Origin of the sequence: Helicobacter pylori (genome assembly GCF_006440215.1) — a bacterium.
Classification (GTDB): domain Bacteria; phylum Campylobacterota; class Campylobacteria; order Campylobacterales; family Helicobacteraceae; genus Helicobacter; species Helicobacter pylori_CS.
The window spans coordinates 57,309-114,979 of record NZ_VEZH01000001.1 but is presented as its reverse complement, the minus strand read 5'-3'; the positions used below and the strand labels follow the sequence as shown (position 1 = coordinate 114,979).

Sequence of the window (57,671 nt, the reverse complement as noted above, 5' to 3'; positions counted from 1 at the left end):
GCTCGCTGTAACTAACACCGCTCCCACTAGCCCCACCGCTCCATTTAAAGCCTGAATGATATTGGCTTCATTCACGCTTAAAACTTCTAAATCATACAAATGATAATAGGGGTGGTTTTGTAATTTAGCGTAGTCTAATTCTAAAATCGTTACTTTAGCCCCCATTTGGCTTAAGACTTTCGCGCTCTCCATGCCAACCACACCGCCCCCAACCACAACGATTTTAGCCCTTTGCGCGCCCGATAAACCCCCTAGCATGACCCCCTTACCCATAAACCCCTTAACATGCTCTAAAGCCAGTAAATAATGCTGGATTAAATGCGCAGCCAACCTCCCAGCCACCACGCTCATAGGCGCTAAAATAGGGTAGTCGTTTTTAGGCCCGGCAATGGTTTCAGTGCAAATGGAAGTGATTTTTTTATCTATAAACATTTCGCACAAGCTTTTTTGATACGCTAAATCCAAATAACTAAACAGCGTGGCTTTTTCTTTCAACAAAGGGTATTCATGCTCTAAAGGCTCTTTGCATTTGACCACCAAATCCTGCCCCCACGCTGTTTGAGAATCCACGATTTTAGCCCCCACGCTCTCATACGCTTCGTTACTATAACCGCTATTAGCACCGGCACTATTTTCCACTAAAACCCCCACGCCCTTTTGAATGATTAGCGCCACATCATCAGGCACCAAAGCCACTCGTGATTCTAAATCCATGCTTTCTTTGACTAGCCCAATAGTCATGTTAATCCTTTAAATAGTAGTGTCAGTTATGATTATATTCGCTCAATAAGACGATTTGAGTGTTTTTCTGTCAAAAACTTGAATGGTTTTACTCTTTTACACAATGAAATTGTTCTATTTATTATCCATTTGCTTATTCATAATTGGTTGTTAATTTTGGTTTAGAATAGAGATCATTAGAGGGGATTTAAAGGAGTTATAAAATGATTTTAGTAGGATTGGAAGCGGAATTAGGAGCGTCAAAAAGAGGTACCGATAAAGGGGTTAGGCGTTTGAGAGAAGCTTTGAGTGCCACGCATGGCGATTTAATTAAAGGCATGCAAACGATCACTCAAGAGCGGTGCGTGCTTTATAAAGAGTTCAGATACGCTAAGAATTTTGAAGATTACTACCTTTTTTGTAAAGAAAATTTGATCCCTTGCATGAAAGAAGTGTTTGAAAAAAAAGAATTTCCTTTAATTTTAAGCTCAGAGCATGCGAACATGTTTGGGATTTTCCAGGCCTTTAGGAGCGTTCATAAGGACAAAAAAATAGGGATTTTGTATTTAGACGCGCATGCGGATATTCACACGGCTTATGACAGCGATTCAAAACATATCCACGGCATGCCTTTAGGCATGGTTTTAAATCGTGTCCGTAGCGGGTTTAATCGCATGAGCGAGAGCGAAGAAAAGGCATGGCAAAAGCTCTGCTCGTTGGGGCTAGAAAAGGGAGGGTTGGAAATTGATCCTAAATGTTTGGTGTATTTTGGGGTAAGAAGCACCGAACAGAGCGAAAGAGATGTGATTAAGGAATTGCAAATCCCTTTATTCAGCGTGGGTGCGATAAGAGAAAACATGCAAGAAGTGGTTCAAAAAACCAAAGAATTATTAAAAGCGGTGGATATTATTTATCTCAGTTTGGATTTAGACATTATGGACGGCAAGCTTTTCACTTCTACCGGCGTGCGTGAAAATAACGGGCTGAGTTTTGATGAATTAAAGCAATTACTGGGCTTGCTTTTAGAAAATTTTAAAGACCGATTAGGAGCGCTTGAGGTAACCGAATACAACCCCACGGTGAGCACCAAACACAATAACGAAGAAGAAAAGCAGGTTTTAGAGATCTTAGATCTCATCATCAATAGCTGTAAAATTAAAGATAAGAAGTCATCTTTTGCAATGAGTTACTGATCGCTTTTCAAACAAAACGATAAAAAGTTGAAAAAAGGGGCAGTGTTTAGATGAAAAATTAACCCGCTTTTAGCGTCAAAATGTCTTGTGTGTTTTGAGAACGCATGCAAGCTCGTTGCGTGTCAAAAAGGGGGATTTTTACTAGAGATTGAGCAAAATCAGCAAAATCAAAAAAAAAAAAAAAGATTTTCATGGGATTAATAAAATTTTAAGAATTTTATGATAAAATTCTGCACATTATTAAGTTTTTTTTGTTTTTATTACTTAATAGGCGTTTGTCATTGGTGCGATTTTACTTAAAAAATTTAAACCATTTTTTAATCTCTCAAAACATAAGGAGTTGGTGTTGCATAAAAAAGTTCTGTTGGCTTTAACTGCTAGTTTGATTTGCCAAGAGTCTTTGTTCGCTAAGGAAAAAGATTACACTTTGGGCAAGGTTTCTACTTCCGGGAAAAAGGATAGATCTGATTATTCTGGGCAGGTCAATTTGGGTTATAGCGGGATTACCGCGCCTAAGAGTTGGCAAGATGAAGAAGTGAAAAAATACACAGGAAGCCGCACGGTGATCTCTAATAAAGCGCTCACCCAACAAGCCAACCAAAGCATTGAAGAAGCTTTACAGAATGTCCCCGGTCTGCAAATTAGGAATGCGACAGGCGTAGGGGCTATGCCTACTATCCAAATCCGTGGCTTTGGAGCTGGGGGTTCAGGGCATAGCGATGCGACGCTTATGTTGGTTAATGGTATTCCTGTTTATATGGCCCCCTACGCTCACATTGAGCTAGACATTTTCCCCGTTACCTTTCAAGCCATTGATCGCATTGATGTGATTAAAGGTGGGGGCAGCGTGCAATACGGGCCTAACACTTATGGGGGTATTGTCAATATCATCACTAAGCCTATCCCTACTCAATGGGAAAACCAAGCGGCTGAAAGGATCACTTATTGGGCTAAGGCTAGAAACGCCGGGTTTGCCGCTCCCCCTGATAAAACCGGCGATCCTTCTTTTATCAAGTCTTTAGGCAACAACCTCCTCTATAACACTTATGTGAGGAGCGGAGGGATGATCAATAAGCATGTGGGTATCCAAGCGCAAGCTAACTGGGTTAGAGGACAAGGCTTTAGGGACAATAGCCCCTCTAATATTTCAAACTATTGGCTGGATGGGGTCTATGACATCAACGAAAACAACGGGATTAAAGCCTATTACCAATACTACGATTTTGCTATCGCCCAACCGGGATCACTCAGCGAGCAAGATTACAAGATAAACCGCTTCGCTAATTTACGCCCCTTCAACCAAAAAGGCGGGCGCTCCCAACGCTTTGGGGCTGTGTATGAAAACCGCTTCGGGGATTTAGACAGAGTGGGCGGGACTTTCAGCTTCACCTACTATGGGCAGTTGATGACTAGGGACTTTCAAGTGAGCTCTAGCTACAATAGCGCTAACATGGTTACTTGTTTTAGCGAAGCGGCATGCAGGGCGGCAGGACTTCCGGCAGGGTATAACTTGGCTGTGCCTTATTATGCCACCAATTACAATGGCTGGGCAGAAGTAGAAAACCCTGTGCGTTCCATTAACAACGCTTTTGAGCCTAAAGTGAATTTGATCGTCAATACCGGGAAAGTCAAGCAAACCTTTATCATGGGCTTGCGTTTCATGACCACCACTTTTTTACAGCGCCAATACTTAAACACCAATGAATGCGCCACCAAAACGAGCGGTGAGGGGGCAGGATTCTTGTGTGAGGGCGCTAATGTGATGAGCGGTTGGAAACCCCACATCAAGCATGGCGTTTATAGAAACTGGAATAACTGGCGCAACAATTACACAGCGGTTTATTTGAGCGATCGCATTGAAGCTTGGGATGGGCGCTTTTTTATTGTGCCTGGTTTGCGCTACGCTTTTGTGCAATACAACAACGAAAATGCGGCTAACTGGATGCAAATCCCTGAGAAGGATTTAAGAAAAATCAAGCACATGAACAATTGGATGCCCTCAACCAACATTGGCTTTATCCCTGTGCAAGGCGATCACAATGTGCTGACCTACTTCAACTACCAACGCTCTTTTGTCCCGCCTCAATTAGACGTTTTGAGCTATGGAGGAGCGGAGTATTTTACCCAACACTTTGACACTGTGGAAGCAGGAGCGCGCTACAGCTATAAGGATAAGTTTAGCTTTAATGCGGATTACTTTAGGATTTGGGCGCGCGATTTTGCCACCGGGCAGTATTCAGTCTATACAAGCGGCCCTATGAAAGGTAATGTGCGCCCCATTAATGGCTATTCTCAAGGCGTGGAGCTAGAATTGTATTACAGGCCTATTAGAGGGTTGCAATTCCATGCCGCTTTCAACTATATTGACACTCGTGTAACCAGCCATGGCCCTTTAACCGACTTGAACGGGGATGTATTAAAAGGGACTAGCTATAACAAGCATTTCCCTTTTGTAAGCCCTTTCCAATTCATTTTTGACGCTCGTTACAATTGGCATAAAACCACCATTGGTATTTCTAGCTATTTTTATAGCCGCGCTTATAGCGGGATCAGCAACAGCGCAGCAGGAGGCTATTATGGGATGCAATATTATAGTGGGGGGAACAACTATGAAAGCGTTCTTAATAGCGGTTATCAATGCGAAGCTTGGTGCATGACCCAACATGAAGGGCTCTTGCCTTGGTATTGGGTGTGGAATATCCAAGTGAGCCAAATTTTCTGGGAAAACGGGAGACACAGAGTTACAGGAAGTTTGCAAATCAATAACATCTTCAACATGAAGTATTATTTTACAGGGATTGGCTCTAGCCCTGCAGGCTTGCAACCTGGACCTGGAAGGTCAGTTACAGCGTATTTGAACTACACTTTCTAAAAGCTTTAAAAAGGAGGGGGATTATTGCGTTGTGATGAGCCGCTCAAATGAGCCGATTAGCGATTTTATTGAAATGATGAAACATTCATTTAAGAATATTCCAAATAAGTCTCTTTGAGACTAGCCTTAGCCCTTTGCCAATTAGGCAAATACAAACTCAGCAAATCCTTAAAATATTCGTTATGGTGGTGCGCTTTTAAATGCAATAATTCATGCACGACCACATATTCAATGCCCTTTCTAGGCACTTTAGCCAATTCCAAATTAAAAAGCAAGGTGCGTTTAGTTGCGTTGCAACTCCCCCATATCCGTTTCATTTTTTGGATTTTAAAGCCTTGTATGCTTTCGTTTAAAATCTTTTCATACTGGTTGATATAGGTTTGTATTTTTTCCCTTAAAACTTGCCTGTAATAGCTTTCCAACACTTTTAAGCGCTTTTCCAAGCTTGTTTTTTGATGGACATGCAAGATTAAATATTTAGGGCTTTGGAGAACGAAGTGTTTTTTTATAGTGTGTTCAATCTTTAACAAATAGCGTTTTCCAAAAAGATAATGGCTTTCTCTCTCTAGCATTCCTCTTTGGCTTTGTCTGTTTTGGTTTAAAAAATTTTGTTGCTGTTCTTTTATCCAAGGGAGTCTTTTAATCAAAGAAAGCCTAAGGCTCTCATCGTTTAAAGCTAGGGGGCAAGACACACGCACAGAGCCATCAGGCGGGCAAACGCTAATGTGTAAATGCTTAATATCCTTTTTTTCTATAGCGATGTTGGTATCGTCTAAAGTCAAACAATAAGCGTTCATTAACGATACTCTTCTATGTGTTTGGCTAAATTAAAAATATTTTCTAACAAACCCTCATCGTTTATGATTTTTCTTAAAGCAATTTTAAGGTTTTTTTCTTTTTGATGATGCCCCACCCAACCATCTTTTTTATTACCCCTTATGCATGCGTCTGTTTCTAGGGCTAAGGCTTCATTTTCATCTAAATTATCATAGAGGGTTTTTAAAGCGTTAGTGTTGATCTTTTTAGGGTAATTTCTATCTTCTTTATCAATAACTTTTTTGGCTAAGTCGTGGATTTGTTGCAAGTATTCTAAATAGGTTAATTTCTTTTCTCTAAACTGGAGAATCAAATCGTTTAAAAGCGAAGATAATTTTTCGTAATACTTAGGATCGCTCGCTTCTTTTTCTATAATGCGTTTTTTAGTGTTGTTAGCGATGCTTTCTGCCATAGAGCTTTCATTTTTGAATACCTGAGATAACGCCTTATTAAAATCATTAACATTCATTTGGGCTAAAACTTCGCACAGCCCTTGATCTTCTATTTTGATTAGCGTCTCGCTATCCGTGGCTTTAATGTAAGCGTCCAAGATCCGGCGCATGTCTTCGCTATAGCTTTTTAAATCCACGCTATCCCCACTATTTAAGCTAACCGCTTTTTGTAAATGCCTATAAAATTCCGCTTCTTGTTTGATTTTTTGCATTTCTTCTTTAGAATAAACGGGCTTTTCTAAATGGTTCAATTCCACAAACATTCTTAAAAACGCGCCAACAAGCTGATAAAACAACCGCCTTTTTTGAGCGTTTTTTTCTAAATCGCTCCCGCAAAAATAAGCGATATAATCCATTTCATCTTTTGGCTCTTTCACGCCTTCGCAAAGCGATTTCAACTGATCTCTAGTTTCTTCTAATTTTTTCTTAATCTTTTGAGCTTTGTCAGAGATAAGCCCTTGAATGTCTTCTCTTTCATAGTTTTCAAACGCCCCATTAGTGTAATCGCTGTGCGCTTCTTGCAAGCTATCAAACAAATCGCTATAGTCTATGATGCAGCCAAAATCCTTATCTTCACCATCCAGCCTGTTCACCCTGCACACCGCTTGAAAAAGCTTATGATCTTTCATTTTCTGATCAATGTATAAATAAGTGAGGCTTGGCGCATCAAAACCGGTCAATAGCTTATCCACCACGATCAATAGCTTCATTCTAGCAGGCTCATTAATGAAACGCTTTTTAACTTCTTCTCCAAACTCTTTGATTTTATTAAGGGCTTTTTTCTCATCTTTTTCATCAAAAAAGTTTTGCAACATTTTGCAATAAGCGCGGTATTTGTAACTCTCTTCGCTCTCATCGCTCCCGCAATCTTTAAGATCAGCGATATTGGGTTCATAGCTTGTGATCACAGCCACCTTATCCTTTAATTCTGTTTCTAAAAAGAGTTCAAAATACCGGCATGCGTTATACACGCTTTCAGCCACCAGCATGGCATTCCCTTTTCCATTGCTTAATCTTGGGAGTTTTGCCATATCCAATACAATATCTTGCACAATGTGTTCCAATCTGTTTTTAGTGGAAAAAACTTTTTGCAAATTAACCCATTTCTTTTTAAGCTCTGTTTTAGCCGCATCATTCAAGTTTTGGGTTTTTAATTCAAAATATTCGTCCAGCTTTTCAGGGCTACTGACATATTGATTCACGCTCCTGGCTTCATTAAATTTATAGCAATGGATATAATCCCCAAACACTTCCTGGCTTGTCTTTTTATCTTGTTTCAACAAAGGCGTGCCGCTAAAGGCTATAAAAATCGCATTAGGGAGCAGGCTTTTCATGGCTTTGTGCAATTTGCCGCTTTGGGTTCTGTGGCATTCATCCACTAAAACAACCCATTCTTTTAAAACAGGTTGTTTTTTAAGATCTTCTAAGTCATTGTCATCAAATTTATGGACAAGCGCTCCAACCAAAAATTCCTTATTTTCAAACAGCGCACTCAATAAATCCTTCTTGCTGTCTGCGCGATAAATCTTCTCGCCTATTCCTTCAAACACGCCTTGAATTTGAGCGTCTAATTCCCTCCTGTCTGTAACGATTAAAATCCTCGCTTGTGTGGTATTTCTTCTTAGCCATTTAGTAAGCCACACCATAGTAAGGCTCTTACCGCTGCCTTGCGTGTGCCAGATAATCCCCCCTTCTTTTCTTTTGATAAATTCTTGCGTTTTTTTAATTGCAAAATACTGATGGAACCTGGCGCATTTCTTTTGCCCCTTATCAAAAATCAAAAAATCATGGATAAATTCTAAAAACCTTTCTTTTTTTAAAAAGCGTTCAATCGTCTCAAACAAATTTTTTAAAACGCCCTCTTCTTTCCAAGAAAGGTAGTATTTTTCTTCAGTCTCTATGACGCCATACCTTAGCCCTTGACTTTCATTGCCCGCCATAACCAATTGGATCGTTTTAAAAAAATCTCTAATAAATTCTTTCTTTTGGTTGTCTAAATTTTGCCTGATACCGCTTTCTACGCTCACGCTGGATTTTTTCAATTCTAGCACCCCTAAAGCAATCCCATTAACATAAAGCACCACATCCGGCCGTTTTGTGTTTGGCCCTTTAACGCTCACTTCTTCAGCCACGCTAAATTCATTTTTAGAAACATCTTTCCAATCAATAAGCCAAGTCGTTTGATATGGTTCATTCTGGCTTATTTTAGTGTTCACGCCATAAATTAAAAGCTCGTAAAATTTTTGATTCGCTTCGTATAAATCGTTTTTTAAAGCGTTATGGATTTTCTGCTCAATTTTATGCCACCTTTCATCATTGATTTTTTGATTTTTAACTAGCCATGCTTTCAAGCTTTCTTTATTAATGTTTTCATTATCGCTCTTTGTTAAATCCCCTAAATACGCATAGCCCATGCTTTAAAAGTTTCTATGACTTGTTTTTGAACTTCTTTTTCTGTTTTCATCATAAACCCCCTAAGAACGCTTTTTATCGCTTTATATTATAATCCTAAAAACAAAATAGGGCGGTTAAAATGGCGATCAAAAAAAGCGAATTGTATAGCTCTTTATGGGCTGGAGCGGATAGTTTGAGGGGCGGAATGGATGCGAGCGAGTATAAAAACTATGTTTTGAACCTGCTTTTTTTAAAATACATCAGCGATAAAGCCAGAAACAATAACTTTAGCGAAATAGAAGTGCCACAAGGGTGTTTTTATGAAGACATTCTCGCTTTAGAGGGCGATAAGGAAATAGGCGACAAGCTCAATAAAATCATCGCCAAGATCGCAGAGCGAAACGACTTAAAAGGCGTGATTGACAGCGTAGATTTTAACGATAACACTAAGCTAGGAGAGGGTAAAGCGATGATAGACACCCTTTCTAATCTGGTTAAAATCTTTGCGGATTTGAGTTTGGGCGCGCATGGGGCTTTAGACGATGATTTACTAGGCGACGCTTACGAATATTTAATGCGCCATTTCGCCAGCGAATCCGGTAAATCCAAAGGGCAGTTTTACACCCCTAGCGAAGTTTCGCTTTTGTTATCCCTTTTGCTTGTTATTGATGAAAACACCAGACAGGATAAAAGCATCTATGATCCCACTTGCGGGAGCGGTTCGTTATTACTAAAAGCTTCTAGCTTGGCCGGCAAAAACGGCTTAACTATCTATGGTCAAGAAAAAGACATTTCCACAACAGCCCTTTGTAAAATGAATATGATTTTACACAATAGCGCTGATGCTGATATTGCTAAAGGGGGTTCTAGCACCCTTTCTAACCCCCTTTTTACTACTGAAAATGGCATGCTAAAAACCTTTGACTATGTTGTGGCTAACCCTCCCTTTAGCTTGAAAAATTGGACTGACGGGCTGAGCATAGACCCTAAAAGCAAGCAAGTCATTAATGATAATTTCAATCGTTTTGAAGACGGCACGCCCCCTGAAAAAAATGGCGATTTCGCTTTTTTGCTCCACATCATCAAATCCCTAAAAAACACAGGCAAAGGGGCAGTGATTTTACCCCATGGGGTGCTATTTAGGGGGAATGCTGAGGGCGTAATTAGAAAAAATCTTTTAACAAAAGGCTATATTAAAGGCGTGATAGGCCTAGCCCCTAACCTTTTTTATGGCACTTCCATTCCTGCATGCGTGATTGTTTTAGACAAAGAAAACGCGCATGCCAGAAAAGGCGTTTTTATGATTGATGCGAGCAAGGATTTTAAAAAAGACGGCAATAAAAACCGCTTAAGGGATCAAGATGTCCAAAAAATGATAGACACTTTTAACGCTTTAAAAGAAATCCCTTATTATTCCAAAATGGTAAGCCTAGAAGAAATCAGCACTAACGACTATAACTTGAATATCGCGCGCTACATTGCCGCCAAGCAAGAATCAGAAAAAGACTTGTTCGCTTTAATCAACAGCCACAAGGCCAGTTATTTGCCCAAAAACGAAATAAAAGCCTACGACCCTTATTTTCTAAGCGTTTAAAGAGCTTAAAAACACGCTTTTTAAAAAGAGCGATAAAGAGGGTTATTACGCTTTAAAAACAGAATGCGAAAACATTAAAGAATTAATCATTCAAAGCTCAGAATACCAAACCTTCCACGCTTCTGTTTTGAGTGCTTTTGACCGATTGGATTTATTTGAAACTTTTAATGATTTAGAGCCAGGTTTTAACCCAAAAACCCTCATAGAGAGCGTTTGTTCAAAGGTTTTATACGAATTTGAAAAAGTGGAAATTTTAGACAGATACGGCGTGTATCAGCTCTTTAAAGATTACTACAACGAAGTTTTGCAAGACGACTGGTTTCTTCTTTCATTCAATGGCTTTATAAGCGCTAAAGAATTGAGAAAATTAAACCCCCTAAAAGACAAAAACAAAAAAGCCAATTATTTGGAGGAGCCGGATTTTATCATTCAAAAAACCTACTACAAAAGCGATCTAATCCCTAAACATTTGATCAAACAACGCTTTTTTGAAAAAGAAGCGAAAGAATTAGAACAATTAGAAAACGCCCTTAATGAAAAAGAGACCCTTTTAGATGAATTTATAGAAGAGCATTCTAATGAAGAGGGGCTTTTTGATGGATTGAAAATCAATGAAAGCGTTTTGAAAAAAGAGCTAAAAAACGCCACCGATTCAGAAGATAAACAAATCCTAAAAACTGCTTTAGCATTGCTAGAAGCTAAAAACAAGGCGCTAAAAATGAAAAATAAAGCTTATGAGGAGCTGGAATTAAAAGCGTTCCACCAGTATAAAAACCTTGAAATCAATGAAATTAAGGATCTCATCATCAAAGACAAATGGCTTAACAGCCTAAAAAACGCCCTAGAAAACAAGATCCAAAAACGCATCAACGCTTTTACTAGCGCCCTTAATGGAATCATTTCAAGCTATTCTAACAGCTTGCTAGAACTAGACAAAGAAGTCAAAGAGAGCGAATCAAAAGTTTTAGAGCATTTGAAAGATTTGGGGTTAATGGGGTGACAGAACGCATGGACGCATTAACAACGCCCTCAAATTGGCAAAGAGTGAGGCTTGGGGATATAGGAATAACTATAAGTGGATTAGTAGGAAAAACAAAGCAAGATTTTATCAATGGCAATGCTAAATATATTACATTTTTGAATGTTTTAAATAATGTTATAATAGATACTTCTATACTAGAAAATGTAAAAATATACCCAAATGAAAAACAAAATTCCTTTAAAAAATATGATTTATTTTTTAATACTTCTTCAGAAACTCCAAAAGAAGTAGGCATGTGTGCCGTGCTGTTAGATGATATAGACCAAGTTTTTTTGAATAGTTTTTGTTTTGGTTTTAGAATATTTGACAAGGCAGTTGATGGCTTGTTTTTATCATACTTAATTAATAGCGAAATAGGCAGAAAAGCTTTTGAAAATTTAGCACAAGGTTCAACACGATACAATTTATCAAAGAGTGGTTTTAATAATGTTTGCCTTTTTTTACCTCCCCTAAACGAACAAATCGCTATCGCTAATGTTTTAAGCGGTTTGGATCATGAAATCATTAGCCTTAAAAACAAAAAACGCCAATTTGAAAACATCAAAAAAGCTTTAAACCACGATTTAATGAGCGCTAAAATCAGGGTTTTAAACAAATAAAACGCCCCAAAAGTCAAGGACAAACCCGCTTATAAAGGAAACCCTTAAGCTTAAAAGCTTAAGGGAACGCTCTTAGAAAATCAGCGTTTCACAGAAACGATCACTTTAAGCCCTAAAAAAGCAAACTCAAAGTATAATGTTTTCCAAGAGCGTTTGTTATGTGTCTTAGGCATAACATGCTCCTTTTAAGGAAGTTTGCCCCATATTGCAACTATGGGGCGTGGTGAAATCCTACAACAAACCCCCTTAAAACTTCATCTAGTCAAACGCTAAAAACAAAATTAAAAAATGTGAATGAAAAAATAAAAAAATAAAACGCCCCAAAAGTCAAGGACAAACCCGCTTGAAAAGGAAATCCCTAAGCTTTTAAACTTAAGGGAACGCTCTTAGAAAATCAGCGTTTCACAGAAACGATCACTTTAAGCCCCAAAAAAGCAAACTCAAAGTATAATGTTTTCCAAGAGCGTTTGCCACTTTTGTGTTTCATGGCATGCTCCTTACAATGTTGGTCTGCCCCATAAAGCCACTTATGGGGCGTGATGAAATCCTACAACAAACCCCCTTAAAACTTCATCTAGTCAAACGCTAAAACAAGGCGTTTTTAAATCTAGTGCTTCAAACAATCTTCAAACAAATACTGATGCTCGCCAGGTAAAGCGTCAAATAAGGCTTTGGCTAAATCTTGCATTTCTTTTAAGGCTTTATTGCTGCTTCTTAAAGTCAATAAATTTTGCAAGCTCCTAGCGTTAATGCTATAGGCTAAATGCGTTTTATAGCTTTCAGGCATGGCGTATTTGGCTAAATCGTTTTTAATGTTATGCTCGCTCAATAAAACCCTTAGATTTTCTAAAGCCAAAACGCTCATTGCATTCACTTTTTCATTATCCACGAACACTAAAAACTCTTTGGCTCTTTCTAAATTCGTTTCATTAAGGGGTAAAAAGCTCTCCACTTCTTTCAATTCCCTTAAAGTGTAACGGCTTGATTTCACGCTCAAGCTCGCTATTCGATGCCGGCTCAATTCTTGCAACGCCCCCCTACTCAAGCCCTTGATTTCAAAATTGTAATAAAGATGCTCTAAAGTGGAAGAATGCCTAAAAATATTCCCCACCCTGTGGATGAGTTCCTTATCCTTACAGCCTCCATCATCGCTGTATTCAAAACTCTGCCAGCAAGTGCGGATCGCTTGGCTCGCAATGTCTAAAGGGGTATAGTGCTTACAAATCACTTCCATTATTTGACTCCTAATCGCTTTTTATTCCACGGTAACGCTTTTAGCTAAGTTTCTTGGGTGATCCACATCATGATTCAAACGCATAGCGATTTCTAAGGCTAAAAGCTGCACCGCTAAATTCATGCGGAAAAATTCTTCCATGTAGCTTTCGCTCTCTTCTAATTGGATAAAATCATCAGCGATCTCTAAAATTTCAGAGCTTAACACGCAAATCGTAGAATCCCTAGCGCTCAATTCTTCAATATTGCTTTTGGTTTTATCAAATAACAAGTGCTTAGACAATAGAGCAATGGTAAAAAGATTAGAATCCACCAACGCAATAGGCCCATGTTTCATCTCCGCGCTTGCATACCCCTCAGCGTGCAAGTAGCTGATTTCTTTAAGTTTTAACGCTCCTTCTAAAGCGAGCGGGTAAAACACATCGCGCCCGATATAAAAAAAGCCATGCCCATGCAAGTAGCGTTTGGATAGGCGCTTGATTTTTTCATGCAATTTAGGCTCTACTTTCATCGCATTCACGCTATTGAGCATGTTTTTAGCCTGGATTCTTTCTTCTTCTTTAGAGATGGTCCCTAGCTGTTTGCCTAGATACACGCTCAAAAGCCATAAAAGCATCACTTGCGAAGAAAACGCCTTAGTGGATGCTACGCTGCGCTCTACCCCCGCTCTGATCAAAAGCACATGATCGCTAATGCGGCTCATCATGCTAAAAGGAGCGTTACACAAGCTAATGGTTTTAAGCCCTTGGGCTTTGGCTAATTTTAAAGCCTCTAAAGTGTCAGCGGTTTCGCCGCTTTGAGAAATCGCTATAAAAAGCTCGTTAGGGTTGCTTTTAAAATGGGCGTAGCGGTATTCGCTCGCTAAAATGGCCCTCGCTCTTATTTTGGCTAATCTTTCAAACAAATACACGCTCGCCAAACTCGCATGGTAACTGCTCCCGCAAGAACACAGCGTGATTTCGCTCACGTTTTCTAAAAATTCAGGATCGATCTCGCAATACACATTCAAGGCTTCCAAGCGCCCCTCTAAACACTCTAACAAACTGCTGTGCTGCTCATAAATTTCTTTTTCTAAATAATTCCTAAAATTGCCTTTAGAATAATCCTTATTTTCAAAAGCGTAATCTTTCATGTTTTCAATGTGTTTTAAATCTTTAAAATTTTCTAAAGAAATCTGCCCCACGCTGTTTTCTTCTAAAATGACAAATTGATCCACTTTAGGGGCCAACACGCTCAAACTGGACGCAAAAAACACCCCCTCTTTGCCCTTACCAACGATTAAAGGCGAAGAAGATTTAGCGTAAAACAAGCTCTCTTTAGCCCTTTTATGGAGCATTAAAATCGCATAACTCCCTTTTAAAAGGCTGATGCTTTTTTCAAAGGCTTTCAATAAATCGCCCTCGCTTTTAAGCGTTTCTTCTAACAAATGCGCAATCACTTCCGTGTCCGTTTGGCTTAAAAACGCATGCCCTTTATTTTCTAATTCTTTTTTCAAACTCGCATAATTTTCAATGATCCCGTTATGCACTAAAGCTAAATTTTCTGTAAAATGCGGGTGAGCGTTCACGCTGTTTGGCTTCCCATGCGTTGCCCATCTCGTGTGAGCGATACTCACGCCAAAATCCAAAAACTCCTTATCTTTAAGCTCTGATCTAAGGTTTTCTAATTTCCCTTGAGTTTTAAACACTTCCAAACAATCATTGCTCAATATGGCTAAACCAGTGCTGTCATAACCTCTGTATTCCAATTCTTTCAAGCCCTCTAAAAGAATAGATTTTTTCTCGCTATTCCCTATATAACCTACAATCCCGCACATTTAAAACACCAATAACCCTTTTTTGATCTTGTTTAAAGCGTTGATAAGCTCCTTTAGGCGCTCCACTTCTTCGCTTAATTGCGTAAAAAACGCTTCATTCACGCTCTTTGGCATGTCCATGCTCCCTCTTTTAATCTCAATAAAATCCCCCAAACTCAAATTCGCTAATTTTAAAAGCATTTCAATTTCATTTTGCGAATCTTCAATCTCCGCTAAAATCTTGCGCATTTTTTCAAACATTCAACCGCCTTTAATTTAGAATGCTCCATGATAGCTAAACTATTAAATTATTAAACTATCAATGATGTTTTCTAAAATCTGTTTGACTTTGGCGTGGTTTTCTTTAAATTCCTTATGCGCGTTAAGCCACACATGGTTACTCACGCAAAAAATCCCTTTAGCCTTTAAAGAAAAAATTTTAGCCACGCTTAAAACGCTAAAAAACTCCATGTTTTCTAATAAAACGCCTTTTTGAACCATTTTTTTAGCAAACATTTCGCCGGTGTGGATGTAGTTACTGCTATTCACGCCCACCCTTTCAAAAAGAGCTTCCTCTTCAGTTTCTATTTGAATGGAATTATCCAAAGGCGTGTAGCTGTTTAAATGGCTAAAACTCTCTTCAACTTGATAGCCGCAAACGCTTTCAAACACGCTTAAAAGCTCAATTTCTGGGCTATAACTCCCCGCGCTCCCTATAAAAATAAGGCTTTCTGTATCAGGGTTTTTTAAACACATTCTCGTTAAATGAATCGCGCTCTCTATCAAGCCCACACCAATAGGCACCGCTTTTTTTAAAGTCTCATTCCTTCCCGCGCAAAGCAGCATGAAAATCCTTTTTTCGCATCCATTAGCTTATTATAAAGCAAGCATTATAGACAAACCCTTAAAAGAAACACCTTAATTTTAAGGCTTCATTCACATTTCATTCACATGTTATTCCTTTTTCATTCACAACTTATTCACGCTATAATAACGCCATGGATACCAACAACAATATTGAAAAAGAAATCTTAGCACTTGTCAAACAAAAAGTTAGTCTCATAGAATATGAAAATTACTTTAGCCAACTCAAATACAACCCTAACGCGAGCAAGAGCGATATTGCCTTTTTTTATGCCCCCAACCAAGTCTTATGCACCACGATTACGGCTAAATACGGCGCGTTGCTTAAAGAAATTTTAAGCCAGAATAAAGTCGGCATGCATTTAGCCCATAGCGTGGATGTGCGTATTGAAATAGCGCCTAAAATCCAAATTAGCGCCCAAGCTAATATCAATTACAAAGCCATAAAGACGAGCGTCAAAGACTCTTACACTTTTGAAAATTTTGTCGTAGGCTCATGCAATAACACCGTTTATGAAATCGCTAAAAAAGTCGCCCAGAGCGATACCCCCCCTTATAACCCAGTGCTTTTTTATGGTGGCACAGGGTTAGGCAAAACGCACATTTTAAACGCTATCGGTAACCATGCCCTAGAAAAGCATAAAAAAGTCGTGTTAGTCACTTCAGAAGATTTTTTGACAGACTTTTTAAAGCATTTAGACAACAAAACCATGGATTCTTTTAAAAAAAAATACCGCCATTGCGACTTTTTCTTGTTAGATGACGCTCAATTTTTGCAAGGAAAGCCCAAGCTAGAAGAAGAATTTTTCCACACTTTTAACGAATTGCACGCTAACAGCAAACAAATCGTATTGATTTCAGACCGATCGCCTAAAAACATCGCCGGCTTAGAAGATCGCTTAAAATCGCGCTTTGAATGGGGGATAACCGCTAAAGTCATGCCCCCTGATTTAGAAACCAAACTTTCCATTGTCAAACAAAAATGCCAGCTCAATAAAATCACCTTGCCTGAAGAAGTGATGGAATACATCGCCCAACACATCAGCGACAATATCCGCCAAATGGAAGGCGCGATCATTAAAATCAGCGTGAACGCGAACTTAATGAACGCCACCATTGATTTGAATCTCGCTAAAACCGTTTTAGAAGATTTGCAAAAAGATCATGCTGAAGGCTCAAGCTTAGAAAATATCTTGCTCGCTGTTGCACAAAGCTTAAATCTCAAATCCAGTGAAATCAAGGTCTCTTCACGCCAAAAAAATGTCGCTCTAGCGAGAAAATTAGTCGTGTATTTCGCCAGGCTTTATACCCCTAACCCCACGCTCTCGCTCGCTCAATTTTTGGATTTAAAGGATCATTCAAGCATTTCTAAAATGTATTCTAGCGTTAAAAAAATGCTTGAAGAAGAAAAAAGCCCTTTTGTCTTAAGCCTTAGAGAAGAAATCAAAAACCGCCTGACCGAATTGAACGACAAAAAAACCGCTTTCAATTCAAGTGAATGAAAAAAGGCTTATCAAAAAGCGTTTCATTCACTTTTTTTCAAATCCCACAACCCCCTTAAAAATGTGCACCTCTAAAGCTTTTTAATTTTTCATTCCATTCATTCACGCCCCTACTACTGTTACTAATTATTATTAATCAAAATGTTACCTATCTATAACTTATTGATAACTTTTACTAAACCTTTTTTTAAGATATAATCCAAAAATCCAAAATAAAAAGGAATCAACATGAAAAAAACCCTTTGTCTGTCTTTCTTTCTGACTTTCTCTAACCCTCTTCAAGCCCTTATGATCGAGCTTTTAGAAGAAATCAAAACCTCGCCGCATAAAGGCACTTTTAAGGCTAAAGTCCTTGATTCTAAAGAACCAAGACAAGTTTTAGGCGTTTATAATATCTCCCCACACAAAAAACTCACGCTCACAATCACTCACATATCCACCGCAATTGTCTATCAACCCCTTGATGAAAAACTTTCTTTAGAAACGACCTTAAACCCCAACCGCCCTACTATCCCTAGAAACACCCAGATTGTTTTTTCTTCAAAAGAATTGAAAGAGTCGCACCCGCACCAAATGCCTTCTTTAAACGTGCCCATGCAAAAACCACAAAACAAGCCCCATTCATCACAACAATCTTCTCAAAACTTTTCTTACCCAGAGCCCAAACTAGGCTCTAAAAACTCTAAAAACAGCCTTTTGCAGCCTTTAGCAACTCCTAGCAAAACAAGCTCCGCTAATGAAGTTAAAACGCCAACAAACGACACTAAACCCCCTTTAAAGCATTCTTCAGAAGATCAAGAAAACAACCTCTTTGTAGTGCCACCCACTGAAAAAACACTCCCTAACAACACCTCTAACGCTGATATTGATGAAAATAATGAAAGCAATGAGAATAAAGATAATGTGGAAAAACAAGCCATTAAAGATCCCAATATCAAAGAATTTGCATGCGGGAAGTGGGTCTATGACGATGAAAATTTACAAGCTTACCGCCCAAGCATTTTAAAACGCGTTGATGAAGACAAACAGACTGCAACAGACATTACCCCTTGCGATTACAGCCACGCTGAAAATAAAAGCGGTAAAATCACTACCCCCTACACTAAAATTTCTGTTCATAAAACAGAGCCTTTAGAAGAGCCGCAAACTTTTGAAGCTAAAAACAATTTTACGATTCTTCAAGCCAGAAGCTCTACGGAAAAATGCAAAAGGGCTAGAGCGCGAAAAGACGGCACGACTAGGCAATGCTATCTAATAGAAGAGCCTTTAAAACAAGCGTGGGAAAGTGAGTATGAAATCACCACGCAATTAGTGAAAGCCATTTATGAGCGCCCAAAACAAGACGATCAAGTAGAGCCGACTTTCTATGAAACCAGCGAATTGGCTTATTCTTCCACACGAAAAAGCGAAATAACGCACAACGAATTGAATTTGAATGAAAAATTCATGGAATTTGTGGAAGTGTATGAGGGGCATTATTTGAACGATATAGTCAAAGAAAGCAGTGAATACAAAGAATGGGTTAAAAACCATGTGCGCTTTAAAGAAGGGGTGTGCATGGTTTTAGAAATAGAAGAGCAACCACGAGCCAAAAGCACGCCTTTGAGTATTGAAAACTCTCGTGTTGTGTGTGTCAAAAAGGGGAATTATTTATTCAATGAAGTTTAAGATGGTGGCTTGAGGCGGAATCGAACCACCGACACGAAGATTTTCAGTCTTCTGCTCTACCGACTGAGCTATCAAGCCAAGCAAAAAACAATTATTGCATAAAAAAGGTAAAATAAAGCTTAATTTTTAAAAAAATGACTAAAAAGATATAATTTACTCAAAATCAAACAAGGATTAAAATGAAATTGATCTCATGGAATGTGAACGGGTTAAGGGCTTGCATGACTAAGGGCTTTATGGATTTTTTCAATAGCGTTGATGCGGATGTTTTTTGCATTCAAGAATCTAAAATGCAGCAAGAACAAAACACCTTTGAATTTAAAGGGTATTTTGATTTTTGGAATTGCGCAATTAAAAAGGGCTATTCTGGGGTGGTAACTTTCACTAAAAAAGAGCCTTTAAGCGTGAGCTATGGGATTAATATTGAAGAGCATGACAAAGAAGGGCGCGTGGTAACTTGCGAATTTGAGTCGTTTTATTTAGTGAATGTTTATACCCCTAATTCCCAACAAGCCCTATCCAGGCTTAGTTATCGCATGAGTTGGGAAGTGGAATTTAAGAAATTTTTAAAAGCTTTAGAGTTGAAAAAACCGGTCATTGTGTGTGGGGATTTGAATGTGGCCCACAATGAAATTGATTTAGAAAACCCCAAAACCAACCGAAAAAATGCCGGCTTTAGCGATGAAGAGAGAGGGAAATTCAGCGAGCTTTTGAACGCTGGTTTTATTGACACTTTCCGTTATTTTTACCCTAACAAAGAAAAGGCTTACACCTGGTGGAGTTATATGCAACAAGCAAGGGATAAAAACATTGGTTGGCGCATTGATTACTTTTTATGCTCTAACCCTTTAAAAACGCGCTTAAAAGACGCTTTAATCTATAAAGATATTTTAGGGAGCGATCATTGCCCGGTAGGGTTGGAATTAGTTTAAAGGTAGAAAGTGTGCGAAATAAAGACAGAAAAAAGCCTTACAAAGGGTGAGTTATATTCAAAAGCAAAAGGCCATTTGATCCCCACTTCAATACTAGCGTCATGGTGGAATAGCACGGTTTGGAATTTAAACCCCACTAAACCCAACATCCTAAAATTGGAAGTTTTGAGCGAAAACCCTTGAATACTACGCCAATCGTCAATGATGAAATTCGCACTGTGTTTGGAAAGAGTCCATGTGTTTTCGGCAACTTGCATGCCATAAAAAAGAGAAAATACATACAAGGGGTTTTTATTGTATTCCACGATCAAATCCCCTCCAAAGCCGTAAGTGAACATGTTCGCTTGAGCACCCGTTCTTTTATTGAGGATGACATTCCCATAATCCATAAAAAAGTAATAGCGCGAATAAAACCAGTAGTTAGTGGGGTTAATCTCCCAACCTAAAGAAAAGCTCGCCCCTTCAATCGTGCGTTTGAGATCGTTGTATTTTTTCATGATCATTTTCCCTACCTGGTATTGAGAAGCCACATAAAAACGGCTTTTGGCCTGCGTAAGGGTAGGGTTTAAAAAACAAACACTTAAAAATAAAGGGGTTACTTTTTTAAATAAATCCTTTGAAAAAAATTTCACACTTTAATACTTCCTGTTGAGCGGGGAGCTGAGATTGTCTTGGTGGTTAGTGGCTCGTTGCAAAACATTGTTCGTTCTTTTTTGCGAAGGATCAGCGTTTTCTTCATTATTGATTTCATCAATTTTATTTTCGTTATTGATCAAATCATTCACTTCTTTGGTGGCTTTTTCATCTTCTTCTTCATGCTCAATTTTTTTTATATCCTTATTCGCTTGATTGATTGGATTGTTTTGAGTGGTTTTAGTGTTGTTTTGGTGCGATTGAGACGATTTTTTAGGATCGTCTGCGCTAAACAGGCTTAAAACAAAAGAGATAGCGATAAAATGAGTGATTTTAGATTTCATCAATTAAATTTCCTTAAGTCAATGTATAATTTGATTATCTTATCATAAAAATGATTAAGGATTGGCTAGGGTAAGAACAAATTGCAAGAAACAGATAATTTATTAAAAACATTGAATGTGAAATCGCTTTTAGAAGCCTTGCTTGTTTATACGCCTAAAGGCTATAAAGATTTGAATCTATTAAAACATTTTGAATTGGGCTTGAGCGGCGTTTTAGAAGTGGATATTTTAGATAAAAGAAACTACGCCAAAGTTTTAAAGATTTTTGTCTATTCCAAACGATTTTACAAAAATTTAGAGCTTGTTTTTTTCAATTACAGCGCGTTCCATTATAGCCAGTTTAAAACCGGCGAGAGTTTATTTATTTATGGTAAATTAGAGCAAAGTTCTTTTAATCAAGCTTATATCATTAACACGCCTAAAATCCTTACCGAATTTGGCAAAATTTCTTTAATTTTTAAAAAAGTTAAAAATTATAAAAAAATACAAGAAAATTTACAAAAACTCATTTCGTTAGAAAATTTAAAAAAGGAAGGCGTTAAAGAGAATATTGCGCATTTATTGTTAGAAATCTTTTTCCCCACGCCGCATTTTGTCAAGGATTTTGAAACGAATAAAAATTTCCCTTCGCAACATTTAAATGCATTAAAATACATTGAAATGCTTTTTTATATGAAAAATTTAGAGCGCAAAAAATTGCAATTTGGCGCTAAAATCGCATGCCCCAATAATAGCGAACGCTTGAAAGCGTTTATTACTTCTTTACCCTTTAAACTCACACGCGATCAACAAAACGCCATTAAAGAAATCCAAAGCGATCTCACTAGCTCCATAGCGTGCAAGCGTTTGATTATAGGCGATGTGGGGTGTGGGAAAACGATGGTGATTTTAGCGAGCATGGTATTAGCTTACCCTAATAAAACCCTTTTAATGGTGCCCACTTCCATTCTCGCTAAACAGCTTTATAACGAAGCCTTAAAATTTTTACCCCCTTATTTTGAAGTGGAGTTATTGCTTGGCGGGAGCCGTAAGAAGCGATCCAATCATTTGTTTGAAACAATCACGCATGTGGTTATAGGCACGCAAGCGTTGTTGTTTGATAAGCGCGATTTGAATGAATTCGCACTAGTGATCACTGATGAACAGCACCGATTTGGCACAAAGCAACGCTACCAATTAGAAAAAATGGCGAGCAGTAAGGGTAATAAACCCCATTCCTTGCAATTTTCCGCTACCCCCATTCCTCGCACTCTGGCTTTAGCCAAAAGCGCATTTGTGAAAACGACCATGATTAGAGAAATCCCTTACCCTAAGGAGATTGAAACTCTAGTCTTGCATAAAAGAGATTTTAAAATAGTGATGGAAAAAATCAGCGAAGAAATCGCTAAAAACCATCAAGTCATTGTCGTCTATCCGCTAGTGAATGAAAGCGAAAAAATCCCGTATTTATCGCTCAGTGAGGGGGCAAGTTTTTGGCAAAAACGCTTTAAAAAGGTTTATACCACTTCAGGGCAGGATAAAAATAAAGAAGAAGTGATTGAAGAATTTAGAGAATCCGGGAGCATTCTTTTAGCGACTACGCTCATTGAGGTGGGCATTTCTTTACCACGATTGAGCGTGATGGTGGTTTTAGCGCCCGAAAGGTTAGGCTTAGCGACTTTACACCAGTTAAGGGGGCGCGTTTCTCGTAACGGATTGAAAGGCTATTGTTTTTTATGCACGATCCAAGAAGAAAACGAACGATTAGAAAAATTTGCTGATGAGTTAGACGGCTTTAAAATCGCTGAATTGGATTTAGAATACAGAAAAAGCGGGGACTTGCTCCAAGGAGGGGAGCAGAGCGGGAATAGTTTTGAATACATTGACTTAGCCAAAGATGAAATCCTTATCGCTGAAGTGAAAGAAGATTTTTTAAAGGCCGCTAGCGTTTCACATGGAACATTTGAAAATTAAGGTAGAATTGGGTAATTTAAATCATTTAAAAAAAGGATAGCAATGCAAAATAAAGAAATTGGTGGAGAAAAAAGCGTTAATGAAAAAAATTTAGAGGTATTTAATCGTTATTTTCCCGGTTGCTTGAGCATGGAAAATGATGGCAAACTCACGCTGGATGCGGGAAGATTAAAAGCGTTACTAGGGGATTTTAGCGAAATCAAAGAAGAGGGCTATGGGTTGGATTTTGTGGGTAAGAAAATTACCTTAAATCAAGCTTTTAAGAAAAATAATAAGATTTTAAAGCCCTTAAACGAATCCACGAGCAAGCACATTCTCATCAAGGGCGATAATTTAGACGCTCTCAAAATCTTAAAACAAAGCTATAGTGAAAAAATCAAAATGATCTACATTGACCCCCCTTACAACACCAAAAACGACAATTTTATCTATGGCGATGATTTCTCACAATCCAATGAAGAGGTTTTAAAAACATTGGATTATTCTAAAGAAAAGCTGGATTATATTAAGAACCTTTTTGGGTCAAAATGCCATAGCGGTTGGCTTAGTTTCATGTATCCCAGATTGTTGCTCGCTAAAGACTTGCTCAAACAAGACGGCGTGATTTTCATCAGCATTGATGATAACGAAGCCGCCCAACTCAAACTTTTATGCGATGAAATTTTTGGGGAGGGGAATTTTGTGGCTCAATTTATATGGCATTCTAAAAATAAGCCAAGTGGCAACACAACAGAAGATAAAACGATTGACACAAGAACAGAATATATTTTTTGCTATCAAAAATATAATTTTAAAGCAAATAAACATGAAAATACAAAAGAAGAATTAGAGGAAAAAGGTTATATTTTAAAAGATGAATATTTTGAAACAAGAGGGCATTATAAGCTCACTCCTTTAATGCGCTCATGTTCTGCAAGTAGTTTTCAATATATTGAGAGTTTGGATTATGAAATACAAGCACCTGATGGCACATGGTTTAAAAACCATCAAAATATTAAAAAAGAGAAATCATACCGCTATACTTGGAGTAAAAAATTATTTGATTTTGGTAATCAAAATGGGTTTATTGAATTTCAAAAAACGAGCGATGGTTTTTGGTGTGCGTATAGAAAAATGTATGAATTATGTGCAATTGATAACAAAAAACTACAGATTATCTATCGCAAAAGTGGGAATGCGTATTCTAATTTAATCACTAATCTTTATAGCGATATAGGAGCGAATGAAGTAAGAAATATTTTTAATGGAGAAAAAATTTTTTCATACCCAAAACCTACAAAACTCATCAGCCGACTGATTGAATTATCCACTAACGAGGGCGACATCATCTTAGATTTTTTCGCCGGGAGCGGGACAACCGCGCATGCCGTGTTAGAGAGTAATAAGAGCGATTATCAAAAATTAAGTGAGGGGGGGGGGGTTATTTAATGGCTTGAGCGCCGCATTTAAAGAAAGGCGCTTCATTCTCGTCCAATTAGATGAAAAAATTGACCCCAAGAAAGACAAAAGCGCGCATGATTTTTGTTTAAACACCCTAAAATCCACCTCCCCAAGCATTTTTGACATCACCGAAGAAAGGATTAAAAGAGCGGGGGCTAAAATCAAAGAAGCTTGCCCTCATTTAGATGTGGGGTTTAGAGCGTTTGAAATCATTGATGATGAAAAATTAGGCGATAAAAATCTGGGCGAAGCCACTCAAAAGGATTTATTCGCTTATTCCAACCCTGAAAAAAAAGAAACTCAAATAATTTTAATCAAGCTTTTATGCTTAGAGGGTTTGGAGCTAACCACCCCTATAACTTGCTTGATTGAAAACGCCTTGTATCTGGCTAAAAATACGGCTTTCATTGTGGGGGATGTGGAAATGAGCGGAATTTTAGAAAACTTGAAAGATAAAGGGGTGGAAAAAATCAGCATGTATATGCCCGCTATCAGTAACGATAGGCTGTGTTTGGAATTGGGCAGTAATTTGCTTGATTTGAATTTAGAGAGCGGCGATTTAAAGATTAGGGGGTAGAGGTGAAAATCAAATTCAAACGATTGGATTATCAAGAAAAATGCTTGAATCAGATTTTAGGGGTGTTTAAGGGGATCTATTTTGAAGAGCCAGAAAATGACGCTCAAAGGATTGCTAACCCTGTTTTTGAAATAGAGGCGCTCAAAGATGTTTTATTAGAAAATATTGAGAATTTGCGATCGAAACAAAAAATAACCCAGGGGAGCGTGGGGATTGAGAAGTCGTTAAACTGCGACATTTTAATGGAAACAGGCACAGGGAAGACCTTTTGCTTTTTAGAGTGCGTTTATGCCTTGCACAAAAACTACCATTTGTCAAAATTCATCGTTTTAGTGCCAAGCAACGCCATTAAATTAGGGGTTTTAAAGAGTATTGAAATCACCAGAGAATTTTTTAAAAGCGAATATTCTAACACGCATTTAGAGAGCTATGAAGATGTAGAAAGATTTATTCTAGCGAGTAATCACAAATGCTGCGTGTTGGTGATGACTTTTTCTGCCTTTAATAAAGAGAAAAACACTATTAATCAATCATGCTTAGAAAACACGAATCTATTCAATGGCGCAAAAAGTTACATGCAAGCTTTAGCCAGTATGCGCCCTATCGTAATCATGGACGAACCGCACCGATTTTTAGGCGATAAAACAAAAAAATATTTGGAACAATTAAACGCTTTAATCACGCTCAGGTTTGGGGCGACTTTTAAAGATGATTATAATAATTTGATTTACGCGCTAGACAGCAAAAAAGCGTTTGATTGCGCCCTAGTGAAAAGCATTAGCGTGGCGTCTGTGGGGGAGAGTCAAGAATGTTTTTTAGAGCTTAAAGAGACTAACAAAAAGCAAAATGAATATGAAGCTACGATTAGCTACACGAATTTAGAAAATAAAACCCAAAGCGTCAAAGTCAAAAAGCATGATAATTTAGGCACGCTAACTCAAATCAGCGCTTTAGAAGATTACATTGTGGAAAACATCACTAAAACCGAGGCGCGTTTCCTCAATGGCTTTAATTTGTTGCTGGATCAAAAAGAGCCTTTTTCTCATCTTTTAGAGGGCGAGCAAGAAGTGATGCTGAAAGAAGCGATAAAAAGCCATTTTGAAAGAGAAGAAGGGCTTTTTAAAAAAGGGATTAAAGCCTTGTGCATGGTGTTTATTAGCGGGGTGAATAGCTATTTAAGCGAGAATGAAAAGCCGGCCAAATTAGCCCTTTTATTTGAAAAACTCTACCAACAAGAGCTTGAAGAAGTCTTAAAAAAGCCTTTAGATGAAAATTATAGAGCGTATTTGGAGCGCACCAAAGACGCTATTCAAAAAGTGCATGGAGGGTATTTTGCTAAAAGCAAAAAAGAGAGCGATGAAGCCCAAGTGATCGCGCTCATTTTAAAAGAAAAAGAAAAATTGCTGAGTTTTGATTCCGATCTCAGGTTTATTTTTTCGCAATGGGCGTTGCAAGAGGGGTGGGATAACCCTAATGTGATGACGATTTGCAAATTAGCCCCTAGCCATTCCAATATCACGAAATTGCAACAAATCGGTAGGGGGCTAAGGCTCGCTGTGAATGATAAGGGCGAACGCATCACTAAAGAGCATGCTGATTTTGATTTTGTCAATGAATTGGTGGTGATCGTGCCGCAAGTTGAGGGGGATTTTGTGGGAGCGATCCAGCAAGAGATAAGCGAACACAGCTTGATTAAACAAATATTTAGCGCAGAAGAGTTAGAAAAAAGCGGCATTGTTAAAAAAGGGTATTATGGGGTTTTATTGGAAACATTAGAGGGTTTGGGTTTTGGAGAAAAAACAGATGATGAAAACTTTAAACTCACTCTCAATCAAAACGAATTTTTAGAAAAAGAGCCGGAACTAGAAAAATTAAAAGATAAAAAATACCTGGATCTTGAAAAATTAAAAGATTTTTTAAAAGATCGTTTAGTGGGCCATTTTAGAGTGAGGAACAAAAACGAGCGAAAAACTGAAAAAATCAAAATCAATAAAGAAAATTTTAAAAAATTTGAAACCTTATGGGAGGGTTTGAATTATCAAGCCCAGATCGCTTACGCCATTGATAGCGAGAGCTTGATTGATGAGATTGTAACAAAGATCAACACTTCTTTTAAGGTCAGTTCAAAAATCGTTTCGGTTACAACGCATAAAAAAGTAGAAACGATGGGAAATAACGCCACAACAGAGATTTTTGAGCGAGAAAGCGCATGCGTGTGGAGCTTGCATGAATTTATCAGCGCCTTGTCTAATAAGGTGAAATTGAGTTTTAAAAGCGTGGCTAAAGTGTTGGAAAACATTGATGAAAACCAGTTTGAGCTAATTAAAAAAAACGAACAAGAGAGCTTACGGCGTTTAGAAGAGCTGTTTTTGGAAATTATTTATCAAAATATTAAAGATAAAATTTCCTATCAAATGCGCGAAACGACGATTAAAGACAGAAAAAACGATGCGTTTTATGATGAAAAGGGAGAGATTAGAGAGTTTTTAGACGGGAGTTTGGGGGCGGATAAATATGAGATTAAAAATTCAAGCGCCCAAGAAAAATGCCTGTATGAAAATTTCATGCAAGTGGATAGCGAGATTGAAAAAGACACGATTGAAGAATCTAACGACACTAAAATCATTGTTTTTGGCAAGCTCCCTAGGGTTAAAATCCCAATAGGGTTAAATCAAACTTATAGCCCTGATTTTGGGTATGTGGTTGAAAATAACGATAAAAAAGTGTTGTTAGTGGTGGAAACTAAGGGGGTTGATAAAAAAAGCGAATTGCGCCCTGAAGAAGAGCGGAAAATTTCAACTGCTAAGAAATTTTTTGAAGCTTTAAAAAAGCAAGGCGTGAATATTGAATACCAAACCAAGTTAAATAAAGATCAATTGAGCGCGTTGATCAATGAAGTTTTAAATCGTAAAGGTTAGAGTTAATAAGATCAATTGCTCTAATGTTTCACATGGAACAATTTCAATTTGGATCAATTTAAACTTAATCTTTAAAAAGGTCTTATTGAAATGAATACGATAAGGTTTGATTAAATTTACTAAGGAGTAGTCAATGGAGTTAAAAATCAATATAGAGAATTGTTATGGGATAGGAAAGATACAAAAAACATCTTTAGATTTTTCAAAATCAAATAGCTGTCTTTTATATGCTCAAAATGGGGTTTTTAAAACTTCATTTGCAAAAAGCCTGACCGATTTGATAAATAACGAAATGCCAAAAGATAATTTTTATCCTAATCGTAGAAGTAAAATAGAGATTGAGTTTAATGGTAATATAATATTAAAAGAAAATGTTGCTGTTTTTCATTCTTATGATGAAGAATTTAGCTCTGAAGACAGCGTTACAAATTTTATGGCAAAATCAGACCTCAAACAACAATATGATAATATTCTTTCAGAATTAGAAAAAGAAAAGAAGGTGCTTCTAGAAAGTCTTAAAGATATTGCAAGCGGTTTTGATTATGAAAAAGAAATAAAAACCATTAAAAATGAAAAAAATAAAAATTTTTATGAAATTTTAGACACTTATTTGACTGAAATAGAAAGTAGCGAAAAACACTATTCTTTTAAATATCATGATATATTTGATAAATTAGGAAAAGTGAAAGACTTTGTCAATGAGAATCGTGATTTGATTGAGCAATATTTCAAAAAATATAAAGAATTATTTTATCTATCTAAGATTTTTAAACATATGAATAGTGGGGATTTTGGAACAAACCATGCTGATGATCTTAAAAAAGCTTTAGAAAATGACAGATTTTTTAAAGCTAACCATAGTTTGATGATTGCTGGAGAGGAAATTAAAGACTATAACAAATTATCAGAGATCTTTGAAAATGAAAAAAATAGAATTTTAAATAATGAGGAGCTTAAAGAGAGCTTTGATAAGATTGAAAAAGTCATAAATGCTAATAAGGAACTTAAAGCCTTTAAAGATGCTATCAGTAAGGATAATACATTATTGACAGAACTTTTAGATTATGATTCTTTTAGAGTAAAGGTGTTGTTTAGCTATCTTAAACAAGTTATTCAAAATGTTAAAAGTTTGGTTAATCTTTATAGAGAGAAAAAGCCTAAAATAGAAGAAATTATAAAACAAGCTAACAAAGACTAGAAAGAATGGGAATCTGTTATTGAAATTTTTAATCAAAGATTTCTTGTTCCCTTTAAAGTGGAGCTTCAAAATCAAAAAGATATTTTATTGAATAAAGACACCGCGCAATTTAGATTTATATTTTCTGATAACAATCAGGATATGAATGTTCAAAAAGAAGATTTGCAAAAACATTTAAGCGGAGGAGAAAAGAGAGCGTTATATATCTTACAAATCTTGTTTGAAATTGAGGCTAGAAAAAGAAGCGACGAAGTCCAACTTTTAGTTTTGATGATATTTCAGACTCTTTTGATTATAGAAATAAATATGCAATTATTGAGTATCTTAATGATTTGCAAGAATGCGGGCAATTTAAATTGCTTGTGATGACGCATAATTTTGATTTTTATCGCACCCTAGCAAGCCGTTTGAATATTCCTAGAGAACAGATTAAGATGATCCGCAAAAATGATGCTAGAGAAATAATTTTTAAAAATGGTGGGTATTTGAAGAGTTTTATTGAATGTATTAGAAACTCAAAAGAAGATAAAAACTTTTTTGCACTGATACCTTTTGTGAGAAATTTAATTGAATATACAAGACCTCAAGCAGACAAAGACAACGATTATATAAAACTTACAAGTTGCTTACACATGAAAAAAGATACAAAAAATATTCAAATTCAAGATATTTCAAAGATTTTTGACAGCGTCTTTAGCACAGAGCGAAAAAAGAAAAAAATTGAAAAAGATAACTCAAAATTATATCATCAAGCAATTTATGATATTGCAGAAGAAATTTATAACGATAAAAATTGTAATCATATTGAATTACAAAATAAGATTATTTTTTCAATAGCGATCAGATTAAAAGCTGAAGAATGGATGTTAAATAAACTAAATCAAGAATTCAAACCGAAGAAAAATCAAACAAGGGAGTTATATGATGCCACCAAAAAAGAACTATCTGATGATGAAAAAAGAATTATACAAAAGGTTTTAATGATTACTCCTGAAAATATTCACATTAACTCTTTCATGTTCGAACCCATTTTAGACACATCTCTTGATCATTTATATACATGTTTTGAGGAAGTCAAAAATTTAAATTAAATAAGGCTTATCAATAGATCAATTATCCTAATGTTTCACATGGAACAATTTTAAAGAAAAGCGTTTTATTTAAAATTCATGGCGCTTTTGTTATAATCGTTTTTATCCCATTTCAAAGGCGTTTTATGATTGAGTTCGTTCACATCCCGCTCAAGGATTTTATTAAAAAATACAATCCCCAAGAACCCAAAAAGGAAACTATAGAAAATTTTGAAAAAGAAATAAACAGCTTATTAGAAAACGCAAAAGGACAAGATGGTGAAGAATTTCAAAAAAATGAAATCAATTCCTTTTTAAAAAATACCTATGACTATCATTGCAATACCTACGAAAAAGTGGATAGCGCGATCTATGTGGATGGAAAAGCTTGGGTGCTTATTGAAGCCAAAGCCCTAAACAATAGGAACGAATTCCCCAAAGACAGAGAAAACCCGCTCAGTAAAGCCTTTTGTCAAATGGTTTTTTATTTTTTAAAAGAGATAAAAAACAACAACTCCCTAAAACACGCCATTATTTGCAACGCGCATGAATTTTTCCTCTTTGATTGTAAGGATTTTTGCACCCTTTTCCAAAACGATAAAGAAATCGATAAACTCCATAAAAATTGCGCTAAAAAAGAAGGCACAGACCCCAGCACCAAAAGATTCTACAGCGATTTAGAGGAATATTTAAAAAAGGATTTTAAAGGCGAACTCCGCTACACTCACTTTAATTTGAGCAGCGATGATCCTAAAGAGCTCCCTTTGATTTACCAAGTTTTAAGCCACGAAGTCCTTTTAAAGCAAAAGAAAACCCTTGACGCTAACACGCTTAACAAAGATTTTTATGAAGAATTGCTCTACATTTTAGGGTTAGAAGAGCAAAATGACAAAGGGAAAATTTTAATCAAGCCTAGCCGCACCAAAAATTCCCTAAGCGATGCTTTAAAAGAGAAATACAAAAATTTAGACGATGAAGAAGTCATGGCGTTACTCATCGCTTGGAATAACCGCATCTTGTTTTTACGGCTTTTAGAAAGCCTTTTAATTTCTTTCAAGCATTTTGAAAAACCTTTCTTAACCACAGAACACTTTAAAGATTTCAACGACCTAAACACCCTCTTTTTTGAAGTCCTAGCCAAGAAAAATAACGAGCGTTTGTCAGAAATTAAAGAAGACAAGATTTTAGAAAAAATCCCTTATTTGAATTCCAGTTTGTTTGATAAAACGCCTTTAGAATTAAAGGGGTATGAAATCAAGCTTTTAGACAATAAAAAGCTAGAAATCTATAAAAATTCCGTTCTTAAAAAACATGAAGATTACCAAGAAAAAAAAGCTTTGTCCTTGCTGGAATACTTTTTTAAATTTTTGCGTCTTTATAAATTCACCACCACCCCTAAAGACATTAAAGATAATACCGATACCAGCGAAAGCCGTTTGATTAACCCTAGCGTTTTAGGGCTTGTTTTTGAAAAACTCAACGGCTATAAAGAGGGGAGCTTTTATACCCCAAGCTTCATCACAAGCTACATGTGTTCAGAGAGTATCAGCCAAATCGTGTTGGATAAATTCAATCAAAAATATAATATAGAGTGTGAAAAATTAGACGAATTAAAAAATTATCTCAAAAATGAGAGCTATAAAGAGGATAAACGCAAAGAATACTTGCAATTCCTTCTCACTTTACGCATTTGCGATCCGGCGGTGGGGAGCGGGCATTTCTTGGTTTCTGCGCTCAATGAAATGGTGTGGATTGCTTATAAGCTAGGGCTTATTGCTTCCTTGCATCGCTACGATCTTAAATTAGAAAACGATGAAATTATCATTCACCACGCACCAACGGGTGAAATCTTTAACTACAAAAAACCGCATAGCGAAAACGATCCCCACCACCAAATCCAAAAAGAACTTTTTGAGCTTAAAAAATCCATCATTGAAAACTGCCTTTTTGGCGTGGATATTAACCCCAATTCTTGCGAAATCACCAAGCTCAGGCTATGGATAGAGCTTTTAAAATACAGCTATTACATTTTTGAAAATGGCAAGAACACCAACGCGCTTGAAACCCTCCCCAACATTGACATTAACATTAAGTGCGCTAATTCGCTTATCTCACGCTTTAATTTAAATGACGATCTCAAAAAGATCCCCAATATCAAGAAAAAAATCCAAGAATACAAAGATCTAGTCGCCCAATACAAAGACCCAAACCCTCTCTATCCCTTAAATAAAGCAGATCTTATTAACAAAATCCAAGACTTAAAAAACACTTTTTCCCTCACGCTCAAAGATCCTAAAACCAAAGCAGAGCTTGAAAAGACTATTGAAAAACACATCAAAAAATACAATTTCTTTGCTCTAGACGATAAGAGTTTGCTAGATGGGTTAAATTACATTATCCCAAGCCTTTTTGGCACGCCAAAATTAAGCCCTAAAGAAGAGGAAGAGGCTTTTGCTTCTTATGGGCGTATTAGAGCTTTAAGGAAAAAGCTTGATGATGCCTTAAGTGGTGGAGAGTATCACAATGCGTTTGAATGGCGCTTTGAATTCCCTGAAGTGCTAGACGATGAGGGGAATTTTTTAGGCTTTGATTGCATCATTGGCAACCCGCCTTATATCCGCCAAGAACAAATCAAACCCCTAAAGCCTTTATTACAAAAGCAATACCAAGATTTCTATAACAGCACCGCTGACATTTACACCTACTTTTTTGCCCTAGCTTACCACCTTTTAAAAGAAAAAGGGTTTAACGCTTTTATCACTTCTAACAAATACGCGCGCGCCAAATACGGCGCTAAATTAAGAGAATGGCTGCTCAAAAAAAACCACCATTGTCAGCTACATGGAATTAAACGCCTTAAAAGTCTTTGAAAGTGCTACCGTGGATACCAGCATCATGAGTTTCATCAAACAAACGCCCCCTAAAGAGAGCGATTTTAAATATTACGAACCCACCCCAAACGATAAAGACGATTTGAAAAGCCCCTCCCTTTTGATGAGACAAAACGCGCTTTCAACAGAAAGCTTTATTTTTGCCAACGCCACGCTTTTAGATTTGAGGGACAAAATAGAGAGTGTTGGCACCCCGCTTAAAGACTATGACATTCAAATCAATTACGGGATAAAAACCGGTGCTAACGAAGCCTTTATCATTCCTACTGAAAAAAGAAACGCCATTTTGAACGCTTGCAAGACGCAAGAAGAAAGAAAGCACACAGAGGCGCTCATCAAACCCATTTTGAGAGGGAAAGACATTAAAAGGTATTCTTATGAGTGGGCTGGGGAGTGGGTTATTAACACCCATAACGGCTACACTTCTGCCCTTAAATCTAAAATCCCTCCCGTTGATATAGAAAAATACCCCGCAATCAAAGCGCATTTAGACTCTCATTTTGACACTATTGCCACCCGATCCGATCAAGGAGACACCCCCTATCACTTAAGGAATTGCGCGTATTTAGAGGATTTTGAAAAAGAGAAAATTGTGTATGGCGAGATCGTGCAAGAGCCACGATTTTATTTAGATAATGGAAAATGCGAATTAGGGTATTTTTATGCAGAAGCCACGAGCTTCATTCTCACAGGAGAGCATTTGCGCTATCTTTTAGGAATGTTGCATTCTAAATTGATTACTTTTGCTTTCAAAACTTTCTATGCAGGCGGAGGACTAGGCGAGAGTGGTTATCGCTATAAAAAGGCTTTTATAGAACGGCTACCCATTCCTAAAATCACGCCGCAAAACCAAGAATTAGCCGATAAAATCACCGATGGCGCAAAAGCAATCCTAGAAGCAAAAGAAAAAGATCCTAAAGCCAACACCTTAGAATTAGAAAAAGAAATTGACGCCTTAGTCTATCAGCTCTACCACCTCACCGATGAAGAAATTAAGATCATTGAAGACGGGCAGTGAAAAGCTGATTTTCCACTTAAGGATAACCCCCTAATTTAGGGGGCAACTCTTTTTAAAAATTAGCGTTTGATCACTAGATCAAACTTTAAACCCAAAAAACTGATTTTTAGGTATAATTCTTTCCAAGAGTGTTTACTACGATGATTTTTCATAGTAAGCTCCTAAAAGTGGATTTTACCCCCTAATCTCTAGTGGAATAAAAATTAGGGGGTGAAGCGTTATTTTATCCTAATCTCACAAAAACGATTTTGATAAAAGTTGCAAACCGCTCATTTAAAATCGCATTAAAAACTTTCTTCCCAATTTTTGAATTTAGTTATATATTTGTTCAACACTGCAAATTTTTAACTTAAAGCTTATTTTTAGAGCTTAAGTGATTGACCTTACTTTTTTCTTGAAAAATATCTTTATAAATAAAGAAATTAAAATCATTGAAAACAGGCAGTAAATAAAAAGCGCTTTACCTTAAAGGAAACCCCTTAAATAGGGGAAACCTTTGGCTTAATGGGTTTTTTTAACAACGATTTTAACCCTATACTTAAAAAAGGGTATTTTTAAGTATAATACAACCAAAGGTTTTTTACCATGTTTTTTGGACATAGTAATCCTTTGAAGGTAATTTACCCCCTAATCTCTAGTGGAATAAAAATTAGGGGGTGAAGCGTTATTTTATCCTAATCTCACAAAAACGATTTTGATAAAAGTTGCAAACCGCTCATTTAAAATCGCATTAAAAACTTTCTTCCCAATTTTTGAATTTAGTTATATATTTGTTCAACACTGCAAATTTTTAACTTAAAGCTTATTTTTAGAGCTTAAGTGATTGACCTTACTTTTTTCTTGAAAAATATCTTTATAAATAAAGAAATTAAGATCATTGAAGACGGGCAAGAAATAAAAAGCGCTTATTCTTTGTCTAAGAAACACCCCCCTTTAAAAAAGGGGGACTCTTGAAAAACTATCGTTTGATTTTTAATTCCAAACAAAACCCTAAAAAATTGATTTTTAGGTATAATGTTTCCCAAGAGTATTTACTATGATTTTTTCTCATAGAAGTCTCCTAGACAAACTTTACCCCCTAATCTCTAGCGAAAAACTAGGGGGTGAGCGTTATTTTATCCTAACCCTTAAAACAAGCAAGAACAATCAAACACAATTTAAAGATTAAAAAAGCTTTTTCTAACGCATGGCTTTGGAATAAAACCATATAAAGAATAGTGGGGGGCGTGATGTTTAAAGCAAACGCCTTAAAAACTAAAAAATATCATGAAATTGCTTTTAAATCTGTATATTGGCTAGGAAAACTTTCAAAAAGAGGGTAATATCAGTGAAAAAAGTGAAAGAAAAGACTTATTTTGAATGTCTTAATGAGATTTCTCAAAATAAACTTTTTAAGAGATTGTTAGGATACGGGATGTTTGCAGAAAGGATTCCTAACTTTCTGACATCAAAGCCTTTTTACAGATATTGCAAGAATAATAAAGATAAGATATTCCCCAAACGCAAGATGGGGTATCAGCATATTACTTATGAGGGAATAAGAGATATTGGAACGCCCAGATATTTTGCTATCCCTAATCCTTTGGCTTATTATAATCAGTGCAAAATTCGATAATTGGGATAAATTAAAGGAGTATTTTAAAGAAAAGACAGATGGCAATACCCATAAGATCAGCCGCATCCACATTCAAAAAATCCCTAAAAATAAAAAAATTTTTCAAAACGATTATTCTAAAGATAGAGTTGCTATGAGAAAAAGTATTTTTGATATGGGTCATAAAGATATTTTTTGTGAGGGAAAATTAGAGATAAGTATTCGTATTGGCGCTAGATACAAGCTAAAGGCTGATATATCCACTTGTTTCCCAAGCATTTATACGCATTCAATTCCTTGGGCAACAAGAGGTAAAGAAGTTGCTAAAAAAGACAAAAATCATTGGAGCGATGAGATTGATACCCAAACAAGAAACATGAATCATAAGGAAACTACGGGGATTCTTATTGGACCGCATAGTTCCAATTTGATTTCAGAAATTATTTTAGTCGCCATTGATGAGAATTTAAAAAATTTAAGAAAAGGGCAAAATAAAACAGAATATAGATATATTAGGCACATTGATGATTATACTTGCTATGTGAATTCAAGAGATGAGGCAGAACAATTTACAATCGATTTCGCAAAGTGTCTTAAAAGATATAACCTTTCACTCAACCACAAAAAAACAAAAATTTTTGAACTCCCTTTGATGCATGAAGAAGAATGGATCAATCAGTTAAAAATTTTTAAAATGGATGAGTATAAAGGGAAAATTAAATACCCTAGCGTTGTTGCTTTTTTAGATAAATCTATTGCATTGATAAGGCAAAATGATAATAAGGCTTCTATTTTAAAATATGCTATAAAAATGCTCAACAAAAAGAAGATGACATATAATGCAAGAGAATATATTTTAGCACCTTGCACCATTTAGTTTTGCTCTACCCCTATTTAATCCCTTGTATTGAAGGAGTGTTTGATAACAATAACTATCCGATCCAAACCAATCAAATTCAAGAAATTTCTAAGGATATATTTAAGACAGGGTCAAAAAACAATAATCATGAAGCTTGTTCTTATGCGTTGTATTTCTCTCTAAAATATGATTTTGAGATGGAAAAAACTTGCCATAATATGGTCCTTGAAAGTAATGATTGTATTTTTATGCTTTTAGGATATTTGAGAGCAAGAAAAGATTCAGATGGTTCTGCCATTGATAAATATTTAAAAAGAGCTGAAACAATGATTAAGTTAGAAGATAGAATATGTATATTAGATGATTTAGATGATGAATTTTGGCTTTTTGCATATGAAGTATTGAGAATTGAAAACGAAAATGCATTAAAAAATTGCAATGGTTGGAGTGAATTGTCAAAAAAAGGGGTTTCATTCATCAAAAAAGAATTTCAAAAATAAATTAAAAAGGTTACTAAATTCCCTTAATATGTGAAATAGCTCATTAGTTGAACCATCAATTGATTTTTGCTATTTTGAAAGGCTAAATATCCATTGAAAAAAACTTGAATTATTTCTCTAGAATTAGCTTTAAGAAATTCAAGAGATTAAAATCATTGAAAAAGGAATGGTTAGAAAGTTAACAATATTTAGTTAAAATTAGTAAAAACTGACTAGGAGGTAATAATGGTCAATGCTTTGGAGCTAGCAAAATATATTCTTAAACATTCAAACAAAGAATTGAGCAACTTAGAATTGCAAAAAACTTTGTATTTCACAGAGCTTGACTATATTAAAGAGTTTGACAAACACCTAGTTTCTGATGATTTTGAAGCTTGGAAATACGGACCTGTTGCAAGGGAAGTGTATTATGAATACCGCAATTATGGTGCCAATTCCATTGACAAACCCAAAGAAGAAACGCTCTCACAAAATCTTAGAAAAGATGAACTTGAAACCATCAACCACTCCATAGAAAAATGCAGCAAAAAATCCTATTGGGATTTAGTGAAAGAGAGTCATAAAGAAGATGGCGCTTGGCATAAAAGCTTCAAAGAAGATAGAAAAGAAATCATTAGTAAAGATTTGATCAGACAAGAAGCCAAACAAACAAATGGAAACTAAAGAAGAAGATAAAGATAAAAAGCTAGAAGAAATTATTGTATCGCTGTGTGAAAAGGGGGATTTGTCTAGCCAAACAGATCAAATCATCAAAGATCTCAAAGAAATCTATGAAGGAGAATACAGGCATAAATACTCAAAAATTACAACTATTATTTTAAATTCCACAAGGGATAAAGAGCAAGCCTTTATGACACTCGCACAAAATATAAGGACACTCAAAGAGATTCAAGATAATAAAGAAGTTGAAAGCATTAAACCAAAACTAGAAAAGCTTTATGATCACATGAATTTAGAGTGTATCAGACTGCAAGATTTTGATGAGAAAATGAGTAGAGTTAAAGATGTTTCTATAAAGTTAGAAAAAGAACTAAATAAAAACTATGAAAAATTAAGCGAAGAATTGAATAAACAACAAACGCAATACATAACCATTTTAGGTATTTTTGCCTCTATTGTTTTAACATTTGTTGGGGGATTGGCGTTTTCCACTTCTGTTTTATCAAATATTGACAAAGCGAACGCCTACCGTTTGGTTTTTGTTATGGCTTTTATGGCTTTATTTTTTGGGAATATTTTGTATCTGCTTTTTTCTTTTTTATCAAAAATATCCTTATCAAAAGAGGAAAAAGATAAACAAGAAAATTTTTGCAAAAAACCCATGTTTTGGTTTAATTTAATAGTTACAATTCTATTTGTGATTGGTTTTTGTGGAGAATTGCATATAATACAGAGATTAGTTTCTAAATATCTTTAAATTCAATCCAACCCATTTTTTGCGTCCATTCCAATAAAACTTGATTTGAAAATTTCAATACTCACTCATTGAAAAACCTGAACTATTTCTTTCAAGTTTAGCCTTAAGAAATCCAATCACGTGCTTATTTAACACCGCAAGCCTTTTAACTTAAATTCCTTTTGATTAAGAACTCAATAAGTTCCACAGAAATCATTTCAATTCTTAAACAAAGATTCTAAAGCTTCTACCCCCACTTTTGGCGTTTCTTTTTCGTTTTCATTTTCTGTATTTTCTTTGACGCTAGGAATGGTTTCAAACTCTATGTGATAGCCTGTAAGCATGGACGCTAAGCACACATTCACCCCGCCTTTACCGATAGCCTTAGATTTTTCAATGTCCAATAAACGCACTTTAGCCTTTTGCAAATGGTTGTTGACGATAAAACGCTCTTGAATGGATTCTTTTTCTTCAGCACTCAATTCTTCTATGGGGATTTTTTTAATTTCAACGCTTAAAATTTTGGCTGGAGCGAGCGCTAAAGTGATATAAATTTCAGGCACATTAGAATACTCTATGCAATCAATGTTTTCTTTATTCAATTCGTTACTTATTGCATTAATGCGCACGCCCTTAACCCCCACAGCCGCACCTATGGGATCAATCCTAGCGTTATGGGAAAAAAAGCTCACTTTCGCTCTGTTGCCTGGGATTCGCGCGCAATGGATGATTTCAATTTCTTTATCTTTAATTTCAGGGACTTCCAATTCCAACAAAGCTTCAAGCATTTTAGGGGTGGTGCGGCTCAGCTCTAATAATAAGCCTTTTTTCGTGCGTTTGACTTGCGTTAAAACCGCTTTAATGCTATCGCCCACTTTAAAACTCTCGCCCTTGATGCGATGGCGCATGGAAAGAACGCCCTGAAATTGCTGCTCAATCTCAATAAAAGTGTTTTGGTTGTGATCCACTAAAATCACTTGCCCCATTAAAACGCTGTTAAGACGCTTTTGAAACGCTTCAAAGTGGCTGTCCTCTAACGCTTTTTCTAACTGGTATTGCAAATCTTTAAAAAGGCGGTTGATCGCTCCTTGCTTCATGCTCTCCAAACTCAAGCTGTAAGACAATTCGTCTTTAATCTTAACGCTTGGATCCATTTCTTTGGCTTTAGACAAGCTGATGTATTTAGAAGGGTCGTTAATCAATCTTTCATCACCATCTTCTAAAACTTCTACCAACTGGATAAGCTGGAGCTGCTTGTTTTCTTCAACCACCAAGTAGCGCGCTAGGGGGTCTAACTCATTTTGCGCCATTTTTAACAAACAACCTTGAATCACTTTTGAAATCATCTCTTTAGGCAAATTTTTTTCATACGCAATGCATTCTATAAGATCGCTGATTTTTTCCATTCTTAAGTTCCTTTAAATTGATGTTCTATCGTTTTTTTGTCATTCTCTATTGTGGGGGATATGGCATGTTTAAAAGAAATTTTATTATAGCGAATTTTTAAGCCTTATTAAGAATTTCTTCTAAAACCAGAGCGATTTTTTCAAAATCCTTTTCATTCAAGCTAAAGACTTCAAAGCATACAAATTCGCATGAAATTCTTGTAATAACGCCTTTTTGGAAAAGCTTTAAATAAAGTTTCTCACAATTTAAAATGCGGGTGTTTTTGGACTGGACTTTCACGCAAAAGGATTCTAATTCTCTATCGGGCAAATTCCCTATTTTAGAAAAGCTAGAGGCTATGCTCACATTCAATTCTAAAGGCTTTAAAAGAGCGTAGAGTTTGAGAGCTTTTTGCAATAAGGCGTCTTTAGTTTGGTTCAATAACGCATGGATTGCAATGTCTTCTTGATGATTGGCCCATGCTTTTAGGCTGCAAAAAAGCAAGATGAGCGTGATTTTACCCACCCTCAAGGCTCTATAAAGGGGGTGGTTTTTTAATATTTCAACCCATTCTTTTTGCCCCATAATAATGCCCGCTTGCGCGCTGTTAAAGAATTTATCCGCACTAAAGCTTAAAAGCGATGGCTTTAGGGCTAAAATTTCTTCTAAAGCCGTTCTATTTAATAAATCCACATCCCCTAAATTATAATAATCAATCAAATCATACTCTTTGGCTAGGGCTTGCAAATCTTTAAAGGGCGTGTCTTTTTTAAAATGGGGGTTGTGGGTTTTAAAGAGCATTTTGCTGTTTTCATTCAAGGCCAAGCGGTAATCCCTTAAATAAGCGCGATTAATATTCCCCACTAAATGCAGCCTAGCCCCACTATTTAACAAAATATCTTTAAGGTTAAAATCCCCCCCCACTAATTCCCCATAAGAAACAACGATTTCTTTTTCTTGCGCTAAAGCGTTAGCGATGAGGAAAATCGCGCTGGTGTTGTTATTGACAATTAAAATTTCTTCAGTGTTAAAACACGCCTTAAAAAGCTGTTTTAAAGGGGTTAAGCGGTTCTTTTTTTTAGCGGTGTTGAGATCGCATTCTAAATCAATGGGTTGGGTTAAAACTTCTTTTAAATAAGGTTCAATTTTTTCATAAAATTGCGGGCTAAAAAACGATCGCCCATGATTTTCATCAAAAACGCTCGCACTCGCATTGATGATTTTTTGATAAGGGCTTTTCAAAAGATCCGGGGTTATTTCAAGCGTTTCTTTAGCCATAGTGAAGCGCGTTTGATTCCTTTTTTGAGTTAAAATAAAGCGTTATCTTAAACTAAACTCGCTAAATTTTTAATAAAACTACTTTTTTAAAATCCTTAGGAGCATCTTAATGAGTTTATTGAGTGAGCGGAACTTTTTCCATAGAGTTTGGCGGTTTCTATAGGGCTTTTTCATGTTTGTTTCCATGTTCAAAATTCAAAAAGAAATCCTAAGATTTCTTTCATTTTAGAACTGATAGGATACCTCAAAACGCGCGTTAAATCCAGGAGCCGGGAGCGCCATGCGCTTGCCTTTGGGGATCATATCGCTCGCTGGAGCGTCCGCGCTCGCTTGAAACACAGAAGTTTGATCCACATATTGCTTGTTTAAGATATTGTTAAACACGGCTGAAATCCTTAAACCCTGCCATTTTTTAGAAGGCGGAGTCCAATTGATAAAGACATTATGCACGCCATACCCAGGTTTATGGATTTTGATCAAGCCGTATTGCGGGTAGTAGATAGAATAGCCCTCATAATACATGTTAGTTACAAAGCGTGAGAGCCAGGTTAAAGTAAGCCCCCATCTGCGAACATCATAATCGGCTTTTAAGATAAACACATTCCCAGTCGTTGCAGCTAGAGCGTAAGTGTCCGCTAATAAATGCCCCCTAGCCGTTGGCCAAGAGCGAGCCACTGAGAAAGTCCCTAAGAAATTCTTATACCTCACATTCCCTGAAACTTCATAACCATAAATATTAATGGTTTCGGGCAAATTCCCTGACATGTTTTTTGCGGTCGCGTTACCTCCGCCATTTTTAGAAGTGTCTTGCCCGTAGCTGTTGATGAAGTTATTGATGACTTGATAGAACGCTGCCCCGCGCACATTGAAATACTTGCTGTTGAAATCCACATTGAATTCCACATTTTGACCGATTGATGGGCGCAAATTCCTTTGATAAATCACCGTGGGATCGCGCATCAAAACGCCATCGCCAGGCAAAGCCCCCTTAGTTACATACGCATAGCTCACTTTCAAGCCAATGCTTTCAATGGGGTTATAAAGCACGGTTGCAGAAGGCGAGAAACCAGAAGTTACATGCGTGCGGCCGTTTTTATCTAACAAAGTGTAAATATCATAACGAGTTCCCGCACCCACGATCACATTGCTTAAAATATTGTAGTTCGCTTGCATAAACCCACCGATGATATTTCCGATCGCATGCGAATTTTGGGGCATGTTGCGATAGAGCGGGTTAGGGGTGTTGAGATTTTGAGGGTATTGAGAGCTTTGATCGGTGTAGTAATGGCGGTAAGGCAAGCCCGGCCCGTTAGGGTCGTTAGGATCAATGTTGTTTTTATAATAGCCGTTTTTGCCTTTATCCAATCCAGAGAAAACGCTCAAGTTTTGATAAATCATGCCGTATTCAAACACATTCCCGTAATCTTCGCTAATGGGGTGGGTTACTTTAACATTAACGCCTGAGTTGATCAAGAAAATCCTTCTGGCTAAAGTCCCCTCAGCGTCCGCATTCCCTAAAGTCCAATCGTTTGCGCTAGGGTTTTGAGCGTTAGGGGGGGTCATGTCATAATCAGGGTTTTTAGGGACAAGCCCATGATAAACATTCGCGCTTGTAGAAAGCATGGTAGCGTTAAGCTGCCCATAGCCTGCTTGCACCCCTCCACTAGAATCGCTAGCCCCTTGCCAGTTGATAGAATTAGGCGCGCCATAGCCTATTTGATAGCCTCCATTAGAAGGTCTGATAGCCCCTTGCGTGCATTGGCTGATATTATCCGGGTTGTTACACCACTCTTTCACTTCAGGAATGTAATCCGGATTAGCCGGCTCGTTAGAATTGTAAGCGAAAGGATTCACCACAGGGTTATAATTGCCCCCCCTTACCCCTAAAAAGGCGGTGGATTCAACGCGCGGCTGGTTAAAATTAGGGCCGCCTTCATGCTTGTATTTCAGACTCAAATTGTGGTTGAAGTTGATCGTATGGGCTAATTCTTTCCCAAAGTCAATCACAAAGGGGGCTGGTTGGCTTCCTGGGTCATTGGCTTTAGAGAGAGCTGAAGTGGTGTTAGGGCGTAAAAGCCTTGTAGAATTGTCTCGTGTGAGGTTGTAGCTCACGCTAATGCTATCGGTTTCGTTGATATAGCCATTGATTTTAGCTAAAACGCTATTGACTTCGCTCGGAGTCCCTACGCTCATATCGCTATTACTTGGATCTTGTAAATCGTAGTTAGGGTGGAAGACATTCCTAAAAGCGTTGTTCCCGTCTCTATAGTAAAAAATATTTTGATGGTTGTAATAAGCGAGTATGTCCCAATTCTTCCCACGATAGGCCGCCGTAGCGTTCATGCGATACCCAAAGTTGGTATAAAAGGCCGCTTCCGCTTTAGCCCCATAAGTTTGATTCTTTCTTAAGAAGTCGTTAGCGTCAATCGTGGTGAAAGACAATTTACCCGCAACAGCACCAGGACCTGCTGAAGCGTTCGCCGCCCCCTTAATCACTTCCACTTCTTTAATCATGTTGGGATCGATCACGGTGTTAGCGTCATGGTGGAAAATGTTACCATTTTGAGCGACGCCATCTATTGTTACCCTTAAGAGACGGCTCTCAATCCCCCTAACATAGATCTTTTGCGCCATTAAGCCCCCACTGGCTACATTCACATCCGCTCTAGTCCTAAAAATATCACGGATTTGGTTGCTTTGGCGTTGTTGGAGCTCTTTTCTGTCAATATACATTTTATTGTTGTATTCAAAAGTCCTTTCACCCTTAGTGGTTACCTTACCCAAAGTGTGGGTTGTTTCTTGAGCTTGCAAATTGCTAGCGACAATACAAGAGACAAACACGATACGAAATTTATTTCTAAGCATTTCTTTTAGCCTTTTTATTTACTTTTTTCTAAAAATTTAGTCAAGTTTTAAACCTAAGGTTATTATTACATTATTCTATTTAATAATACCTTAAATTTGTTTTAGGATTAAGAAAATACCAAGAAAAATATGATTAAAAAAAGTTTTAGCATTTTACTGAGAGGCTGATTACTGAGCGGCTGAATCAAGCGCTATTCGTGAAGAAGCGTTGCTCATTCCTCTTAAAAAAGTTTGAGAAGACACATTGATTTCAGCGTTTTGGCGGAAAATATCGCTTGGCTGGTTGCTTTGGTGCTCTTCTAAGTCATGGCGTTTGATAATGATGGTATTCCCCCATTGAAAGGGTCTATAAGCGCGCTTTTTTTTAACGATAAAATGAGGTTCTAGGTTTAAAAATTGCGCGTAACTGGGGAAATATAACGGCTCTAATAAAGGGTTTATGGGGTTTGCTTTTAAAACAATAAAGAGGAAAAAGAGGCTAAAGATTGCTTTCATAGCAAATTTTCACGCTCGCTCCCACTTGAGAATTGGGAGAAATTTCTAACTTGCTGATTTTTAAATAAAGATCAGAGATTTCATTGTAGCGCGTTTTTAAAGCATGGCTCAAATCTTTCAGGGCGTCTTCAATGAGAAGGTATTGTTTTTCTTGCATCATCTTTTGAATAAGCTCTTGGATTTCCATGTAGTCTAAATAAGCCTTACTGGGTAATTGCGTGTAGAAAAGATCCAGATTCACGCTTATTTTTTGGGGTTTTAAGCGTTCAAACTCTAAAATCCCTAAAATCGTTTCAAACACAAAGTTATGGACATGAACGCCTTGTTTAGTTTTCATAAGACTTTCTTTTCTTTACCAGCGAGCAAGTTAAAAATATTGCCCGCATGCTTGATAAGGGTAAAAATAAAAATAAGCACCATCGGCGTTTGCGTGCCGACTTCTTTAAGGATATTGACGCTGTCTGGGATATGCGTATAAGGCACAAAAAAGATAAGAACAGTCGCTGTGCCTACCCCTAGAATGCTAGCGAGTGAAGAGATTTTAAGCACCTTACCCACAAAAAACCACACCGTCAAGCCGATGAGACTTTCAATAGGGATGAGCAACACCACAGAACCCATGATTGTAGAAACGCCCTTGCCTCCATTGAAATTCAAAAAAGGCGAATAGCAATGCCCTAAAATGCTAGCGATAGCGACCATCCATTGCAAACTATAATCCAACCCAAACAATTTGCTCAAAAACACCGCAAACATGCCTTTGAATAGATCTAAGATTAAGACTAATAAAGCCATTTGTTTAGCGTTACTCACGCTTTTACTTTGTAAAGCGCGTAAGACATTCGTTGCGCCAATGCCTCCCGATCCGATTTTAGTAATATCCATGCCGTAAAAGATTTTCATTAACGCATAGCCAAAAGGAATCCCCCCAATAAGATAGCCCAAAAGGGTGAAAATCACATTGATATTGGTTAGGAAATTTAAAACGCTTTCCATAAATACCCTTTCAAATAAAATAGCCATCATTATAACATGTTGCTTTTTAAGTGAAAGCGTTAAGTTGTTAGGGTATAGTGGCTTAAAAATTTTAGGATATTGAGAATGCTTGAATCTTCTAGCCATTTTTTAAAATCGTTCCGCTTGAAGCGTTATATAGGGTTTTTATTGATTTCTTTAGCGCTATTAATCACACCCTTTGTTCGCATTGATGGGGCGCATTTGTTTTTGATCTCCTTTGAGCATAAGCAACTGCATTTTTTAGGCAAGATCTTTAGCGCTGAAGAATTGCAAGTCATGCCTTTTATGGTTATTTTGCTTTTTATAGGGATTTTTTTCATCACCACTAGCCTTGGGCGTGTGTGGTGCGGGTGGGCTTGCCCGCAAACCTTTTTAAGGGTGCTTTATAGAGATGTGATTGAAACCAAGATTTTCAAACTCCATAAAAAGATCAGCAACAAGCAAGAAAGCCCTAAAAACACCCCAAGCTACAAGGCGCGTAAAGTATTGAGCGTTTTATTGTTCGCTCCTGTTGTGGCGGGGCTAATGATGTTGTTTTTCTTTTATTTCATCGCCCCTGAAGACTTTTTTATGTATCTTAAAAACCCTAGCGATCACCCTATTGCTATGGGTTTTTGGCTTTTTAGCACGGCTGTGGTGCTGTTTGATATAGTGGTGGTTGCGGAGCGTTTTTGCATTTATTTATGCCCTTACGCTAGGGTGCAATCGGTGTTGTATGACAATGACACCTTAAACCCCATTTATGATGAAAAGCGTGGCGGAGCGCTTTATGACAATCAGGACCATCTCTTCCCCTTACCCCCCAAAAAGCGCAACCCAGAAAACGAATGCGTGAATTGTTTGCATTGCGTTCAGGTTTGCCCCACGCATATTGACATCAGGAAGGGCTTGCAATTAGAATGCATCAATTGCTTAGAATGCGTGGATGCATGCACAATTACCATGGCTAAATTCAGTCGCCCTTCACTCATCCAATGGTCTTCAACTAACGCTATTAACACGCGCCAAAAAGTGTGCTTGGTGCGTTTAAAAACGATCGCTTATTTGGGGGTTATCGCTATTGTGATCGCTCTTTTAGCCATCACTTCGTTTAAAAAAGAACGCATGCTATTAGACATTAACCGCAACAGCGATCTGTATGAATTGCGCTCTAGCGGGTATGTGGATAACGATTACGTGTTTTTATTCCATAATACGGACAATAAAGACCATGAGTTTTATTTCAAAATTTTAGGGCAAAAAGACATTCAAATCAAAAAGCCTTTAAACCCTATCGCTATTAAAGCCGGGCAAAAGATTAAAGCGGTAGTGGTTTTAAGAAAACCCCTAAAGAGTAACGCCACAGCATACAAGAACGCTAAAGACGCTCTAATCCCCATTACCATACAAGCTTATAGTGCAGACGATGAGAATATTACAATAGAAAGGGAATCGGTGTTTATTGCACCTAGTGAAGATTGAAGCCTAAAACTAGCGCTCAATCACTTCATAAGGCAAGCCTTGTTTGATCAATTCTTCCATAAAGGGATCGGTGTTTAATTCTTCTATGTTAAACACCCCGGCCCTAAAATGATCCGCGCTCCAAGTGTCATTACAAATCATTTTAGCCGCACACATCGCTGGCACGCCGGTGGTGTAGCTTATGGCTTGCGAACCCACTTCTTCATAGCATTTTTTATGATCGCACACGTTGTAAATGTAGAGCGTTTTGTCTTGGTTGTTTCTAATGCCGGTCATATAGCACCCGATGTTGGTTTTACCGGTGGTGTCTTTGGCTAGAGTTGCCGGATCCGGAAGCAAGGTTTTTAAAAATTGTATCGGCACGATTTTTACGCCTTGATGCTCTATTTCTTTAATGCCTAGCATGCCGACATTTTCTAAGCATTTCATGTGGGTTAAATAATTTTGAGAGAAAGTCATAAAAAACCTCGCCCTCCTCAAGCCTTTAATGTTTTTGACTAACGATTCCAATTCTTCATGGTATAAAAGATACGAATCCATTTCGCCAATCTGCGGGTAAGCCCACACTTGCTTGATTTCTAAAGGCTTTGTTTCAATCCATTTGCCATTTTCATAATAACGCCCTTTAGAACTGACTTCCCTCAAATTGATTTCAGGGTTAAAATTCGTGGCAAAAGGGCGTTTGTGATCCCCAGCGTTACAATCTAAAATATCTAAAGTGTGGATAGTGTCAAAATGGTGTTTTTGAGCGTGAGCGACATAAGCGTTAGTTACGCCCGGATCAAACCCAGCCCCTAAAACCCCTAAAATCCTTGCTTCTTTATAGGCCCTATCAAACGCCCATTGCTCTTTGTATTCAAACTTCGCTAAATCCGGGTGTTCGTAATTGGCGGTATCAATGTAATGCGTTTTAGTTTCTAAACATGCTTGCATGATCGTTAAATCTTGATAGGGTAAAGCCACATTAACAACGACTTTAGGCTTGTATTTTTGGATTAAAGCGACTAAGGCTTGCGTATCATCGGCATCCACTTGCTCAACGCCAATTTCCCCCAAACCCTTTTTGAGCATGCTTTCTCTAATCGCATGGCATTTGTCTAAGCTCCTGCTCGCTAAAATGATATTTTTAAACACATCTCTGTTCATGCCCATTTTGTGTGCTACCACACTGCCTACGCCACCAGCTCCAATTTGTAATACTGTATGCAAGGAACACCTACTTTCTAACTGATCTCGTTCTTTTAGGGGGGTATTATATTATAATAAGATAAATTTGATTAATAAGGATGCAAGCTTGCAAGAAATTAAGTTGGATATTTATGCCACTTTGGTGTGCATGGTTTTAGTGCTGCTTTTGGGGCGTTATGTGATTTCTAAAGTCAAGTTTTTACGCGATTATGATATTCCAGAGCCTGTTGTGGGCGGGGTTTTAGTCGCTTTTTTTATCATGTTGGCGCGTCAGTTTTACAATTTTGGCTTGCAGTTTGATTCTTCTTTAAAAGATCCTTTAATGCTGACTTTTTTTATCACCATTGGTTTGAGCGCGGATTTCAAATCTTTACAAAAAGGCGGGAAAATGCTTGCGGTCTTTTTGCTGGCTGTGGCGGGGTTTGTGGTGTGTCAAAATGCAGTGGGGATTTCTATCGCTAGCCTTTTAGGGGTCAATCCTTTAATGGGGCTTTTAGGGGGATCTATCGCTTTAGTGGGAGGGCATGGCACTAGCGCAGCATGGGCTAATTTTTTCACCCAACCACCTTATAATTTTAGCTCCAGCTTAGAAGTGGGCATGGCGTGCGCGACTTTTGGCTTGGTGAGCGGGGGGATTATTGGAGGGCCTGTCGCTAAATATTTGATTTCTAAATACAAACTAGAGCCTAAAGACACTAAAGAAAAAGACACTTTAGAGGGCGTGGTGTCTAAAGGCTTTGAAACCCCTAAAGAGCAACGCCTAATCACCGCATCCAGTTTTGTAGAAACTTTAGCTTTGATTGCGATCGCTTTATTGGTGGGGACTTTTTTATCGCATTTGATGCCTAAAAGCTTCACCTTGCCGACTTTTGTGTGGTGCTTGTTTGTAGGGGTTATTTTAAGAAACACTTTGTCGTTTTTTAAAATCCATAGCGTGTTTGACAGAGAGGTTTCAGTTATAGGGAATGTGAGTTTGAGCCTGTTTTTAGCCTACGCTTTAATGAGCGTGAATTTATTGGAATTGTTAAAACTCGCTGTGCCATTAGCGGTTATTTTGAGCGTTCAAGTGGTGGTTATGATTCTTTATGTGGTGCTTGTAACCTTTAGGATATGCGGGAAGGATTATGATGCGGCGGTGTTGTGCGCGGGGCATTGCGGTTTTGGGCTTGGAGCGACCCCAACGGCTATGGTGAATATGCAAACCATCACCAACCACTATGGGCCATCGCATGTAGCGTTTATCGTCGTGCCTTTAGTGGGAGCGTTTTTTGTTGATATTATTAACGCTTTAGCGATTAAAGGCTTTTTGCTCTTGCCTTTTTTCCCGTCATGAGACTTTATGAGAGTTTATTAGAAATGTGCTTGAATAAGGCATGGGAGCATCAAACCCTAGCCTTAGAAAACCCGAGCGTGGCTTGCATGGTGCTAGATAAACACCATGAGATCTTGAGTTTAGAGACCCACAAAAAAGCCAAAACCCCGCATGCAGAAGTCTTAGCCGCCCAATCAGCGTTAAAGATTTTACGCCCCAGTTTGAAAAATGATTTAGAAAAGTTAGAAGACCCTAAAACTTTAAGCGATTTTTTAAAAACGCACCACGATAACGCTTTTACAGACTGCGTTTTTTTAATCACCCTAGAGCCATGCAATTCTTATGGCAAAACCCCAGCGTGCAGCGAATTGTTAGAAATTTTAAAGCCTAAAAGAGTGGTCATTGCCACAGAAGAAAACGAAGCTAAAAAAGGGGGTTTAGCAAGGCTACAAAAGGCTCGTATTGATGGGGTGGTTTGTGAGAGTTTGGAAAACAAGGCTAAAGACTTGCTCCTGCCTTTTAGGATAATGGAACAAAAGGGGCGTTTTAATTTGTTCAAACTCGCTTTAAGGATGAATGGGGATTATTGTCATGGCAAGATCACCGGGCAAAAAAGCGTTATTTTTACGCACAACCAGCGAGCAATATGCGACACGCTTATTGTTTCTGGGAAAACCATAAGAACGGATAACCCCTTATTAGACGCTCGCTTTTGCGATAGCTTTTATCAAAATAAAAACCCCAATATCGCTATTTTATCCAAGCATTCAATTGACCCCAATTCAAAGGTTTTTTCTGCGCCCAATCGTTTAGTTAATGCTTTCTGTGACCCTAAAGATTTGCCCCTAGAGAAGGGGTTTAATTTCATTGAAGGGGGGTGGGAATTGTTTGAGAGCTTGAGGGATAAAATAGATGCATTGCTTTTGCATTCGCATGCGTCTATGATCAGTGAAGCGTTTAGCACATTCGCTCTAAAAACCCCTTTTAAAGGGCGGTTGTTGCATGCACAAATCTTAGAAAATGAAGCCCTTTTATGGATAGAAAACTCTTAAGATTATACCAGCCTTTAAACGCTTATGCTTACAACAGCGATTCGCTTTTTTTATACGATTTTTCACGCCCTTTTATCAAAAATAGCGGTGCGATTTTAGACATAGGTTCAGGGTGTGGAATCTTAGGCTTACTCTGCGCTAGAGACAACCCGCTAACGAGCGTTCATTTAGTGGAAAAGGATAACAAAATGGCGTTTTGCTCCCAAAAAAACGCCCTTAAATTCCCCAACGCTCAAGTGTTTGAGAGCGATTTTTTAGATTTCAACCCCCCGATTTTGTATGATGCGATTGTGTGCAACCCTCCTTTTTATGCCTTAGGCTCTATCAAATCTAAAATTAAAGGGCATGCGAGACACCAGAGCGAATTAGACTTCGCTTCTTTGGTGGCTAAAGTGAAAAAATGCCTAAAACCTAAAGGGTATTTTATTTTTTGCTATGAATCCTTGTCGCTTTGCTTGGTGGTAGAGAGTTTAAAAAGCGTTAAACTCACGCTAGAAACTTTAAGGTTTGTCCAAAGTTTTAAAGACAAAAACGCCCATTTGATGCTTGGATTGGCTAGGAATAATTCCAAAAGCGCTTTAAAAGTTTTACCCCCTTTAATCACGCATAATTCCAAAAACCAAAGCGACAACACCAAAGAAGTTCTAAGTATCTATCAAATTTGTAACACTTACTCTATCAAAGCGCTTCTAAATTAGCGCCTCATAAATTAAGGATTAAAAAATGAAATGTTCGCATTGCCAGTTGGAGTTTAAAGAAAGTGAGCTTTTTAAAGAGGTGATCCATCATAAAGAATTGCATTTTTGCTGCACGGGGTGCGCTAGGGTGTATGCGTTATTACTAGATTTGAATTTAGAGAGCTTTTATGACAAATTAAACGATTCCACTTTAGCCCCCGTAACGCCCCAAGATTCAATGAGCGCTTTGGAATTAGAACAAGCCCTTGAAGAAAACAATAAGGGCGATTTTATCCTTAATCTTTTGCTAGAAAAAACGCATTGCAACGCTTGCTTGTGGCTCAATCAAAAGGTTTTAGAGCGCTTAAAGGGGGTTAAAAAAGTGAGCGTAAATTTCACCACCCACCATTTACAAATCGTGTTTGACAAGTCCTTAAACCCTAAAGAGATCGTTCAAAAAATTGAGAGTTTGGGTTATGGGGCTAAAATTTATAACGCAAAAAATTACGCCCTAAAAGCCCAAAAAGAGCAGCGCTCCTATTTACTCACTTTAAGCGTGGGGTTTTTTGCCACCATGAATTTGATGTTTATTGCGATTGCCAAATACGCGAGTTATGGTGGTGCAAATCATGGCGCTGGCATGGATAAGCTCATGCAAAGGAATTTGGATCTCGTATCGCTTTTTTTAAGCTTGTTGGTGTTAGTGGTTGTGGGGCGTTTTTTCATTAAGGGAGCGTTTTATGGGCTAAAAAATGGCGTTTTGGGCATGGATTTGAGCGTGTCCTTTGGAGCGTTATCGGCGTTTGTTTATTCCGTTTATGCCATGTTGGTGTCCCAAGAGACTTATTTTGAAGCGAGCAGCACGATTTTAACGCTGGTTTTTGGCTCTAAGTTTTTGGAATTAAAGGTCAGGCTGTTTGCGAATGAAAAATGTCTGGCTTTAGAATCGCATGAAATCCATAGCGTGATTATTGTAGAAAAGGACAAGCAGATAGAAAAACACCCTAAAGATGTCGCTATAGGCTCTGTTGTTTGGGTGCCAAGCGGGGCTAAAATCGCACTAGATGGCGTGCTTTTAAATCATGCGAGCGTGGATGCGTCTTTGATCAGCGGGGAGTTTAAGCCTTTGGAATTGGGGGTTAATGATCCAATTTTAGGGGGTTATGTGAATGTGGGCGTGCCTTTTAGCTATCAAGTGAGCACTAATCTTCAAAACTCACGCCTTTCTGGTTTGTTGGAAACTTTAAAAAAGAGTTTTTTAGAAAAGCCCTTAATTGAGAGCAGCGCGAATAAAATTGCGGATATTTTTTCTAAAGCGGTGTTGTTTTTAGCTTTTGTAAGCTTTTTATTATGGCAATTTGGTTTGGGGGGTAATTTTGAAAAAGCCTTGATGGTGTGTATTAGCGTGTTAGTCATCAGCTGCCCTTGCGCATTCGCCTTGGCTACGCCCATTGCGTTAGTGATAGGGGTGTTTAAAAACCCTTTGATCGTGTTTAAAGAAGCGTTGTTTTTAGAAACTCTGGCTAAAGTGAAAAAAATCTTTATAGACAAAACCGGCACGCTCACGCAAAAAGAAGTCCTTTTAAAAGAAAAAATCATTTATGAAGAATTTGATGAAAGGCTTTTAAAGAGCCTTTTAAAAACCAGAGAGCATTTAGCCCATAGCGCGATCCTTAAATCTCTAAATAGCGATGAGGTTAATTTAGAAAAGATAGAATTTTTCGCTCATGGCCTGAAAGCGAGCTACCACAATGAAACTTTGCTAGTGGGGAGTTTGAAATTTTTAAACGCTATGGGGGTTGATACAAAGGATAAAGAGAGCGCTAATATCATGGTAGGCTTTGCGAAAAATGAGACCTTATGTGCGTTATTCATTTTAGAAGAGCGTTTGAAAGCTAACGCTAAAGAAGTCATTCAGGCCTTACAAAATAAAGGTTTAGAATTAGAAATTTTAAGCGGGGATAATGAAAACTCGGTTAAGGAGTGCGCGAAAAAATTAGGGATTTCTAACTATCATGCCAATTTGACCCCTGAAGATAAGGCTCAAACCATCAGTTCTTATAAGGGCGTTTGCGCGATGGTAGGCGATGGCAATAATGACGCGCTAGCCTTAAAACAAGCGAGCGTTTCTTTAGGGTTTGAAAAAAGCGCTTTGAGTAAAAGCGCATGCGATATTTTGCTTTTAGAAGAGGATTTGAGTTTGTTGGAAAAAGCGTTTGATAACGCTCAAAAAGTCTATCAAGTGGTGTTGCAAAACATTGTTTTGAGCTTGATTTATAACGCTATTTTAATCCCGGTCGCTATGCTAGGATACATTAATCCTTTAATAGCGAGTTTGAGCATGAGTGCAAGTTCGCTCTTAGTGGTCTTAAATTCTTTGAGGTTGAAACGCTCTTAAACAAACCACATCGTTTTGGCTAAAATGGCAATTAAAAAACCAAAAGTTAGAGCAATAGGGTGGATATATTTACCAATAGGGTTTTTCTTACCCAAAAACTTACACGATAAAGAAAAAAGCACCAAAAGGAAAATGCTTAACGCTAAGATCACTTTAAGCATGAGCATCTTTTGAAAAGGGGTTTCACACCAGCCTTTATCGCCTCCCATGTATTGACTAAGCATCATGCCCCCTGTTAAAACAAGCCCTAAAACGCATAAGGGCATGATTTTAATCGCTCTTTGAGTGACTCCTGTATTTGCCTTATTGGCAAACTCTTCGCCAAACATTTTCTTCACATTAGGGAAAATTACCCCATCAAAAAACAAATAGCCAATAAAAATAATGGCGCACAATAAATGAACAACCAACACATAAGGATAAATCGCATCCATTTAAAATCCTTTATTCATGGGAAAATTAAAGAGTTTTTAATCTACTATAAAAGGATTTTATTGTCAAGTAGCCCACTATTATGGGAATTTTAGGGGTGGTCTTTGTTTGACTTTTAAGATTGCAATTAGCTATAATAAAATAATTAAAAAAGTAACACTTAAGCGGAGATCCTAGAGAGTGGTGTTCAATTTTATGGCAAAGAAGAAAAATAGAATGCAAGATTGCAAAATGGTTGGTAAAAATTTTAATCGTAAGGAATCTGTTTTGATAGCTCAATCTTTAGATATTTCTAAAAAAGGCTCGGTAATTTTAGGCGCTCTTTTGAGTTCGTTATGGCTAACAAACCCCTTAAATGCCCATGAAAAGAATGGCGCGTTTGTGGGGATTAGCTTGGAAGTGGGTAGGGCTGATCAAAAGACAAACGCTTATAAAAACGGCGAGTTGTTTCAAGTGCCTTTTGGCGATGTTTCGGCTAATGATGATGGTAAAGTTCCTGACGGGCAGACCGGTGGCTGTCAGCCAGCTTCAGGGACGCCAGGAACGCCAGGCTATACTAAAGCTAACTGCGTAGTCAATTGGACTTCGCGCACCATGCTAAGCACCAATAAAAACATTCCTGACCGTAACCAGCCGATGTATGGGCTAGGCGTGATGACAGGCTATAAGCATTTTATCGGTAAAAAAAGGTGGTTTGGGTTGCGCTATTACGGCTTTTTTGATTATGGGCATACCAATTTTTCTAACTCCAGGGCCGCTAACGCTATATCGCCTTTCTATTTGAGCGATCAAAAAGCCGACATGTATACTTATGGTTTTGGCACAGACATGCTTTTTAACATTATAGATAAGCCTAAAGCCACGGCCGGGTTTTTTGTGGGCGTGAATTTTGCGGGTAACACTTGGACTAATAATCGTGTGGGGTATTTTAAGGACGGGTATGTTTATGGCGTCAATACCGATGCTAACGCTTACATGACTAACGCTGATGGCACGATCACATGCGGGGACACGACACCGGCGAGTTGTAATGTGGGGATTAACCCTAATAGCGTCTATACCACAGGAAAATTGAACGCTAAGGTGAATTACACGATTTTCCAATTTTTAGTGAATGTGGGCATTAGAACTAATGTTTTTGAACACCATGGCATTGAGTTTGGTATCAAAATCCCCACGCTCCCTAATTACTTTTTCAAAGGTTCTACTACCATAAGAGCGAAAAAACAAGGCCCGCTAGAGAACGGCCAACCAACCACTATCACGGGAGCAGAAACCAATTTCAGCTTAACCCAAACCTTACGCCGTCAGTATTCTATGTATTTGCGCTATGTTTATACTTTTTAAATTTGGCAGGGGTTTTAGGCAAGGCTTAGAGATGAAAGCTTGACGCTTTAAGCTTTCAAATCGTCATTGATCTGTAACCATTCTGTGCTATTTTCTACTTTTTTGATAAATCTATCATTACCACTAATGAGTCCTTATGCTGTTGTGGGGATATTTCTATAATGCGTTCTAATTATTTATCGCTAAAGATATATTCATTGGAGTCAAATTTTTCTTTCAATTCTTTATTTTGATTGATAGAGATAGTCTCGCAGAGAGTTTAATTAGGCTAGAATGAGTAATGTCTAAAATAAATACCTTTAGCGTCCTTTATACAAACGCCCTTTTGGTGTTAGCGCATAAAAAGCTTTTTCTGGTCTCTCAAAAAGCCCCAAGTTATTTTTTGAAGGGCTATCTTTTAGCGCATGGTGGTTGAGTTCGCCCCTGATAGTGTTCCTAAAAGTATCGCTTTTGTATTTGTATCCCCACTCTTCTTTTTTTATTCGCTCTTCTAATGCTCGATAAATATCTTGCAATGTTACTTGTTTAACGCCTTTTTCCTCACAGGCAAAAATAAATTCCACTATCATTGCCTTAATAGAGGGGATAGTTCCAGGAAGCAATTTTTCTTGTTTTTCAATCTCTTTAATCTTTTCTTGAATGCTTTTATCTTTTGAGACTTTTTGTTCATTTTTAATAATGGCATTAAAAACTTCATTATAGTTTTGCAAATACTCTTCATTAGGAGTGAATAGGCTATCTGCATATTTTATAGAATTATAAATAGCGTTTAACTGCGTGTAATATAAGGGTTTCTTTTCTGTAAAAATGGTATTGACTTCAAAATTATTCTCCAACCCCCCTTTGGTTAAGTTGGTGCTACCTATAATGGAAGTTTTTTCTTTTCCGTTGTCAAACATATAAATTTTAGGGTGGAAGACAATATCTGTTTTGTTATTTTCTTTGTCGCCGTAGCAATAAAATCTTAATTTTTTATAAGTTTTATTTAAGTCTAGCAAAAATCGTATGGATTTTGAGTCGGTTGTTTTAAAATCAAGTCCTAACAATAATCTCAAATTCTGCCCCCTTTTCTAAAGAATCAATCAAAGCATCTTGAATCACTTCAACCCCACTGTATTTTAAAAAAGCAACTGCAATGTGAGTGTTTAAAGAATTTCTCAGCCCTTCGGTAATCACTTTGCCAATAGGATAATTGAGATTAGATAGGATTTGAACAGAACTCATCAAAAACCTTAACAACTTTTCAAGCTATTTTACAAGTCTTAAGTTAATGTTGCGTTGCAGGTCTTTTAATTTAGATCTCTAATGAGAGCTTACCATAGGTTTATAAATCCTACAATCTCTTATTAAGCTTTTTAAAATACCAAAGACTAAGAGCTAAGAATATGAAAAAGGGCGATAGCACGCCTATTTCAGGAATGAGTATCCCTGAAATGCTGAACTTCCCTAAAGCAAAGAATAGCCCCCAAACAACGAGCGTGATAATGATAAACTTTAGCCCTAAAAGAGCCAGGTTTTCATAGCGGGCGAGACTGGGCGAAAAATAAGCGATTAAAACGCTTAAAAACGGCACAAAAAAGGGCAAAATCGCAAACACATACAAAAACGAGCGCACTTTTTTCGTGTCTGCGTTTTGGCGCACTAAAGCATGCAAGGATAAAAGAGCGTCTGTGATAGAAACCGCGGGCTTGTTTTGATAAATGGTGTCTAAAACTTTAGGGCGGAAATTTTTGAGCGTTTTAAAGGTTTTTAAACGCGTGGTGTTTAAAGCGTTGTTGCCCAGTTCAAAACTTAAGGGCATCTCATAGATAGTGGTGTCATGCAAGATCCAATACTTGTCTTCAAAAAAAGCTTCTTTAGCTTCAGCGTAAGATTCTAAAGTCTTATCTTTTAGGCGAAAAACCTTGATGTTTTGGGCTTTTTGCAATAAGGGATTGATCTTATCAAAATACACGTAATCATCGTTATATTTCACTAACAAATGCTCTGAGACGCTCAAAGAATTGTCTTTATAAATCAAATTTTGCGTTTTTTCCTCCATATATACAAAAGGAGTCGCGTTCAGCCCCACATAAACAGCCGTGAAAAACAAGCTAATTAAAAAAATAGGGCTTAAAATCTGGCATTTGGAAAAGCCAATGGAGAGCAGGGCGGTGTATTGGTTGGATTTAATGAAGGCGATATAAAATAAAACCATCGCCAAAAGCAAGGAAATGGGCAAGGTGTAATTGAGAGCGAATAAAATGTCATAGGTGAAAAATAAAATAATCATGTTCGCAGAATCGGGCATTTTATCGGCGTATTTTAGGCTGTCAATGCCCACAAAAAACAATTCTAAAGCTAAAAGCACGATTAAAAAGTATTTGAAATAATACCACCCCACAAATCTAAACAAACGCACTTTAAACCCTTATTCAAACCACGATAAAAACTTGAAATTTTTGATAGAGTGCATTTAACTTTCTATTTTTAAAGGTTTTTTAAGCGTGAAACGATTTTGCATAGCGTTAAAATCATGGCTTTCTATAAAAAATTTTAAGGCGTTTTTGGCATGTTCAAATACGGCGTTTTTTAAAGGCTCTTCGTTTTTGTGGAATCTTGAAAGCACATGCTCAATTACACCCATTCCTTTAGAAATCCCCACCCTCAAGCGATAATAAGAATTAGAACACAATAAATCAATGGATTTTAGGCCG

General features: G+C 37.4%; 39 protein-coding genes, 1 tRNA gene and 7 pseudogenes (2 of these 47 cut by a window edge). 23 read left to right on the top strand and 24 right to left on the bottom strand.

Annotated elements, in window-relative coordinates; translation table 11 throughout:
- On the bottom strand, window positions 1-741 hold the 5' portion of the coding sequence (locus FIM44_RS00510) for an alanine dehydrogenase (RefSeq protein ID WP_140578521.1). Its footprint begins 402 nt before the window's first position; the window shows 741 of its 1,143 coding nt (coding positions 1-741); its start codon is at window positions 739-741; the stop codon falls past the left edge of the window.
- Between the two features lie 203 nt (window positions 742-944).
- Between FIM44_RS00510 and rocF the strand changes: the two genes are divergently transcribed.
- Window positions 945-1,913 carry an arginase gene (gene rocF, locus FIM44_RS00505; RefSeq protein WP_140578519.1) on the top strand — a complete coding sequence of 323 codons (969 nt, stop codon included), beginning with the start codon at window positions 945-947 and terminating at the stop codon, window positions 1,911-1,913.
- 346 nt (window positions 1,914-2,259) lie between these two features.
- Complete coding sequence (locus tag FIM44_RS00500) at window positions 2,260-4,785, top strand: TonB-dependent receptor family protein (RefSeq protein ID WP_194148664.1); 2,526 nt, start codon at window positions 2,260-2,262, stop codon at window positions 4,783-4,785.
- Between the two features lie 89 nt (window positions 4,786-4,874).
- On the opposite strand, the gene FIM44_RS00495 is transcribed toward FIM44_RS00500, so the two are convergent.
- Both FIM44_RS00495 and FIM44_RS00490 read right to left on the bottom strand, forming a co-directional pair.
- Window positions 4,875-5,582: a YgjP family zinc-dependent metalloprotease gene (locus FIM44_RS00495; RefSeq protein WP_140578517.1), complete on the bottom strand. Its 708-nt coding sequence runs from the start codon at window positions 5,580-5,582 to the stop codon at window positions 4,875-4,877.
- Window positions 5,582-8,517, bottom strand: a pseudogene (locus FIM44_RS00490) (type I restriction endonuclease subunit R). Before FIM44_RS00490 ends, FIM44_RS00495 begins: the two are co-directional and overlap by 1 nt.
- A 69-nt stretch (window positions 8,518-8,586) precedes the next feature.
- Between FIM44_RS00490 and FIM44_RS00485 the strand changes: the two are divergent.
- Together FIM44_RS00485 and FIM44_RS00480 are read left to right on the top strand one after the other, a co-directional pair.
- Window positions 8,587-11,041: pseudogene (locus FIM44_RS00485) on the top strand (type I restriction-modification system subunit M).
- A gap of 35 nt (window positions 11,042-11,076) precedes the next feature.
- Window positions 11,077-11,682, top strand: a pseudogene (locus FIM44_RS00480) (restriction endonuclease subunit S); the annotation flags it as partial.
- Between the two features lie 80 nt (window positions 11,683-11,762).
- Here the strand turns inward: FIM44_RS00480 and aapA3 (FIM44_RS08950) are convergent.
- From aapA3 (FIM44_RS08950) to FIM44_RS00455, 6 genes are all read right to left on the bottom strand, one after another.
- The gene (aapA3, locus tag FIM44_RS08950) at window positions 11,763-11,855 is read right to left on the bottom strand and encodes a hypothetical protein (protein ID WP_001126950.1); all 93 of its coding nucleotides are present in this window, start codon (window positions 11,853-11,855) and stop codon (window positions 11,763-11,765) included.
- A gap of 221 nt (window positions 11,856-12,076) precedes the next feature.
- Window positions 12,077-12,169 carry a type I toxin-antitoxin system toxin AapA3 gene (gene aapA3 / locus FIM44_RS08945; protein ID WP_000681134.1) on the bottom strand — a complete coding sequence of 31 codons (93 nt, stop codon included), beginning with the start codon at window positions 12,167-12,169 and terminating at the stop codon, window positions 12,077-12,079.
- A 120-nt stretch (window positions 12,170-12,289) separates the two neighbouring features.
- On the bottom strand, window positions 12,290-12,916 hold the full coding sequence (gene thyX, locus FIM44_RS00470; RefSeq protein ID WP_000451923.1) for an FAD-dependent thymidylate synthase: 627 nt from the start codon (window positions 12,914-12,916) through the stop codon (window positions 12,290-12,292).
- Between the two features lie 21 nt (window positions 12,917-12,937).
- Window positions 12,938-14,731: a glutamine--fructose-6-phosphate transaminase (isomerizing) gene (gene glmS / locus FIM44_RS00465; RefSeq protein WP_140578516.1), complete on the bottom strand. Its 1,794-nt coding sequence runs from the start codon at window positions 14,729-14,731 to the stop codon at window positions 12,938-12,940.
- A complete protein-coding gene (locus FIM44_RS00460; RefSeq protein ID WP_020973076.1) occupies window positions 14,732-14,971 on the bottom strand; it encodes a DUF2443 family protein in 240 nt (79 codons plus the stop codon).
- A gap of 42 nt (window positions 14,972-15,013) precedes the next feature.
- Window positions 15,014-15,556, bottom strand: coding sequence for a nucleoside phosphorylase-I family protein (locus FIM44_RS00455; protein ID WP_140578514.1), 543 nt, complete (start codon window positions 15,554-15,556; stop codon window positions 15,014-15,016).
- A 152-nt stretch (window positions 15,557-15,708) separates the two neighbouring features.
- Here FIM44_RS00455 and dnaA point away from each other — a divergent pair, with 152 nt between their 5' ends.
- Entirely contained in the window at window positions 15,709-17,076 is a 1,368-nt protein-coding gene (gene dnaA / locus FIM44_RS00450) for a chromosomal replication initiator protein DnaA (protein ID WP_140578512.1), read from the top strand.
- A 228-nt stretch (window positions 17,077-17,304) separates the two neighbouring features.
- On the top strand, window positions 17,305-18,744 hold the full coding sequence (locus FIM44_RS00445) for a competence protein (protein WP_140578511.1): 1,440 nt from the start codon (window positions 17,305-17,307) through the stop codon (window positions 18,742-18,744).
- Window positions 18,745-18,746: 2 nt separating this feature from the next.
- Here the strand turns inward: FIM44_RS00445 and FIM44_RS00440 are convergent.
- Window positions 18,747-18,822: transfer RNA gene (locus FIM44_RS00440), tRNA-Phe, on the bottom strand.
- A gap of 101 nt (window positions 18,823-18,923) precedes the next feature.
- Here FIM44_RS00440 and FIM44_RS00435 point away from each other — a divergent pair.
- On the top strand, window positions 18,924-19,676 hold the full coding sequence (locus tag FIM44_RS00435; RefSeq protein ID WP_000767549.1) for an exodeoxyribonuclease III: 753 nt from the start codon (window positions 18,924-18,926) through the stop codon (window positions 19,674-19,676).
- On the opposite strand, the gene FIM44_RS00430 is transcribed toward FIM44_RS00435, so the two are convergent.
- Complete coding sequence (locus FIM44_RS00430) at window positions 19,673-20,308, bottom strand: outer membrane protein (protein ID WP_131130755.1); 636 nt, start codon at window positions 20,306-20,308, stop codon at window positions 19,673-19,675. The genes FIM44_RS00435 and FIM44_RS00430 overlap by 4 nt on opposite strands.
- Before the next feature lie 3 nt (window positions 20,309-20,311).
- A complete protein-coding gene (locus tag FIM44_RS00425) occupies window positions 20,312-20,653 on the bottom strand; it encodes a hypothetical protein (RefSeq protein ID WP_140578509.1) in 342 nt (113 codons plus the stop codon).
- Between the two features lie 81 nt (window positions 20,654-20,734).
- Here FIM44_RS00425 and recG point away from each other — a divergent pair, with 81 nt between their 5' ends.
- The 10 genes and pseudogenes from recG (at window position 20,735) to FIM44_RS00375 (ending at window position 38,088) form a co-directional block, all read left to right on the top strand.
- Entirely contained in the window at window positions 20,735-22,606 is a 1,872-nt protein-coding gene (gene recG, locus FIM44_RS00420) for an ATP-dependent DNA helicase RecG (protein ID WP_140578507.1), read from the top strand.
- 42 nt (window positions 22,607-22,648) lie between these two features.
- Complete coding sequence (locus FIM44_RS00415; protein WP_140578505.1) at window positions 22,649-24,034, top strand: site-specific DNA-methyltransferase; 1,386 nt, start codon at window positions 22,649-22,651, stop codon at window positions 24,032-24,034.
- Window positions 24,012-24,623, top strand: coding sequence for a site-specific DNA-methyltransferase (locus tag FIM44_RS00410; RefSeq protein ID WP_140489523.1), 612 nt, complete (start codon window positions 24,012-24,014; stop codon window positions 24,621-24,623). Before FIM44_RS00415 ends, FIM44_RS00410 begins: the two co-directional genes overlap by 23 nt.
- A 2-nt stretch (window positions 24,624-24,625) precedes the next feature.
- Window positions 24,626-27,541 carry a type III restriction-modification system endonuclease gene (locus tag FIM44_RS00405; RefSeq protein WP_140578504.1) on the top strand — a complete coding sequence of 972 codons (2,916 nt, stop codon included), beginning with the start codon at window positions 24,626-24,628 and terminating at the stop codon, window positions 27,539-27,541.
- A 133-nt stretch (window positions 27,542-27,674) separates the two neighbouring features.
- Window positions 27,675-29,830: pseudogene (locus tag FIM44_RS00400) on the top strand (hypothetical protein).
- A 125-nt stretch (window positions 29,831-29,955) separates the two neighbouring features.
- Window positions 29,956-32,679, top strand: coding sequence for a type IIG restriction enzyme/methyltransferase (locus tag FIM44_RS00395; RefSeq protein ID WP_425250967.1), 2,724 nt, complete (start codon window positions 29,956-29,958; stop codon window positions 32,677-32,679).
- Entirely contained in the window at window positions 32,651-33,718 is a 1,068-nt protein-coding gene (locus FIM44_RS08900; protein ID WP_425250966.1) for a TaqI-like C-terminal specificity domain-containing protein, read from the top strand. Before FIM44_RS00395 ends, FIM44_RS08900 begins: the two co-directional genes overlap by 29 nt.
- A gap of 1,327 nt (window positions 33,719-35,045) precedes the next feature.
- Window positions 35,046-36,671 (top strand): annotated as a pseudogene (locus FIM44_RS00385) (RNA-directed DNA polymerase).
- A 225-nt stretch (window positions 36,672-36,896) separates the two neighbouring features.
- Window positions 36,897-37,334 carry a Panacea domain-containing protein gene (locus FIM44_RS00380; RefSeq protein WP_140578502.1) on the top strand — a complete coding sequence of 146 codons (438 nt, stop codon included), beginning with the start codon at window positions 36,897-36,899 and terminating at the stop codon, window positions 37,332-37,334.
- The gene (locus FIM44_RS00375; RefSeq protein ID WP_140578500.1) at window positions 37,324-38,088 is read left to right on the top strand and encodes a hypothetical protein; all 765 of its coding nucleotides are present in this window, start codon (window positions 37,324-37,326) and stop codon (window positions 38,086-38,088) included. Before FIM44_RS00380 ends, FIM44_RS00375 begins: the two co-directional genes overlap by 11 nt.
- 197 nt (window positions 38,089-38,285) lie before the next feature.
- On the opposite strand, the gene nusA is transcribed toward FIM44_RS00375, so the two are convergent.
- From nusA to plsY, 6 genes are all read right to left on the bottom strand, one after another.
- Window positions 38,286-39,473, bottom strand: a complete 1,188-nt coding sequence (gene nusA / locus FIM44_RS00370) for a transcription termination factor NusA (RefSeq protein ID WP_140578498.1) — start codon at window positions 39,471-39,473, stop codon at window positions 38,286-38,288.
- A gap of 97 nt (window positions 39,474-39,570) precedes the next feature.
- Window positions 39,571-40,731 carry an L-seryl-tRNA(Sec) selenium transferase gene (locus FIM44_RS00365; protein ID WP_140578496.1) on the bottom strand — a complete coding sequence of 387 codons (1,161 nt, stop codon included), beginning with the start codon at window positions 40,729-40,731 and terminating at the stop codon, window positions 39,571-39,573.
- A 225-nt stretch (window positions 40,732-40,956) separates the two neighbouring features.
- Window positions 40,957-43,596: a TonB-dependent receptor gene (locus FIM44_RS00360; protein ID WP_140578495.1), complete on the bottom strand. Its 2,640-nt coding sequence runs from the start codon at window positions 43,594-43,596 to the stop codon at window positions 40,957-40,959.
- Window positions 43,597-43,764: 168 nt separating this feature from the next.
- Entirely contained in the window at window positions 43,765-44,091 is a 327-nt protein-coding gene (locus tag FIM44_RS00355) for a Plug domain-containing protein (protein ID WP_140578493.1), read from the bottom strand.
- Window positions 44,075-44,428: a dihydroneopterin aldolase gene (locus FIM44_RS00350; protein ID WP_140578491.1), complete on the bottom strand. Its 354-nt coding sequence runs from the start codon at window positions 44,426-44,428 to the stop codon at window positions 44,075-44,077. Before FIM44_RS00350 ends, FIM44_RS00355 begins: the two co-directional genes overlap by 17 nt.
- On the bottom strand, window positions 44,425-45,087 hold the full coding sequence (gene plsY, locus FIM44_RS00345) for a glycerol-3-phosphate 1-O-acyltransferase PlsY (RefSeq protein WP_238699878.1): 663 nt from the start codon (window positions 45,085-45,087) through the stop codon (window positions 44,425-44,427). Before plsY ends, FIM44_RS00350 begins: the two co-directional genes overlap by 4 nt.
- A 105-nt stretch (window positions 45,088-45,192) precedes the next feature.
- On the opposite strand from plsY, the gene ccoG reads away from it, so the two are divergent.
- Entirely contained in the window at window positions 45,193-46,569 is a 1,377-nt protein-coding gene (gene ccoG, locus FIM44_RS00340; protein WP_140578487.1) for a cytochrome c oxidase accessory protein CcoG, read from the top strand.
- A 9-nt stretch (window positions 46,570-46,578) separates the two neighbouring features.
- Here the strand turns inward: ccoG and FIM44_RS00335 are convergent, their stop codons facing one another.
- Complete coding sequence (locus FIM44_RS00335; RefSeq protein ID WP_140578485.1) at window positions 46,579-47,778, bottom strand: saccharopine dehydrogenase family protein; 1,200 nt, start codon at window positions 47,776-47,778, stop codon at window positions 46,579-46,581.
- An 85-nt stretch (window positions 47,779-47,863) separates the two neighbouring features.
- Here FIM44_RS00335 and gltS point away from each other — a divergent pair, with 85 nt between their 5' ends.
- Genes gltS through FIM44_RS00315 form a run of 4 tightly spaced genes read left to right on the top strand, consistent with a single transcriptional unit; the run spans window position 47,864 to window position 53,196 of the window.
- Complete coding sequence (gltS, locus tag FIM44_RS00330; RefSeq protein WP_050826123.1) at window positions 47,864-49,090, top strand: sodium/glutamate symporter; 1,227 nt, start codon at window positions 47,864-47,866, stop codon at window positions 49,088-49,090.
- Window positions 49,087-50,121, top strand: a complete 1,035-nt coding sequence (locus FIM44_RS00325; protein ID WP_140578483.1) for a dihydrofolate reductase family protein — start codon at window positions 49,087-49,089, stop codon at window positions 50,119-50,121. Before gltS ends, FIM44_RS00325 begins: the two co-directional genes overlap by 4 nt.
- Window positions 50,103-50,819: a tRNA1(Val) (adenine(37)-N6)-methyltransferase gene (locus FIM44_RS00320; protein ID WP_140578481.1), complete on the top strand. Its 717-nt coding sequence runs from the start codon at window positions 50,103-50,105 to the stop codon at window positions 50,817-50,819. Before FIM44_RS00325 ends, FIM44_RS00320 begins: the two co-directional genes overlap by 19 nt.
- Window positions 50,820-50,844: 25 nt before the next feature.
- Entirely contained in the window at window positions 50,845-53,196 is a 2,352-nt protein-coding gene (locus FIM44_RS00315) for a heavy metal translocating P-type ATPase (protein WP_140578479.1), read from the top strand.
- On the opposite strand, the gene FIM44_RS00310 is transcribed toward FIM44_RS00315, so the two are convergent.
- Entirely contained in the window at window positions 53,193-53,630 is a 438-nt protein-coding gene (locus FIM44_RS00310; RefSeq protein ID WP_140578477.1) for a CopD family copper resistance protein, read from the bottom strand. The genes FIM44_RS00315 and FIM44_RS00310 overlap by 4 nt on opposite strands.
- 178 nt (window positions 53,631-53,808) lie before the next feature.
- Between FIM44_RS00310 and FIM44_RS00305 the strand changes: the two genes are divergently transcribed.
- Window positions 53,809-54,975 carry an outer membrane protein gene (locus tag FIM44_RS00305; RefSeq protein WP_140578475.1) on the top strand — a complete coding sequence of 389 codons (1,167 nt, stop codon included), beginning with the start codon at window positions 53,809-53,811 and terminating at the stop codon, window positions 54,973-54,975.
- Window positions 54,976-55,150: 175 nt separating this feature from the next.
- Here FIM44_RS00305 and FIM44_RS08525 read toward each other — a convergent pair.
- The 4 genes and pseudogenes from FIM44_RS08525 to pth form a co-directional block, all read right to left on the bottom strand.
- Window positions 55,151-55,216: pseudogene (locus tag FIM44_RS08525) on the bottom strand (restriction endonuclease); the annotation flags it as partial.
- A 58-nt stretch (window positions 55,217-55,274) separates the two neighbouring features.
- A pseudogene (locus FIM44_RS00300) lies at window positions 55,275-56,199 on the bottom strand (phospholipase D-like domain-containing protein).
- A gap of 109 nt (window positions 56,200-56,308) precedes the next feature.
- Window positions 56,309-57,376: an LptF/LptG family permease gene (locus tag FIM44_RS00295; protein WP_039089331.1), complete on the bottom strand. Its 1,068-nt coding sequence runs from the start codon at window positions 57,374-57,376 to the stop codon at window positions 56,309-56,311.
- Window positions 57,377-57,430: 54 nt separating this feature from the next.
- Window positions 57,431-57,671: the end of an aminoacyl-tRNA hydrolase gene (pth, locus tag FIM44_RS00290; protein ID WP_140578473.1), read on the bottom strand. The gene runs 320 nt beyond the window's last position; only the last 241 of its 561 coding nucleotides appear in the window; the start codon falls outside the window, past its right edge; its stop codon occupies window positions 57,431-57,433.

Bases quoted from the DNA above. Each gene is read 5' to 3' on its own strand.
- ccoG (WP_140578487.1), top strand. From the start codon at position 45,193: ATGCTTGAATCTTCTAGCCATTTTTTAAAATCGTTCCGCTTGAAGCGT.
- aapA3 (WP_001126950.1), bottom strand. From the start codon at position 11,855: ATGCCTAAGACACATAACAAACGCTCTTGGAAAACATTATACTTTGAG.
- FIM44_RS00435 (WP_000767549.1), top strand. From the start codon at position 18,924: ATGAAATTGATCTCATGGAATGTGAACGGGTTAAGGGCTTGCATGACT.
- rocF (WP_140578519.1), top strand. From the start codon at position 945: ATGATTTTAGTAGGATTGGAAGCGGAATTAGGAGCGTCAAAAAGAGGT.
- FIM44_RS00460 (WP_020973076.1), bottom strand. From the start codon at position 14,971: ATGTTTGAAAAAATGCGCAAGATTTTAGCGGAGATTGAAGATTCGCAA.
- thyX (WP_000451923.1), bottom strand. From the start codon at position 12,916: ATGGAAGTGATTTGTAAGCACTATACCCCTTTAGACATTGCGAGCCAA.
- FIM44_RS00360 (WP_140578495.1), bottom strand. From the start codon at position 43,596: ATGCTTAGAAATAAATTTCGTATCGTGTTTGTCTCTTGTATTGTCGCT.
- FIM44_RS00415 (WP_140578505.1), top strand. From the start codon at position 22,649: ATGCAAAATAAAGAAATTGGTGGAGAAAAAAGCGTTAATGAAAAAAAT.
- FIM44_RS00380 (WP_140578502.1), top strand. From the start codon at position 36,897: ATGGTCAATGCTTTGGAGCTAGCAAAATATATTCTTAAACATTCAAAC.
- dnaA (WP_140578512.1), top strand. From the start codon at position 15,709: ATGGATACCAACAACAATATTGAAAAAGAAATCTTAGCACTTGTCAAA.
- FIM44_RS00455 (WP_140578514.1), bottom strand. From the start codon at position 15,556: ATGCTGCTTTGCGCGGGAAGGAATGAGACTTTAAAAAAAGCGGTGCCT.
- glmS (WP_140578516.1), bottom strand. From the start codon at position 14,731: ATGTGCGGGATTGTAGGTTATATAGGGAATAGCGAGAAAAAATCTATT.
- FIM44_RS00355 (WP_140578493.1), bottom strand. From the start codon at position 44,091: ATGAAAGCAATCTTTAGCCTCTTTTTCCTCTTTATTGTTTTAAAAGCA.
- FIM44_RS00310 (WP_140578477.1), bottom strand. From the start codon at position 53,630: ATGGATGCGATTTATCCTTATGTGTTGGTTGTTCATTTATTGTGCGCC.
- FIM44_RS00320 (WP_140578481.1), top strand. From the start codon at position 50,103: ATGGATAGAAAACTCTTAAGATTATACCAGCCTTTAAACGCTTATGCT.
- FIM44_RS00445 (WP_140578511.1), top strand. From the start codon at position 17,305: ATGAAAAAAACCCTTTGTCTGTCTTTCTTTCTGACTTTCTCTAACCCT.
- FIM44_RS00425 (WP_140578509.1), bottom strand. From the start codon at position 20,653: ATGAAATCTAAAATCACTCATTTTATCGCTATCTCTTTTGTTTTAAGC.
- FIM44_RS00325 (WP_140578483.1), top strand. From the start codon at position 49,087: ATGAGACTTTATGAGAGTTTATTAGAAATGTGCTTGAATAAGGCATGG.
- FIM44_RS00350 (WP_140578491.1), bottom strand. From the start codon at position 44,428: ATGAAAACTAAACAAGGCGTTCATGTCCATAACTTTGTGTTTGAAACG.
- plsY (WP_238699878.1), bottom strand. From the start codon at position 45,087: ATGGAAAGCGTTTTAAATTTCCTAACCAATATCAATGTGATTTTCACC.
- FIM44_RS00495 (WP_140578517.1), bottom strand. From the start codon at position 5,582: ATGAACGCTTATTGTTTGACTTTAGACGATACCAACATCGCTATAGAA.
- aapA3 (WP_000681134.1), bottom strand. From the start codon at position 12,169: ATGAAACACAAAAGTGGCAAACGCTCTTGGAAAACATTATACTTTGAG.
- FIM44_RS00315 (WP_140578479.1), top strand. From the start codon at position 50,845: ATGAAATGTTCGCATTGCCAGTTGGAGTTTAAAGAAAGTGAGCTTTTT.
- FIM44_RS00395 (WP_425250967.1), top strand. From the start codon at position 29,956: ATGATTGAGTTCGTTCACATCCCGCTCAAGGATTTTATTAAAAAATAC.
- FIM44_RS00365 (WP_140578496.1), bottom strand. From the start codon at position 40,731: ATGGCTAAAGAAACGCTTGAAATAACCCCGGATCTTTTGAAAAGCCCT.
- FIM44_RS00375 (WP_140578500.1), top strand. From the start codon at position 37,324: ATGGAAACTAAAGAAGAAGATAAAGATAAAAAGCTAGAAGAAATTATT.
- FIM44_RS08900 (WP_425250966.1), top strand. From the start codon at position 32,651: ATGGAATTAAACGCCTTAAAAGTCTTTGAAAGTGCTACCGTGGATACC.
- nusA (WP_140578498.1), bottom strand. From the start codon at position 39,473: ATGGAAAAAATCAGCGATCTTATAGAATGCATTGCGTATGAAAAAAAT.